This window comes from Streptomyces sp. ISL-99 (genome assembly GCF_018614005.1).
Lineage (GTDB): Bacteria > Actinomycetota > Actinomycetes > Streptomycetales > Streptomycetaceae > Streptomyces > Streptomyces flavidovirens.
Genome location: NZ_JAGGPC010000071.1, coordinates 1 through 45,590, shown reverse-complemented (window position 1 = coordinate 45,590; position 45,590 = coordinate 1). Strand labels below are relative to the sequence as shown.

Annotated in this window: 47 protein-coding genes, 1 tRNA gene and 1 riboswitch; of the genes, 13 read left to right on the top strand and 35 right to left on the bottom strand. The window is 70.5% G+C overall.

Going from position 1 to position 45,590, the window contains the following annotated elements; all coding sequences use genetic code 11:
* Window positions 1–73: 73 nt before the first annotated feature.
* From J7E91_RS32120 to J7E91_RS32095, 7 genes are all read right to left on the bottom strand, one after another.
* Window positions 74–1,024, bottom strand: a complete 951-nt coding sequence (locus tag J7E91_RS32120) for a PLP-dependent cysteine synthase family protein (protein WP_214910413.1) — start codon at window positions 1,022–1,024, stop codon at window positions 74–76.
* The gene (locus J7E91_RS32115) at window positions 1,024–1,302 is read right to left on the bottom strand and encodes a MoaD/ThiS family protein (RefSeq protein ID WP_214910411.1); all 279 of its coding nucleotides are present in this window, start codon (window positions 1,300–1,302) and stop codon (window positions 1,024–1,026) included. The genes J7E91_RS32120 and J7E91_RS32115 overlap by 1 nt, the downstream gene beginning before the upstream one ends.
* A 113-nt stretch (window positions 1,303–1,415) precedes the next feature.
* On the bottom strand, window positions 1,416–1,529 hold the full coding sequence (locus tag J7E91_RS37445; protein ID WP_341860590.1) for a putative leader peptide: 114 nt from the start codon (window positions 1,527–1,529) through the stop codon (window positions 1,416–1,418).
* Between the two features lie 44 nt (window positions 1,530–1,573).
* Entirely contained in the window at window positions 1,574–2,374 is an 801-nt protein-coding gene (locus J7E91_RS32110) for an ABC transporter ATP-binding protein (RefSeq protein WP_214910410.1), read from the bottom strand.
* Window positions 2,371–3,411: an iron ABC transporter permease gene (locus J7E91_RS32105; RefSeq protein ID WP_214910409.1), complete on the bottom strand. Its 1,041-nt coding sequence runs from the start codon at window positions 3,409–3,411 to the stop codon at window positions 2,371–2,373. The genes J7E91_RS32110 and J7E91_RS32105 overlap by 4 nt, the downstream gene beginning before the upstream one ends.
* A gap of 17 nt (window positions 3,412–3,428) precedes the next feature.
* On the bottom strand, window positions 3,429–4,415 hold the full coding sequence (locus tag J7E91_RS32100) for an ABC transporter substrate-binding protein (protein ID WP_214910408.1): 987 nt from the start codon (window positions 4,413–4,415) through the stop codon (window positions 3,429–3,431).
* 40 nt (window positions 4,416–4,455) lie between these two features.
* A riboswitch (cobalamin riboswitch) is annotated at window positions 4,456–4,591 on the bottom strand.
* A gap of 41 nt (window positions 4,592–4,632) precedes the next feature.
* Window positions 4,633–5,271 (bottom strand): HD domain-containing protein, encoded by a 639-nt coding sequence (locus tag J7E91_RS32095; protein WP_214910407.1) that lies wholly within the window; start codon window positions 5,269–5,271, stop codon window positions 4,633–4,635.
* Between the two features lie 211 nt (window positions 5,272–5,482).
* Between J7E91_RS32095 and J7E91_RS32090 the strand changes: the two genes are divergently transcribed.
* On the top strand, window positions 5,483–5,962 hold the full coding sequence (locus J7E91_RS32090) for a hypothetical protein (protein WP_251016573.1): 480 nt from the start codon (window positions 5,483–5,485) through the stop codon (window positions 5,960–5,962).
* 618 nt (window positions 5,963–6,580) lie between these two features.
* Here the strand turns inward: J7E91_RS32090 and J7E91_RS32085 are convergent.
* Both J7E91_RS32085 and J7E91_RS32080 read right to left on the bottom strand, forming a co-directional pair.
* A complete protein-coding gene (locus J7E91_RS32085; RefSeq protein WP_214910406.1) occupies window positions 6,581–6,775 on the bottom strand; it encodes a hypothetical protein in 195 nt (64 codons plus the stop codon).
* Complete coding sequence (locus J7E91_RS32080) at window positions 6,765–7,214, bottom strand: ATP-binding protein (protein ID WP_251016572.1); 450 nt, start codon at window positions 7,212–7,214, stop codon at window positions 6,765–6,767. The genes J7E91_RS32085 and J7E91_RS32080 overlap by 11 nt, the downstream gene beginning before the upstream one ends.
* 543 nt (window positions 7,215–7,757) lie before the next feature.
* Between J7E91_RS32080 and J7E91_RS32075 the strand changes: the two genes are divergently transcribed.
* The gene (locus J7E91_RS32075; RefSeq protein ID WP_214910405.1) at window positions 7,758–9,104 is read left to right on the top strand and encodes an XRE family transcriptional regulator; all 1,347 of its coding nucleotides are present in this window, start codon (window positions 7,758–7,760) and stop codon (window positions 9,102–9,104) included.
* Between the two features lie 4 nt (window positions 9,105–9,108).
* Here J7E91_RS32075 and cutA read toward each other — a convergent pair whose 3' ends face one another.
* Complete coding sequence (gene cutA / locus J7E91_RS32070; protein WP_214910404.1) at window positions 9,109–9,441, bottom strand: divalent-cation tolerance protein CutA; 333 nt, start codon at window positions 9,439–9,441, stop codon at window positions 9,109–9,111.
* Between the two features lie 59 nt (window positions 9,442–9,500).
* On the opposite strand from cutA, the gene J7E91_RS32065 reads away from it, so the two are divergent.
* Window positions 9,501–10,583 carry a GlxA family transcriptional regulator gene (locus J7E91_RS32065; protein WP_214910402.1) on the top strand — a complete coding sequence of 361 codons (1,083 nt, stop codon included), beginning with the start codon at window positions 9,501–9,503 and terminating at the stop codon, window positions 10,581–10,583.
* Here the strand turns inward: J7E91_RS32065 and J7E91_RS32060 are convergent.
* The 4 genes from J7E91_RS32060 to clpS all read right to left on the bottom strand — a co-directional run bounded on the left by J7E91_RS32060 (window position 10,472) and on the right by clpS (window position 13,675).
* On the bottom strand, window positions 10,472–10,888 hold the full coding sequence (locus J7E91_RS32060; RefSeq protein WP_138896762.1) for a Mov34/MPN/PAD-1 family protein: 417 nt from the start codon (window positions 10,886–10,888) through the stop codon (window positions 10,472–10,474). The genes J7E91_RS32065 and J7E91_RS32060 overlap by 112 nt on opposite strands.
* Window positions 10,889–10,975: 87 nt before the next feature.
* The gene (locus tag J7E91_RS32055) at window positions 10,976–12,421 is read right to left on the bottom strand and encodes an amino acid permease (RefSeq protein ID WP_214910401.1); all 1,446 of its coding nucleotides are present in this window, start codon (window positions 12,419–12,421) and stop codon (window positions 10,976–10,978) included.
* 337 nt (window positions 12,422–12,758) lie between these two features.
* Window positions 12,759–13,361, bottom strand: a complete 603-nt coding sequence (locus J7E91_RS32050; protein ID WP_214910400.1) for a DUF2017 domain-containing protein — start codon at window positions 13,359–13,361, stop codon at window positions 12,759–12,761.
* A complete protein-coding gene (gene clpS, locus J7E91_RS32045; protein WP_037649048.1) occupies window positions 13,361–13,675 on the bottom strand; it encodes an ATP-dependent Clp protease adapter ClpS in 315 nt (104 codons plus the stop codon). The genes J7E91_RS32050 and clpS overlap by 1 nt, the downstream gene beginning before the upstream one ends.
* 82 nt (window positions 13,676–13,757) lie before the next feature.
* On the opposite strand from clpS, the gene J7E91_RS32040 reads away from it, so the two are divergent.
* Window positions 13,758–15,086 (top strand): nicotinate phosphoribosyltransferase, encoded by a 1,329-nt coding sequence (locus J7E91_RS32040; protein ID WP_214910399.1) that lies wholly within the window; start codon window positions 13,758–13,760, stop codon window positions 15,084–15,086.
* Window positions 15,087–15,298: 212 nt separating this feature from the next.
* Window positions 15,299–15,883, top strand: coding sequence for an isochorismatase family protein (locus J7E91_RS32035; protein WP_214910398.1), 585 nt, complete (start codon window positions 15,299–15,301; stop codon window positions 15,881–15,883).
* A gap of 19 nt (window positions 15,884–15,902) precedes the next feature.
* Here J7E91_RS32035 and J7E91_RS32030 read toward each other — a convergent pair whose 3' ends face one another.
* Both J7E91_RS32030 and J7E91_RS32025 read right to left on the bottom strand, forming a co-directional pair.
* Window positions 15,903–16,217, bottom strand: coding sequence for a hypothetical protein (locus tag J7E91_RS32030; RefSeq protein ID WP_214910397.1), 315 nt, complete (start codon window positions 16,215–16,217; stop codon window positions 15,903–15,905).
* A gap of 142 nt (window positions 16,218–16,359) precedes the next feature.
* Entirely contained in the window at window positions 16,360–18,717 is a 2,358-nt protein-coding gene (locus tag J7E91_RS32025) for an immune inhibitor A domain-containing protein (RefSeq protein ID WP_214910415.1), read from the bottom strand.
* Window positions 18,718–19,144: 427 nt separating this feature from the next.
* Between J7E91_RS32025 and J7E91_RS32020 the strand changes: the two genes are divergently transcribed.
* Complete coding sequence (locus tag J7E91_RS32020; RefSeq protein WP_214910396.1) at window positions 19,145–19,495, top strand: hypothetical protein; 351 nt, start codon at window positions 19,145–19,147, stop codon at window positions 19,493–19,495.
* Here J7E91_RS32020 and J7E91_RS32015 read toward each other — a convergent pair.
* Together J7E91_RS32015 and J7E91_RS32010 are read right to left on the bottom strand one after the other, a co-directional pair.
* Window positions 19,484–20,263, bottom strand: coding sequence for an RDD family protein (locus tag J7E91_RS32015; protein WP_214910394.1), 780 nt, complete (start codon window positions 20,261–20,263; stop codon window positions 19,484–19,486). The genes J7E91_RS32020 and J7E91_RS32015 overlap by 12 nt on opposite strands.
* 73 nt (window positions 20,264–20,336) lie before the next feature.
* Window positions 20,337–22,289 carry an RDD family protein gene (locus tag J7E91_RS32010; protein ID WP_214910391.1) on the bottom strand — a complete coding sequence of 651 codons (1,953 nt, stop codon included), beginning with the start codon at window positions 22,287–22,289 and terminating at the stop codon, window positions 20,337–20,339.
* A 277-nt stretch (window positions 22,290–22,566) separates the two neighbouring features.
* Here J7E91_RS32010 and J7E91_RS32005 point away from each other — a divergent pair, with 277 nt between their 5' ends.
* Entirely contained in the window at window positions 22,567–23,040 is a 474-nt protein-coding gene (locus J7E91_RS32005) for an SsgA family sporulation/cell division regulator (protein WP_214910390.1), read from the top strand.
* Window positions 23,041–23,046: 6 nt separating this feature from the next.
* Here J7E91_RS32005 and J7E91_RS32000 read toward each other — a convergent pair whose 3' ends face one another.
* The gene (locus tag J7E91_RS32000) at window positions 23,047–23,430 is read right to left on the bottom strand and encodes a VOC family protein (RefSeq protein ID WP_214910388.1); all 384 of its coding nucleotides are present in this window, start codon (window positions 23,428–23,430) and stop codon (window positions 23,047–23,049) included.
* A gap of 93 nt (window positions 23,431–23,523) precedes the next feature.
* Window positions 23,524–24,891: an FAD-binding oxidoreductase gene (locus J7E91_RS31995; protein ID WP_214910387.1), complete on the bottom strand. Its 1,368-nt coding sequence runs from the start codon at window positions 24,889–24,891 to the stop codon at window positions 23,524–23,526.
* A 98-nt stretch (window positions 24,892–24,989) separates the two neighbouring features.
* On the opposite strand from J7E91_RS31995, the gene J7E91_RS31990 reads away from it, so the two are divergent.
* On the top strand, window positions 24,990–26,378 hold the full coding sequence (locus J7E91_RS31990) for a tetratricopeptide repeat protein (protein WP_214910386.1): 1,389 nt from the start codon (window positions 24,990–24,992) through the stop codon (window positions 26,376–26,378).
* Window positions 26,379–26,549: 171 nt separating this feature from the next.
* Here the strand turns inward: J7E91_RS31990 and nthA are convergent, their stop codons facing one another.
* From nthA to hppD, 8 genes are all read right to left on the bottom strand, one after another.
* On the bottom strand, window positions 26,550–27,140 hold the full coding sequence (gene nthA, locus J7E91_RS31985) for a nitrile hydratase subunit alpha (protein ID WP_214910385.1): 591 nt from the start codon (window positions 27,138–27,140) through the stop codon (window positions 26,550–26,552).
* Complete coding sequence (locus J7E91_RS31980) at window positions 27,137–27,427, bottom strand: SH3-like domain-containing protein (RefSeq protein WP_214910384.1); 291 nt, start codon at window positions 27,425–27,427, stop codon at window positions 27,137–27,139. Before J7E91_RS31980 ends, nthA begins: the two co-directional genes overlap by 4 nt.
* Entirely contained in the window at window positions 27,420–27,701 is a 282-nt protein-coding gene (locus J7E91_RS31975; protein ID WP_214910383.1) for an SH3-like domain-containing protein, read from the bottom strand. The genes J7E91_RS31980 and J7E91_RS31975 overlap by 8 nt, the downstream gene beginning before the upstream one ends.
* 10 nt (window positions 27,702–27,711) lie before the next feature.
* Window positions 27,712–28,596: a Teichoic acid biosynthesis protein C (Precursor) gene (locus J7E91_RS31970; protein WP_308377524.1), complete on the bottom strand. Its 885-nt coding sequence runs from the start codon at window positions 28,594–28,596 to the stop codon at window positions 27,712–27,714.
* A 143-nt stretch (window positions 28,597–28,739) separates the two neighbouring features.
* On the bottom strand, window positions 28,740–29,390 hold the full coding sequence (locus tag J7E91_RS31965) for a hypothetical protein (protein WP_214910381.1): 651 nt from the start codon (window positions 29,388–29,390) through the stop codon (window positions 28,740–28,742).
* Between the two features lie 39 nt (window positions 29,391–29,429).
* Complete coding sequence (locus J7E91_RS31960; RefSeq protein WP_214910379.1) at window positions 29,430–31,046, bottom strand: alpha/beta hydrolase; 1,617 nt, start codon at window positions 31,044–31,046, stop codon at window positions 29,430–29,432.
* 7 nt (window positions 31,047–31,053) lie between these two features.
* Window positions 31,054–31,374 carry a hypothetical protein gene (locus J7E91_RS31955; RefSeq protein WP_214910378.1) on the bottom strand — a complete coding sequence of 107 codons (321 nt, stop codon included), beginning with the start codon at window positions 31,372–31,374 and terminating at the stop codon, window positions 31,054–31,056.
* Window positions 31,375–31,498: 124 nt separating this feature from the next.
* A complete protein-coding gene (gene hppD, locus J7E91_RS31950) occupies window positions 31,499–32,647 on the bottom strand; it encodes a 4-hydroxyphenylpyruvate dioxygenase (RefSeq protein ID WP_214910377.1) in 1,149 nt (382 codons plus the stop codon).
* A 143-nt stretch (window positions 32,648–32,790) separates the two neighbouring features.
* On the opposite strand from hppD, the gene J7E91_RS31945 reads away from it, so the two are divergent.
* The 4 genes from J7E91_RS31945 (at window position 32,791) to J7E91_RS31930 (ending at window position 35,477) form a co-directional block, all read left to right on the top strand.
* Complete coding sequence (locus tag J7E91_RS31945) at window positions 32,791–33,276, top strand: Lrp/AsnC family transcriptional regulator (protein ID WP_214910376.1); 486 nt, start codon at window positions 32,791–32,793, stop codon at window positions 33,274–33,276.
* 81 nt (window positions 33,277–33,357) lie between these two features.
* Window positions 33,358–33,960 carry a transcriptional regulator gene (locus J7E91_RS31940; protein ID WP_214910375.1) on the top strand — a complete coding sequence of 201 codons (603 nt, stop codon included), beginning with the start codon at window positions 33,358–33,360 and terminating at the stop codon, window positions 33,958–33,960.
* A 15-nt stretch (window positions 33,961–33,975) separates the two neighbouring features.
* Window positions 33,976–34,167: a hypothetical protein gene (locus J7E91_RS31935; protein ID WP_214910374.1), complete on the top strand. Its 192-nt coding sequence runs from the start codon at window positions 33,976–33,978 to the stop codon at window positions 34,165–34,167.
* Window positions 34,164–35,477 (top strand): MFS transporter, encoded by a 1,314-nt coding sequence (locus tag J7E91_RS31930; RefSeq protein ID WP_214910373.1) that lies wholly within the window; start codon window positions 34,164–34,166, stop codon window positions 35,475–35,477. Before J7E91_RS31935 ends, J7E91_RS31930 begins: the two co-directional genes overlap by 4 nt.
* Here J7E91_RS31930 and J7E91_RS31925 read toward each other — a convergent pair.
* From J7E91_RS31925 to J7E91_RS31910, 4 genes are all read right to left on the bottom strand, one after another.
* The gene (locus tag J7E91_RS31925) at window positions 35,413–36,204 is read right to left on the bottom strand and encodes a S16 family serine protease (RefSeq protein ID WP_214910372.1); all 792 of its coding nucleotides are present in this window, start codon (window positions 36,202–36,204) and stop codon (window positions 35,413–35,415) included. The two genes, J7E91_RS31930 and J7E91_RS31925, sit on opposite strands and share 65 nt — an antisense overlap.
* Before the next feature lie 124 nt (window positions 36,205–36,328).
* Complete coding sequence (locus J7E91_RS31920) at window positions 36,329–36,970, bottom strand: IclR family transcriptional regulator (protein WP_214910371.1); 642 nt, start codon at window positions 36,968–36,970, stop codon at window positions 36,329–36,331.
* Between the two features lie 335 nt (window positions 36,971–37,305).
* The gene (locus J7E91_RS31915) at window positions 37,306–39,087 is read right to left on the bottom strand and encodes a DEAD/DEAH box helicase (RefSeq protein ID WP_028813163.1); all 1,782 of its coding nucleotides are present in this window, start codon (window positions 39,085–39,087) and stop codon (window positions 37,306–37,308) included.
* A gap of 152 nt (window positions 39,088–39,239) precedes the next feature.
* Window positions 39,240–40,703: an MFS transporter gene (locus J7E91_RS31910; protein ID WP_214910369.1), complete on the bottom strand. Its 1,464-nt coding sequence runs from the start codon at window positions 40,701–40,703 to the stop codon at window positions 39,240–39,242.
* Window positions 40,704–40,881: 178 nt separating this feature from the next.
* On the opposite strand from J7E91_RS31910, the gene J7E91_RS31905 reads away from it, so the two are divergent.
* Window positions 40,882–40,956, top strand: a tRNA-Cys gene (locus J7E91_RS31905).
* A 16-nt stretch (window positions 40,957–40,972) separates the two neighbouring features.
* On the opposite strand, the gene J7E91_RS31900 is transcribed toward J7E91_RS31905, so the two are convergent.
* The 3 genes from J7E91_RS31900 to J7E91_RS31890 form a co-directional block, all read right to left on the bottom strand.
* Window positions 40,973–42,139 (bottom strand): lactonase family protein, encoded by a 1,167-nt coding sequence (locus J7E91_RS31900; RefSeq protein ID WP_214910367.1) that lies wholly within the window; start codon window positions 42,137–42,139, stop codon window positions 40,973–40,975.
* A 322-nt stretch (window positions 42,140–42,461) separates the two neighbouring features.
* The gene (locus tag J7E91_RS31895) at window positions 42,462–44,789 is read right to left on the bottom strand and encodes a xanthine dehydrogenase family protein molybdopterin-binding subunit (RefSeq protein ID WP_214910365.1); all 2,328 of its coding nucleotides are present in this window, start codon (window positions 44,787–44,789) and stop codon (window positions 42,462–42,464) included.
* The coding region (locus tag J7E91_RS31890) for a (2Fe-2S)-binding protein (protein WP_251016571.1) at window positions 44,786–45,590 on the bottom strand (805 nt) is incomplete at its 5' end. The genes J7E91_RS31890 and J7E91_RS31895, both read right to left, overlap by 4 nt.

The window sequence follows — 45,590 nt, the reverse complement described above, 5'->3', positions numbered from 1 at the left end:
GGGGAAAGGCCCGCCGCAGGCGTCGCACCCGTCGCAGCCCCGCCGCAGGCGTGCAGGGCCGCCCGCGTCCCCCTTACGCCCAGAGCTGGCCCTGCAGGGTTTCGATCGCCGCCTCGGTGGTCGGCGCGGTGTACACGCCCGTCGACAGGTACTTCCAGCCGCCGTCGGCCACGACGAACACGATGTCGGCCCGCTCCCCCGCCGCGACCGCCTTCTTCCCCACCCCGATCGCCGCGTGCAGCGCCGCCCCCGTCGAGACGCCCGCGAAGATTCCTTCCTGCTGGAGGAGTTCGCGCGTACGCGTCACCGCGTCCGCCGAGCCGACCGAGAAGCGCGTGGTCAGGACGGACGCGTCGTACAGCTCGGGGACGAAGCCCTCGTCGAGGTTGCGCAGGCCGTACACCAGGTCGTCGTAGCGCGGCTCGGCCGCGACGATCTTGATGGCGGGGACGTGTTCGCGCAGGTAGCGGCCTACGCCCATGAGCGTGCCCGTGGTGCCGAGGCCCGCCACGAAGTGCGTGATGGTCGGGAGGTCGGTGAGGATCTCCGGACCGGTGGTGGCGTAGTGCGCCCCCGCGTTGTCGGGGTTGCCGTACTGGTAGAGCATCACCCAGGAGGGGTTCTCCGCCGAGAGCTCCTTGGCGACCCGTACCGCCGTGTTGGAACCGCCCGCCGCCGGAGACGAGATGATCTTCGCGCCCCACATGGCGAGCAGGTCGCGCCGCTCCTGGGAGGTGTTCTCCGGCATGACGCACACGATGTCGTAGCCCTTGAGGCGTGCCGCCATCGCGAGCGAGATGCCGGTGTTGCCGCTGGTGGGCTCCAGGATCGTGCAGCCGGGCGTCAACCGGCCGTCCTTCTCCGCCTGTTCGACCATGTGGAGCGCGGGGCGGTCCTTGATCGAGCCGGTGGGGTTACGGTCCTCCAGCTTGGCCCAGATGCGGACGTCGTCCGACGGGGACAGCCGCGGCAGGCGGACGAGCGGCGTGTTGCCGACCGCCGCCAGCGGGGAGTCGTACCGCATCAGACCATGCCGCCGGCGACGGCCGGGAGGATGGTGACGCTGTCGCCGTCGGCGAGCTTGGTGGAGATGCCGTCGAGGAAGCGGACGTCCTCGTCGTTGAGGTAGACGTTCACGAAACGGCGCAGCTGACCACCGTCGACAATGCGCTCCTGGATGCCGGTGTGGCGGGCTTCCAGGTCCGCGAAGAGGTCGGCGAGGGTGTCGCCGCTGCCCTCGACGGCCTTGGCGCCGTCGGTGTAGGTGCGGAGGATGGTCGGGATGCGGACCTCGATGGCCATGGCTTTCGACTCCTGTCAGGAGGGTGGCGTGAAAGGCGCGCGGCAGTTCGTCCCCCGCGCAGGGGCAAGCGTGTGCGTGTACAGCGTGTACGTGTGCTGAACCGGCCCGCGGCTCAGGCCGCTCGGGCCGTACAGATTGCGCTGGCGAGCCGGCACAGGTCGACGTGCAGGCGCGCTACGAGCAGCACGGTGCTCGGCGTCGTCTCACTCACGTCGTGGGGAACCATGCGGTCATCGTATAGATTCCCGGGCCACTTCCCGGTATGTGATCTCACATAGTGGTCGAAAAACGTTCGGTGCGTGGACACGGGAGGTAGACAACAGTCGGTGCGCCGGTCGTCGGATGCGCGCTGACCTCGGCGGACACCCCGTAAACCGTGTGCAGGAGGTCGGCCGTGAGGACCTCCTTCGGGGGGCCTGAGGTGACGACCCGGCCGCCGTCCAGGACGTAGATGCGGTCGCAGTAGTACGCCGCGAGGTTCAGGTCGTGCAGGGCGAGCAGGTTGGTGGTGCCCAAGTCGCGCACGAGGCTGAGGATCTCCAGCTGGTAGCGGATGTCCAGGTGGTTGGTCGGCTCGTCGAGTACGACGAGCGACGGCTGCTGGACCAGGGCGCGCGCCATCAGCGCCCGCTGGCGTTCGCCGCCCGAGAGGGACGGGAAGCCGCGGTCCGCGAGGTCCGCGATGCCGACGCGGTCGAGGGCCGCCCGTACGAGCTCGGCGTCGGTCTCCGTGTCCTGTTCCCAGAAGCGTTTGTGCGGGGACCTGCCCATGGCGACGATCTCGCGGACGGTCAGTTCGAAACCGGCCTGGCCGCCGTCCTGCGGGACGGTCGCGATGCGCCGGGCTCGCATCCTGGGACTCATGGCGTGCAGGTCGTCGCCGTCGAGGAGGACGCGGCCGTGGGTGGGGCGCAGGGTTCCGTACACGCAGCGCAGGAGGGTCGTCTTGCCGCTGCCGTTGGGGCCGACCAGGCCGACGGTCTCGCCGTCGGCGGCGGTCAGGCTGACCTCGTCGACGAGGTGGCGGCCTTCGATGCCGTACGAGAGGTCTTGCGCGGTCAGGGTCGTCACTCCGGGGCTCCTTCCGGTCGGCGGCGCAGCAGCCAGAGAAAGAACGGGCCGCCGGTGAGCGCGGTGAGTACGCCGACGGGGATGTCCTGGGGCGCGGCGACGGTACGGGCGGCCAGGTCGGCCAGGACCAGGAAGAGGGCCCCGCCGAGCGCGGCGACGGGCAGCAGCCTGCGGTGTCCCGCGCCGACGACCATACGGGCGGCGTGCGGGACCATCAGGCCGACGAAGCCGATCGCGCCGCTGAAGGCGACGAGTACGCCGGTGAGCAGCGAGGCCAGCACGAAGACGGCGGCGCGGAAGTGGCCGGTGTCGAGGCCGAGGACGGTGGCGCCCTCCTCCCCCACCAGGAGGAGGTCGAGCGGCCGGGCGAGGGTGATGAGGAGGGCGGTGCCGAGGGTCAGGACGGTCGCGGGGAGCGCGAGCATGTCCCAGCGGGCGCTGCCGAGGCTGCCGAGCGTCCAGTAGAGGATCTCCTGGAGGTGGTCGGCGCGGGCCGAGGTGACCATCATCAGGCTGGTCAGGGCGGACAGGATGTAGGAGACGGCGACTCCGGCGAGGATGAGGCGTCCGGTCGTCATGGCGCCGCCGCCGCGCGCGAGTCCGTATACGAGGACGAGCGAGCCGAGCGCGCCCGCGAAGGCGGCCAGCGGGATGGTGACGGTGGTGGCGAGGCCGGCGCCGATGCCCAGGACGATGACGCCGACGGCGCCGACCGACGCTCCGGAGGAGACGCCGAGGAGGAAGGGGTCGGCGAGCCGGTTGCGTACGAGGGCCTGGAGGACGGTGCCGATGACAGCGAGCCCGGCGCCGACGACGGCGCCGAGCAGGACGCGCGGCAGCCGTACGTCGAGGACGATCGTGCGGTACGGGCCGGGTTCGGCGGTTCCGGTGACGATGCCGAGGACCTGGCCCGCCGGGATGCGTACCGAGCCGAGGGCGAGTCCCGCGACCGCCGCCGCTGCGAGCAGGGCGGCGAGCGCGGTGATGAGGAAGGTGTACGGCAGCCGCCCGCGGGCGGCCGGGATCTTGCAGCTCATGGCCGCTCGCCCGCCCGCTACTTCTTGAGCTCGGGGTGGAGTTGGCGCGCGAGGGTCTCGACGGCGGCGGGGGCGCGTACGCCGAGGACCATGTCGGAGAGGGGCAGGACGGCGAAGCGCTTGTTCTTCACGGCGGGGACGTCGGCGAGGGCGGGATCGTCGAGGAGGCGCTGCTTCTTCTGGGCGACGGTGGTGCCGCCGTAGTCGAGGATGACGATGGTCTCGGGCTTGCGGTCGACGACGCTTTCCCAGGAGGCGTCGGTGAAGGGCTTGGCGAGGTGGGCGAAGACGTTCTTGCCGCCCGCGCGGTTGATCATCTCGTTGCCGATGCCCGCGCCGCCGACGGTGGAGGCGGTCTTGTCACCGCCGTCGTACACGAAGACGGAGACGGGTTCGACGCCCGCCACCTTCTTCCCGGTGGCGGCGTTGGTGGCCTTGGCCGCGTCGATCCAGCGCTCGGCGCGGTCGGCGACGCCGAAGGTGCGGCCGACCTCACGGATCTCCTGGTAGAGGGCGTCCATCGAGGTCTTGCCGTCGGCGCAGTATTCGATGTTGAGGCGGGAGTTGATGCCGGACTTCTTCAGCGCCTCGCGGCTGCGGCCGTCGCCGGCGGAGAAGGCGGTGGCGTAACCGCCGTACACGAAGTCGGGGTTGGCGGCGAGCAGCTTCTCGTACGAGGGGTACTCCTTGGCCAGCACCGGGGTGGCCTTGTACTCCTTCTCGTACTTGGGGAGCACCTGGTCGTCGAGGTAGGCGGTCCCGGCGAGGGACTTGGCGAGGCCGAGCTCCAGCATGACCTCGGTGACGTGCTGGTTCATGGTGACGACGCGGGTGGGCGGTGCCTTGTAGGTCGTCTTCACGCCGCAGTTGGTGACGGTGTACGGGAAACCGGGGGCCGCTTTCGCTGCCGGCTCGGACTGTCCCCCGGCCGCGGTGCAGGCGGTGAGCGGGAGCAGGGCGGCTGCGATGAGGGCACAGCGGGAAGGCCAAGTACGACTGGACACGGTGGTGCCTCCTCCGGGGGATTTCCTCGTCCCCTGGTCGGTGGTGAAGAAGGCGGCAGGTCAGTTCCTGGCTTCCGGGCATGGCGACGGCAATCGCGATGCCTGGTCACAGTGGCGGGACCGTGCCGGATTCGCACCGGCTTCCTGGGCCTGCCGCCCGGGTCGCGCACAGTCTCCCATCAGCGCCTGGGCCGGCCCTACTCGGGACTACTCGGGATTACTCTGGCCGGGAGGAATTCCGAATCGTCTCGACGAAGTCACCGCGCCGGTATCCGGGCACGAAGTGCGCCAGTACGTCGGCCTTGACGTTGCCGAAGGTGGTGTCCGGCTTGGGGGCGATGCCTTCGGCGAAGGCGGCGAGGATGCGCTTCTTGAAGTCGGGTCGGGGGTGCAGGGCGGTGATGGCGGCGCGGCCTTCGGAACTGATGTCGTCGTAGCCGATGCCGAGTACGTCGTACTCCACGCCGGCGGTGACGAGGGCGACTTCCGGCTCCATGAACTCGGGGATGCCGGGGGTGGTGTGCAGGGCGATGGCCGTCCAGACGCGGCGGATGCTGTCCTCGGGGACGCCGTGGCCCTGGAGGAAGCGGCGGGCCTCGTCGGCGCTGTCGACCTCGAAGCGGCGGCGGCTGGTGCGGAACTCCTGATTGAGCCCGAGGTCGTGGAACATGGCGCCGATGTAGAGGAGTTCGGGGTCGAAGCTGAGGCCACGGTTCTGCCCCTGGAGGCTGCCGAACCAGAACACCCTGCGGGAGTGGTGGTAGATCAGCTCGGTGGTCGTGTCGCGGACGAGTTCGGTGGCGGCGGTGGCGAGCTTGGTGCCGGGGACGGCGATTCCGGCTGCGGTGTCGGTCATGGCCCAAGACTGCGCGTCACGCGTACGCCGCCACCATGTCCCCAGGGCCAGCCTTCCCACAGATCAGGACACGAGCACGCACCGACTACCGCTGAGCGGCGCAAGCCCGCGACCTGCATGAACCCGAACTGAGCCCTGGCCGTCCGTCACCACTTGCGTCCGCAGCAAGCGCCACTGGTGCTGGCGCATTGGCTCAGACAAACTGCGGCACATGGACTGGATACCCCTGCTCTCCACACTGACCGGTGCCGTCATCGGCATCACAGCCACCCTGATTGCCGATCGCAACCGGTGGCAGCGGGAGGAGGCCAGGCACGCGCTGGAGGTACGGCGCGAGGTGTACACCGAGTTCGCTTCCGCCCTCAAAGCCGCAGGTGAAGAGATACGGGCCATCGCCTTGGGCGATCGCATGTCCGAGTCGGCACGTGACGCCGCCGTACGGGAAGCCGTCCGTGGCACCGGCCTCCCTACAGCGAGTGAACGCCTCTGGCTCGTGGGCCCTCCGCAGGTCGTGGCGGCGGGGAACGAGGCGTTTCACAGCCTGCGTGCGATGCGCGACGCCTACGCCCGGGGGGTGGCTGTCGGCTCCGCCGAGGAAGCGCCCCTGATAGCGCAGCGGCGCACGGCCATGGCGCAGATGCGTCGCCTCATGCGTGAGGACCTAGGCATAGGGCCCCTCGGGATCGAGTGATCGTCACCAACGTGATCACACCAGCCACGGAGAGATCGTCTCACCAGCGACCGACAGTTACGGGAGAACCCTTTAGGGCGGAGAGGGCCGGCCTCCGTCCGCGTCCTGCGTCAGCCGCGCCACGAGCGACTCCCATTCAGCGTTGGCGTTCTCATGCCGGATGAGTCGGTCCATGGGCTTGGTGACGGGCGGAGCGGCGGGTGGGCGGTCGAGGCGACAGAGCGCCCATTGGCAGGACCAGCACCATCGTTCATCCACGCGATCCACGGCGGACCGCAGGCTGATGCGCCCCCGGTCCGCCAACCACCAGCCGCCCGCGTCCACGGCCGACAGCAGTGACGACACCCGCCTACGCGCGCCCATCGGCAACCTCCGGCAGCGACTCGTGACAGGTCGCACGGAAGAAAGCGGTCGTGATGGCCCGGAACCCGGTATGCCGGGTACGGCCCGCGTGCCGCAGACACCATTCCTCCAAGACGCCCCGCTCACCGGGCTCCGGCGCCTCATGACACGTGGTGCACTCCACCTCGTTGATCGGCGCACTGCCCGAGACATCCAGGCTCAGCGTCCAATCCACAAAGCGCAGCACCGCCCCGACCCGCGCCGCCCCATCACCGCTCACCGCTTCACCACCATCATGTCCGCGCCGTACACCCGCACTGCGGGCGCCCTGTTGAAGACGAGCACCAGCACCAGGCCGCCCGCCGCATACCGGTGCGCGCGTACGGCGACAACCTCATGCCACCGGCCACGAACACACACCCAGTCCCCACGCCGCAACCGCAACGCGATCATCCGACGCTCAACCAGCACGCTGATCGCCGCCCACAGCAGGTGCCGAAACCTCAGCCCAGACGACCTTGCCGAGCCCCGCGCGTTCACCCACGTCCCACCGATCAGCAAGCGCATCAACCAGCCACAGCCCACGCCCACTGTCCCGGTCACCATCGGGGGTAGACAGACGCGGCAGCTCGCAGGAGCCGTCGTGCACCTCGATGCGCAGCCCGCCGAGCATCCGGAGGAAGCGCGTCTCGACGCTCTGCCCTGGTACGCGGGCGTGGCGGCCGGCATTGGTCAGCAGCTCCGAGAGGATCACCAGCGCGGAGTCCTCGACGGCCGAGAGCCCCCAGCCCGTCAGAGCTTCACGTAGTGCGGCCCGCGCCTGCCCGACGCAACAGGGGTCATCAGCCCACCGCCGTACCACCGCGTCACCGGCGCTGGGGTCAGCGCTGGGCAGCTCGTCGACCGCCAACGGCCGTACTCTGTCCGCCGTCACCGGGCGACCGCCACCCCGTGAATGACACGTGGCCCGATGTCGACCCCATGCACGGCCAGCCACAGGGCTCGACGCCGCTCCCGCCGCAACCGCGACTCCGCACGCTCCCACCTCAGATGGGCAGCCTCCGGGCGTGATCGAACAGGCGTGGTGATCACTTCAGGCAGGGCGGGGGCAGGTGTGAAGGCGGGCGGTAGGGCGGAGTGACAGAGCAGCAGTCGGCGCCGAGTGGACGGTGTCGGATGCGGGATCGGCCCTCCCCGCCGGTGGCGTCCCACGGGGGGAAGCAAGAGCCGCATCAGCAACTCGACGAGACGGGCGGTAGTTTGGTACATGTCAGCGCTCCCAAAAGCGTCGGCCACGCCCCCGGACCGTTTGCGCGGTTGCGGGGGTCTTTGCCGTCAACTCTTCTGGGGGACAACCGACCTGACTTCCCCGCGCCGGGTACCCCCATCATGGGTACGCTGACGTTCACGCCGATACGGCGCTCTTTCAACAGCAGGGGTGACGGGGCAGCGTATGACCGCGTACAACCCGCCGACAGCGCTACCGCGCAACCTCTTGGAGCGGTCGGACGTGAGAACCGCGATCACAGCTCACGACTTCGGCACCGTGTTCCGTATCGCGCGCAGCGAAGCCGGGATCAGCTACTCCAAGATCGCGGCTGAATGCGACATCAAGCCGGAGCGCGTTGGTTCGCTGGCACGCGGCGTCGGCAGCGTTACCACCTTCGAAAAGATCGTGCAGATTGCCGATGCCTTACGCATTCCTGGCCACCTGCTCGGCCTTGCTCCCCGTGAGTGGGAGGAGAGAGCCGAGCCCACCGGCCACGTTTCCAGCGCACCCACACGCATCAACGCCACGGACCGAGACGGAGACGGAGACGACGCAGTGCGGCGCAGGGAGTTTTTCAGGGCGTCGGTCGGAATCGGATTGGCGGCCAGCCTGCCCGAACTCGACCAGATCAACACAGGACGCAGGATCGGCCGCAGCGTTCCCGACCAGCTACGGATGCGTACGGCACGCCTGCGCCGCCTCGACGACATCCTCGGCGGGGGCGACACCTACCGCGTGTACCTCGGCGAGTACCAGGCAACCAAGAGCCTGATTCGAAACCGGAGCTACACGGAGGAGACAGGGCGCGCTCTGTTGTCCGTGCTCGCAGAGCAGGCGCAGCAGGCCGGATGGGCAGCGTTCGACGGGGGCAAGGACGCTGACGCCAGCAGCCTGTACGAGGACAGCTACCAGACCGCCACGGATGCCGGAGACACGGCGCTCGCCGGAAATGCCCTTGCCTTCCTTGCTTACCAAAAGATCAACGGAGACCGGCAAGCCGGAATAGAGACTGCTGAACGGTCATGCCGTACCGCAGGCCCCGACGCCCCGCCCGGGGTCCGCGCGTTGCTGTACGAGCGTCTTGCATGGGCTTACGCCGTTGCGGGGAATGCCGGCGAGACCGAGCGAGCGCTCAACGCCGCCGAAGTGGCGCTCAGTGAGGATGATGGAACGCCGCAACCTGACTGGGCAGCGTGGGTGGATCGAAATGAACTCCAGATCATGACCGGCCGTTGTTGGACGGAGCTACGTCGTCCACTCCGAGCAGTCCCTGTTCTGGAGGAAGCGCTAGCCCACTACGACGACGCCCACGCTCGCGACAAAAGCCTGTACCTGTCATGGCTGGCCGACTCCTACCTGTCCGCCGGAGAGGTAGAGCAGGCAGCGAGTACCACCGGCCTTGCCTTGGAACTCTCGGCCGGGGTGGCGTCCGTGCGTCCACGGCAACGGATCACGCCGACTGTTCAACAACTAAGCGCCTACCGTGAACTCCCGGCGGTTGCTGAAGTGCTGGAGATGGCCAGTCGCTGACGGGTCATTCCGCCGTGCCCGGTGCGGTGGTTGCGTTCACCCATCGCAGGTAGGCGTCTGACCCAGCGACGATGGGAACGGCCGAGATCTCAGGGTTCTTCCATGGATGATGTTGCAGCAGGTGCGCCTCAATTTCGGCGTACCGGTCGGCACGGGCCTTGAACAAGAGCTGCCACTCTTCACCCGTCCCGAACTCACCCTGATGCCAGAAGACCGAGACCACCGGTCCGACAACCTGGGCCCCTGCCGCAAGCCGTGCCGACACCACCAACTGGGCCAGCTTCACAGCCGCCTCGCGGTTCTCCGTCGCCGTGGACACCTGAACGAAGTCATCCATACAAGGAGCCTATCCGTACAGACCCAGGCTCCACGGACCAACGTTGTTAGCCTCGCAGGATGGATCACTCCGTGGTCGTGTTCGCGTTCGACGGTGTGCGGCTTATGGATGTCTCCGCGCCGCTGGAGGTCTTCACCACCGCCGGTGGCGGCTACACCGTGCGCGTCTGCACGCCCGACGGGCGTGACGTCACCACCTCCGCCGGCCTGCGCATCGGTGCCGACGTCGCCGCCGCCGAAGTCCGCCGGGCGGACACCCTCGTCGTGCCGGGGGCCGCCGATGTGGACGGGTTTCTCCGTACGGTGGGGACGGTTGGGCAGGTCGCCGCGCTGGCGGCGGTGTCGGGGCGGGTGGCCGCCGTCTGTACGGGGGCGTTCGCGCTCGCCGCCGCCGGGCTGCTCAACGGGCGGCGGGCCACCACGCACCGGGAGCACGCCGACGCGCTCGCCCGCCGGTATCCCGACGTCGCCGTCACGCCGGACGCCATCTACGTGCAGGACGGACCGGTCTTCACCTCCGCCGGGGTGACCGCCGGTATAGATGTCTGCCTGGCCCTCGTCGAGCAGGACCGGGGGGCCGAAGAGGCCCGGCGGGTGGCGCGGGATCTGGTGGTGTTTCTGCAGCGGCCCGGCGGCCAGTCGCAGTTCTCCGCCGCGTCCCGTACTCCCCCGACCCGCCATCCGCTCGTACGCCCGCTGCTCGACGCCGTCGTCGCGGACCCGGCGGCCGACCACAGCCTGCGTGCTATGGCCCGCAGCGCCGGGGTGAGCACGCGCCACCTGACGCGGCTGTTCCGGGAGCAGACGGGCACCTCGCCCGCCGGGTTCGTGGAGAGCGTACGGCTGGAGGCGGCGCGCATCCTGCTGGAGGCGGGGGCCGGGGTCACCGGGGCGGCCGCGCGCAGCGGCATCGGCGTCGGCAGCGACGAGAGCCTGCGCCGGGCCTTCGCCCGGCACTTCGGGGTGACCCCGTCCGCGTACGCCGCACGCTTTCGCAGTACGGCCGTGGGCGAGAGCGGCAGCAGCGGCGGCTACGCCTCTACCTTGACCTCTTCCTCCGTGATCACGCCGTCCACGATGCGGAACGAACGGAACTGGAAGGGGCCCGCGTCATCCGTGTCCGCGGTGGAGACCAGGACGTAGTGCGCGCCGGGCTCGTTCGCGTAGCTGATGTCCGTGCGCGACGGGTAGGCCTCGGTCGCCGTGTGGGAGTGGTAGATGATCACGGGCTCTTCGTCCCGGTCGTCCATCTCGCGGTAGAGCTTCAGCAGGTCCGACGAGTCGAACTCGTAGAACGTGGGCGAGCGCGCGGCGTTCAGCATCGGGATGAAGCGCTCGGGGCGCCCGGACCCGGCCGGGCCCGCGACCACGCCGCAGGCCTCGTCGGGGTGGTCGGCGCGGGCGTGCGCGACGATCTGGTCGTACAGGGCCTGGGAAAGGGTCAGCATGGGCCCCAGGATAAGCAAAGGGTCCCGCCCGTACCGAGGGATGGTACGGGCGGGACCACATGCTGGACTCAGCACAGTCCGGCAGTCCTACACCTTGGGTGAGGCCGTCTGCGCCGCGCGCTTCTTCAGCACCAGCCACGACACGCCCAGCAGCAGCGCCCACAGCGGCGCGCAGTACAGCGAGATCCGCGCGTTCTCGTCGATGCCCATCATCACGATGACCATGCCGATGAAGAGCAGCGCGAACCAGCTCGTGTACGGCGCTCCCGGGGCCCGGAAGCTGGACTTCGGCAGCTCGCCGCGGTCGGACTTGGCCCGGTAGCGGATCTGGCTGACCAGGATCATGATCCAGGCCCACATGCCGGAGATGGTCGCGAAGGAGACGACGTAGTTGAACGCCTCGCCCGGCCACTGGTAGTTGATCCACACGCCGACCAGCATCAGGGCGGCGGAGAAGGACGTGCCCACGAGGGGCAGGCCGTTCTTGGTCAGCTTGGTGAAGAACTTCGGGCCCTGGCCGTTGAGCGCGAGGTCGCGCAGCATGCGGCCGGTGGAGTACATGCCCGAGTTGCAGGAGGACAGGGCGGCGGTGAGGACCACGAAGTTGACGATGGCCGCGCCGATGCCGAGGCCCATCTTCTCGAAGGCTGCCACGAACGGCGAGACGCCCGGCTGGAAGTGGGTCCACGGGACGACCGACAGGATCATGATCAGCGCGCCGACGTAGAAGACGGCGATGCGCCACGGGACGGTGTTGATGGCCTTGGGCAGGACCGTCTCCGGGTCCTTGGCCTCGCCCGCGGTGACGCCGACCAGCTCGACGGCGAGGAAGGCGAACATGACCAGCTGGAGGGTCATCAGGGTCTGGCCGATGCCGTTGGGGAAGAAGCCGCCCTGGTCCCAGAGCATGGTCACCGAGGCGGTGTCACCGGCGTCGGAGAAGCCGATGGTGAGGATGCCGGCGCAGATCAGGATCATGCCGACGATCGCGGTCACCTTGATCATCGAGAACCAGAACTCCAGCTCGCCGAAGAGCTTCACGGAGATCAGGTTCACGCAGAAGAGGAGGACCGTGAAGATCAGGGCGAAGACCCACTGCGGCTGGTCCATCCAGCCGTCCGTGCCCTTGGTCCAGTACTGCATGTACTCGGAGGCCGCGGTGACCTCGGTGATGCCGGTGACGACCCAGAAGAGCCAGTACGTCCAGCCGGTCACGAAGCCCGCGAAGGGGCCGACGAACTCGCGGGCGTACTCCGAGAAGGAGCCGGAGACCGGGCGGTACATGAGGAGCTCGCCGAGCGCCCGCATGATGAAGAAGATGACCAGGCCGGCCAGGGCGTAGGCCAGGATCAGGCTGGGGCCCGCGATGGAGATGCCTTTGCCCGCGCCGAGGAAGAGGCCGGTGCCGATGGCGCCGCCGATCGCGATCATCTGGATCTGACGGGCGCCGAGTCCGCGCTGGTAACCCTCGCCGGATGTCGCGCCTTCGGCCTCACTGCCGTCGTGCTGCTTGTCGACCTGCACTGAGGTCATGGTGTGTCGCGCCTTTCTCCATGCCGATCCGGCCTTGAGCGGCTCGGATCGACTGTGACGATCCTTTGAGGGGCGGAGACCCCCGGATGTGGAATGGAGTGCGTGCCGGCGGTCAGCCGGCGTCAGCGCCCCCGGGGACAGGGGTGGCGTCCCCGGGCGGTCGTGAAGATTTATCACGATCGCGACAGTGATCCACTGCGCCCAATGTGGCGCACACCACTGGAAAAATGGGACAAATGACGCCTGGGGCCCCAAAGGAACCCCAGGCGTTAATGCGATCGTTATTCGGATTTGAGTGTCCGTTGAGCGAACACCATGATCGAAATGTCCGGACAGGTCAGGGCATGAGCGTCTCGACGAGGCTCTCCTGGAGCGCGCCGAGCCACAGATACGCCATCACCATCGGCTTGCGCGGATCGGAGTCCGGCAGCCGGTAGAGCTCACCGTTCCCGTCCTCGTCGGTGACCTCCAGACGGGTGCCGATGGTCAGCCGCAGATCGTTGAGCGTGCCGAGCCAGCGCTTGCATTCGTCGTCGGCCAGCTTCAGTACGGCGCCGCCCTCGCCGGCGGTGGCCAGCGAATCGAGGCTGCGTACGACCGCGAGCGCGTCCTCACGCTTGCGCTCGCGCAGGTCGTTCTCCGTGAAGCGCCGGAACTCGGCCGAGTTGGCGCGCACCTCCCGCTCGTGCGCGTCCTCGGGATCGGCCTGCGGATCGCCGTACGCGTCGGGGAAGAGCCGCGCGAGCGCGGGGTCGGACGGCGCCTCGCTGGGGCCCTCCGCGAACAGCGCGGCCAGCGGGTCCTCACCGGTCGTCGGCTGATCGCCGGGTCCGACCAGTTCGAGCAGCTGTACGGCCAGGCTGCGCAGGATCGCGATCTCGACCTCGTCGAGCACGACGGCCGCGCCGCCGCCCGGGATCTCCTCGAAGAGCCCGGCCATCAGCCGCGGTCCTGCGTGAGCGTCGCCCAGAGTCCGTAGCCGTGCATCGCCTGCACGTCACGCTCCATCTCCTCGCGGCTGCCGCTGGAAACGACCGCGCGGCCCTTGTGATGGACGTCCAGCATCAGCTTGTGCGCCTTGTCCTTGGAGTAGCCGAAGTACGTCTGGAAGACATACGCGACATAGCTCATGAGATTGACGGGGTCGTTGTGGACCAGCGTCACCCAGGGGACGTCAGGTTCCGGGACGGCGGAGGTTTCCTCGGCCGACTCTGGGCGTTCGATCTCTGCGGGAGCCGTACTCACTTGTCCCATGGTGCCACCCGCGACGGGCCCTCGCACAAACGGCCAGGTAGAAATCGTCACTCTGACGAGATTAGGGGGTAGCATCTTTGCCATGAACACTGCGGACCTTGGGCTGCCGGTGGATGTGCCGTCGACAGCGCTCTTCACCGACCAGTACGAGTTCACGATGCTGCAGGCCTCCCTCAGGGCCGGCACCGCCGACCGGCGCTCCGTCTTCGAGGTCTTCACCCGCAGGCTGCCCGAGGGGCGCCGGTACGGCGTCGTGGCGGGCACCGGGCGGGTCCTGGACGCCGTGGAGAACTTCCGTTTCGACCCTGGTGTGCTCGGTTTCCTGCGGCAGCACGCGATCGTCGACGAGCCGACGCTCGAATGGCTCGCCTCGTACCGCTTCACGGGCGACATCTGGGGCTATCCGGAGGGTGAGGTCTACTTCCCGGGCTCCCCGGTCCTGCGCGTCGAGGGCAGCTTCGCCGAATGCGTGCTCCTGGAGACCGTCGTCCTCTCGATCCTCAACCACGACTCGGCCATCGCGGCCGCCGCCTCCCGGATGGCAGCCGCCGCCGGCAGCCGCCCGCTGATCGAGATGGGCGCCCGCCGCACGCACGAGCTGTCCGCCGTCGCGTCGGCGCGTGCGGCGTACGTCGGCGGCTTCACCTCGACGTCGGACCTCGCGGCCGGCTTCCGCTACAACATCCCCACCGTGGGCACCAGCGCGCACGCCTTCACCCTGCTGCACGACAGTGAGCGCGACGCCTTTCAGGCGCAGGTCTCCTCGCTCGGCAGCGGTACGACGCTGCTGGTCGACACGTACGACGTCGCCGAGGCGGTCCGTACCGCCGTCGAGGTGGCGGGGACGGACCTCGGGGCGGTCCGTATCGACTCCGGCGACCTGCTGCTGGTCGCGCACCGGGTGCGCCAGCAGCTGGACGAGCTGGGGGCCACCGGGACGAGGATCGTGGTGACCAGCGACCTCGATGAGTACGCCATCGCCTCGCTCGCGGCGGCTCCCGTGGACGCGTACGGCGTCGGCACGCAGTTGGTGACGGGCAGCGGGCACCCCACGTGCTCCATGGTCTACAAGCTGGTCGCCCGGGCCGACTCTGCGGACCCGCAGGCTCCGCTCCAGCCGGTGGCGAAGAAGTCGATGGGCGGGAAGACCTCGATCGGCGGCCGCAAGTGGGCGGCGCGCCGGCCGGACGCGGACGGCGTCGCCGAGGCGGAGGTCGTGGGCACCGGGCCCGTACCGCCCGAGCTGGCCGGCCGGCAGCTCCAGGTCGAGCTGATCAAGGGCGGAGAGGTCGTGGCGCGCGAGCCACTGGACGACGTACGGGAGAGGCACATCGCGGCGCGCGGGGCCCTGCCGATGTCCGCCGTGCAGCTGTCCAGGGGCGAGCCGGTGATCCCCACCGAGTACGCATGAACACAGGGTGAGCGGGCAGCGGCAAGCCAGAGGGCGGGCGCCGGGAGCGCCGCCGGCCCTCTAGCAGGCAAAGGCCCCCTGCCGCAAGGCCGTTGGAATCTCTACTCTCGAACCATCGCCCGGACCGACCACCGGACGGACACGACAATTCCATCGCCCGGACAACCGGACACGCACCCCCCGCCGCAGATCCCCACCGAAGGGCACCCGCCATGCACCGCGCCTTGATCGTCGTAGACGTTCAGAACGACTTCTGCGAGGGCGGCAGCCTCGCGGTGGCGGGCGGCGCCGATGTCGCCGCCGCCGTCACCGACCTGATCGGCGAGGCCCCGGCCGGGTACCGCCACGTCGTCGCCACCCGCGACCACCATGTCGATCCCGGCGACCACTTCTCGGCCAACCCGGACTACGTCCACTCCTGGCCGGTGCACTGCGTCGCCGGTACGGAGGGCGTGGGCTTCCACCCGAACTTCGCGCCGGCCGTCGCCTCGGGCGCCATCGCCGCCGTCTTCGACAAGGGCGCCCACGCGGCGGCGTACAGCGGCTTCGAGGGCACCGACGAGAACGGCGTCGGGCTCGGCGACTGGCTGCGGGCACGCGGCGTCACCGAGGTCGACGTGGTCGGTATCGCCACGGACCACTGCGTACGGGCGACGGCCCTGGACGCGGTCCGCGAGGGCTTCACCACGCACGTACTGCTCGACCTGACCGCGGGCGTCTCCGAGGCGACGACGGAGCGGGCGCTGGAGGAGATGCGCGAGGCGGGCGTGGAGCTGTCGGGGAAGCCGGTGGTCTAGCCGGCCGGGCCCCGTGCGCTCACGCCGGGCGTACGGGCCTGAGCAGGGCCCGTACGGGGTGCCAGAGCTCCACGGTCTCCTGCGGCGCCGTGCGCCACAGCAGGCCGTCCGGGTGGTGCAGGACCGCCGTGATCTCGTCCGGCGTCGGCGGGTGGGCGTTGCCCCGCAGGTAGACCGCCCGCAGGCCGAGGTTGCGCAGCCGCGTCAGGGCGCGGGCCCGGTTCACCGAGTGGACCAGGACGCGGACCTTGCGGCCGTCGGCCCACGGGCTGGGCAGTGTGAGAGCGACCACCACACTGCCGCCGGGCAGCCTTACGAAACCTCCACCGGACATGCCGATCAATCCCCCATGAGACGTCGTGTCAACAAGAGCTGGTCAAGAGGCATCTAAACGTGAACGGCCGCCGCCCGCTAGAGGGCGACGGCCGACCGCGCTCTGACCTGCGGCCTTACTGTTTTTTGAAGGAGGGGCCGAATTACTTGGTCGACGGACCGACCTTCACCGTGACCGTCGAGCCGCTCTTGGGCTCACTCACGATCGAGATCTTGGTGTTGGTGTCAGGAACCTGCACCCCACCGGTCGGGTTCTCCTTGTACCAGTACGTCCCCTTGCGGTCGTCGAAGGATGAGACGCCCTTCTGCGACGCGAGCTTCAGCGGCACGTTCGCGTTGTGCAGCGTGAAGCCGTCGGTGCGGTACCGGCTGAAGGTGGAGTCGAAGGACTGGATCTTGTTCCTCAGGAGCTTGCCGTCCGCCCACTTCAGCGGCTTGGCGTGCGCGTCGACCGGAAGGATCAGCCCCTTGCCCGGGTGGGCGCTGGTGTTGTTGTCCTTCTGCGAGGTGTCCCACAGCCAGATCATCAGGCCGTTCTGGTACGGGTAGTGCTCGACCCAGCTCGGCCGGTCCGGGGCGAATCCGAAGTTGTACGGGCCGACCTTCAGCGTCTTGTCGTACGACACGTACTGGCGGTTCTCGGCCAGGTAGTACTGGTCGTACTCCTTGGTGAAGGACTCGCCGACCCGCGTGAAGCCCTTGGCGGTCCAGCCGTTGTCGTCACCCTCGGCGTTGTCCGAGAAGAGCGGCGCGCCGTCCGCCGTCACCGTGATCGCGTCGGCCGCGAAGCCCTTGCCGCCCGCGCCGCCGTCCGTCTGGTAGCGGAAGCGGAGGTCGATCTTCTTGCCGGCGTACGCGTCCAGCGGGAAGGCGAGCTTCTTGTACGCGCCGCCCACGCCCGTCAGACCCGGCTTGTCGGCGGCGTCACGCGGCAGCGCCTTGCCGTCGGCGGTGCCGTCGACGGCGCTCCACGTCTTGCCGGCGTCGGTCGAGACCTCGGCGTACAGCCAGTCGTAGTTCGCCTCGATGTCCCACCAGCCCTGGAGGGCCAGCTCGGCCTTTGCCTTGCCGGTGAGGTCGACGGACCGGGTGAGGGTGTTCTTGAGGTCGTCACCCATGTCGCTCCACCACTGCTTGGAGCCCTCGGCGGGCTTCACGACAGTCGTGGTGACGGCCTTCTTGGGCAGCTCGACGACGAGCGCCTGCGGGTTCTTGGTGTTGTACGCCGAGACGCCCAGCCTGTGCTTCGACTTGGTCGCGGCCTTGGCCGTGTCGTAGTCGAGCCAGCCGAGCTGGAGCTTGTCCCAGGCCGTCATGTCGCCGGGCAGGTCACCGATTTCGGTCTTGCCCTTGCCGAGCCAGGAGCCGGCCGACATCAGCGACCAGAAGCCGACGCCGTTCTCGCCCTTGCCCGAGGTGTCGTACAGGTCGGGCAGGCCCAGGTCGTGGCCGTACTCGTGGGCGAAGACGCCGAGGCCGCCGTTCTCCGGCTGCATGGTGTAGTCGCCGACCCAGATGCCGGTCCTGCCGATCTCGGTGCCGCCGGACGGGTTGTTCGCCGGGCCGGTCTTGCCGGCGTCCGTGCCGTAGGCGTACCAGCGGTGCGCCCACAGGGCGTTCTCGCCCTGGGCGCCGCCGCCCGCCGACTCGTCCTCGCCCGCGTGGACGATCTGGAAGTGGTCGACGTAGCCGTCGGGCTCGTTGAAGTTGCCGTCGGAGTCGAAGTCGTAGCGGTCCCACTGGTCGTAACCGGCGAGCTGCGCCTTGATCTCGGCGTCCGTCTTCCCCTTGGCCTTCTGGTCGGCGGCCCAGGCGGTGACACCGTCGCGGACGGTGTCCCACACGTTGGCGCAGTTGCTGTCGCCGCAGTAGTTGGAGCCGTAGCGGGCCTCGTTGTAGTCGACCTTGACCCAGTCGGAGACCTCGCCGTCGACCGAGTAGCGGCCGGAGGAGGTCTTCTCGTAGTACGTCTTGAGGGAGTCCTTGCCCTTGCCCTCGCCGAAGTACAGCTCCTGGAAGTGCTTGCGGTCGTAGTCCTTCTGCCAGGCCGTCGAGTTGTCCTCGGAACGGTCCGGCTCGGCTATCTGGTTGTGCGCCGGCCCGGCGTCCCCGCCGTACTTCTTCACGGGCGGCTTCGGCCCGTCGCCGTCCGGGTCGAACATGGTGGTGTTGTCGACCTTGTCGCCGAACTCCACCAGGATCGTGAAGATCTTGTCGGTCTTCTCCCGGCCCAGCTCGACGTACTTCTTGTCGTCCAGCTTCACGACCTTGGAGGCGCCGCGCTTCTGCACGGTGGCGTCGCCCGCGATGACCTGTTCGAGCGCGGCCTTGCGCTCCATCTCCTGCTGCTTGCTGAACGGTCCTTCGAGATCGTGCTCGACGTGGCCCTTGGCCGGCGCCGGGTCGCGGCGCTCGATACCGGCCTTGTCCGCCGCACCCGCAGGCTTCTCGTCAGCCTGAGCGGTGGCGAATGCGGAGGCCGTCGCGGCGGTCGCGGCCATGGCCACGACTACGGCGGCGGCTCTGATCCGCCCTCTGTTGGTGGTCACTTGATGATGTCCTCCCCCGCGGGCCGCGTCAGCACGGAAGAGGGTGAGGGGTTCCGGGCGCGGCGCGCGTCTCAAGTGACGACATTCGACCCGAGTTGCCGGAGAAAAGACAGATCTTGACTTGGTCAGCTCAAGTGCACTATGCAGACGATCGGTTCCGGATACCGGACGCTTGCGCATCGATCGCGGTCCGGCCGCAGGGCGCGTCGATCTCGCCTGACGGGATACGGAATGACTCCGTGCGCCCCCAGTGCACCGGCACCGTGGGTTAGGTCACGCTTACTCCGGTTCCGTGCGGGCACTCACCGTCGTAGAGTCGCTTGCAGTGCGACCCGGTTGAGACAGACCCCCTACCGCTGCTCCGAGGACGGAAATCGCCATGCCGCGTCCGACTGCCGCACAGTTCGCATACGGTTCAGCCACCGTCGTCTTCTCGACCCTCGCCCTGCTGCTGCTGTCACAGACGGCGTCGGGCATCGGCGTCGCGATCATCGCACTCGCCGCGCTCGCACTGGGCGTGCTGGTCTCGCTGACGGTGCCCATGCCGAAGACGGCGCGCACCGTTCACCGTACGAACGACGCCGCCGTCTCCGGGACGACCGGCGCGGCGACCGCCGACGCGAGCACCGACTCCGCCGGCTCCGACGCCGCCGAGGCGCGGGTGCCCGGCCCGCGCACCGTCTCCTCGCGGGCCCACTCGGCGGTCGGCGGGCACTCGCTACGTGGTTGAGACCACCACCGTCTTGGCCGCCTTGTCGTGCAGGCCCTGTTTATAGGGCTTGTCGACCAGGATCATCACCAGGTTGATGAGCCACCACAGGCAGAAGCAGCAGATCAGCGCCGGTACCCACAGGACCACGGCGCGCAGCAGCGACGCGTTGGTCTCCGGGACCATGCCGTTGTTGAGCATCGCGACGCGCAGGTTCATCAGCCGCTTGCCGACGGTCCGGCCGTCCTTGGCCGTCATGTAGGTGTCGTAGCCGATGTACACGACCATGGTGACGAGCTGCCAGATCAGCGACTTGCCGTCGGACATGGTCGTGACTTCGTCCCAGTCGTCGCTGTTGTACTTGTCGAACATGCCGAGCAGCCAGCCGATGAGCCCCAGCGGGATGGCGACGATCAGTCCGTCGATGACGCGGGCCGCGATGCGCTTGCCGGTGGGGGCGAGCGGCGGCATCCCGGCGAGCGGGTCGGCGGCGCCGCCGCTGTAGGGCGGCGGCGGGGTGCCGTACGGGGTGCCGCCGTAGGGCGAGTCGCCGTACGGGGATCCGCCGACGGGGCCGGGTCCGGTGGGGCCGCCGGGTCCACCAGGGCCGCCCGGTCCACCGGGGCCGCCTGTCCCGCCCGTGCCACCGGTGTCGCCCGCCCCGCCCGTGTCGAACGGTCCGCCGCCCGCCGAGGGTGGCGGCGGCGACGGCGGCTGGTCCGGCGGGGGTTTCTTGAGGAACGGGTCGTCATCGGGCGGCTCGCCGGGCGGCGGCTGGTCGGTGCTCATAATGGCAGTCGACCGCGCCCGCCCGCCGCCCGCATCCGGTCGGGTGCCGTTCGGGGGACCCGGTGGGAGGCGCTCAGTCCCCCGCGACGAACGTACGGGCCACCTTGTCGTGCCAGCACTGGCGCCACGGGCGGTCGAACAGGCACCACGCGGCGTTGACGACCCCGATCGCGAGGACGCCGAGCAGGCCGTACACCAGCCAGCGTCGCAGCGCGGCGCCGAACGTCGGCGGTTCGTGCGCCTCGATGTCGCGTACGTGCATCCGGCACAGCTTCTTGCCGAGCGTACGGCCCCACTTGGCGGTCGGCAGCACCTCGTACACCACTCCGATGAGGAGGTACGCGCCGAGGACGATGCCGAGGTATCCGGCGGTGGTTCCGTCGAGCAGCCATACGGTCACGGTCTCGCCGGAGAGCTTCGCCGCCTCGATCTTCTCGTCGATGTGCGCGAGCGTCGCCGAAACGAGCGGTACGGCGACGGCGCTGACCGCGGCGCCGAGGACGACGGTGTCGATCAGGCGTGCGGCCAGCCGCTTGGCGAGCCCGGCGGGCCTGGCCGCGGCCTGGGCCTGGGCGGCCTGCAGGAACGGATCGCTGACCGGCGGCTTCCAGGGCACGACGGGCGGCGCGCCCGCCTCGTCCCGGTCCGGCTGCGCCAGTTGGTGCACCTGCTGCGCCCAGGAGGCGGCCCCGCCGCCGGCTCCGGCAGAGACGGGAGCGGCGGCAGCCACCCCACCACTGGCCTGAGCCCCGGCTTGCCGCTGGGAGGAAGCCTGACCCTGACCGGGCACCTGCCCCTGCCCGACGGCCTGCGCCGACCGGCCACCCTGGCCGGAGGCGTTCCCCTGGCCGGAGGCGTTCCCCTGGCCAGGAGCCTGTGCCGACCCGCTGCCCCGCCCCGGGGCCTGTGCCCGTCCGGGAGACTCCGCCTGACCGGGCGTCTGCCCGTGCCCACCGGCGTGGAACTGCGCGGAGGCCTGCGGCTGCCCGGAGGCGTGACCCTGGCCCGGGGTCTGGTTCTGCCCGGGTGCCACTCCCCGGCCGGGGACGCGCCCTTGCCCGGAGGGCTGCGCCTGGCCGGGAGTTCGGCCCTGCCCGGGTGCCACCCCCTGGCCGGGGACGCCCTGCCCGGAGGGCTGCGCCTGGCCGGGGGCGTGCCCCTGGCCGGAAGCGTGACCTTGCCCGGAGTCCTGGCCCTGGGCCGGGACTTGGGGGCGGCCGGCTCCCGGGGTCATGGTTCTGATGGCCATCGTGCCGTCGGCCTGGGCGGTGCGCGGGGACTCCCCGTCGCCGCGGCGCAGGGCGCGGATGGTGACCGTACCGTCGTCGCGAGGCGACGTCCGGCCGGGCTTGCGGACGCCGGGCAGCGCACCCCCGCTGGGGTCGGCCGCGGTGCCGCGCGCGTCACGCTCGCCGGGGGCGCCGGACGCCGCGCCCGAGGCGGCTTCCGGCGAGGAGCCGCCCGTACGCCGGAGGTCGACCCCGCCGCCCCCACGGCGCTGATCGCCCGAAGCGTGACCGGGCGCCGCCGGGGCGCGCCGGGGGTCCGCCGACCCGCCGGAAGCGGAAGCGGACGTACCACCAGAGCCTTGCCGCCCGCTGGGCCCGGACTCGCTTGCGGGGCCGGAGGACGGGCCGCCGGCCGCAGCGTCCGCGGTGGCGGAGCCCCAGGAGACGCGGCGGTCGCGTTCGCCGCCGAAGCCGGTCTGGCGGGACGTGTCCGCCTGCCAGGCCGACGCCGGCTCCGGGGTGCTGCCGTGCAGGTGTGCGCCCTCGGGCTCCTCGTCGAAGAAGAGCGGACCGGTCTCCTCCACGGAGGGGGAGGGCGAGGGGGCCGGGGTGGGCGTGGGGACCGCCGCATCGGCAGGCGCAGCGGGCATCGCCTCGCCGTCCGGCGGGGCGGGGCGGCTGGTGCCGGGCACCCATGAGGCCCCGTTCCAGAACCGGACGTAACCGGGGATGGACGGGTCGGGATAGTAGCCAGGAGTGGGGCTGCTGTCGCCGCTGGCCGGGGTGGGGGCGCTCATCACCGTGTCCCGTATCTAGTCGATGGCCTCGTTATCGAGGTCCACATCTATCAGACCGCCGCGACGCGCCGGGCCTGTCCCAATGGAAGCACTTCTTTCCGGGCATCCCCAGAGCCTCCCCGTAGCCTCTCCGTAGCCTCCCCACGGCTTCGCCGGACGCTTGGACCGGACGGGCTCGGAAGTTGTCGGCGAAAGTCGCGTAATGAGCCGCGGGCAGGCCCCTCTCTCCCTGCGAGGCCCGCTCGAAGGGCACGTACGCGGAGAGGAAGGGACCTTCATGCACACCGTGGTGGAACGCGAACTGGAGCTCAACATGGTGCTGTCGCCCGAGCGCAGCATCCCCGTCCCGGCCCGGCTGGTCTACCGCACGGACGACCCGTACGCCGTGCACATCATTTTCCACATCGGCTGCGACTCCCCGGTCAACTGGACGTTCGCGCGTGAGCTGCTCGTCGAGGGCGTGTTCCGGCCGTGCGGCAACGGCGACGTACGGATCTGGCCGGCCAGGACCGACTCGCGGAGCGTGGTCTGCGTGGGCCTGACGTCACCCGACGGAGACGCCCTCCTGGAGGCGCCGTCCCCGGCCGTGTCCGCCTGGCTGGAACGGACGCTGCGGGCGGTCCCGCCGGGGACGGAGTCCGGTCGGCTCGGCCTGGACGAGGCGCTGGCCGAGCTGCTGACGCCGGCCCCCGACGACTTGTGGCTGCGGGACCCGTGGCCGTCGGACGATTCCAAGGACGGCGAGGCATAGGTGGCGTCAGTCGGTGACGTACGTATGGGTGAGGAACTCGATGGAGTGCCCGTCGGGGTCGTCGATGTAGAACCCGCGCCCCTGATGCTCGTGATTGATCTGCTGGGACCGCTCGTGGTGCGGGTCGGCCCAGTAAGGGAGTTCGCGCTCCTGGACCCGCGCGAGGATCTCGTCGAACTCACCGTCCGGCACCAGGAACGCCAGGTGCTGCGAGACGATCCGCGCGCTCGCGGAGTCGAGGTAGTCGAGCGTGACGCCGTTTTCCAGCGGCACGCTCGCGAACGGACCGAAGGGCTTGGGCTCCGGGGCGCCCATCAGCTCCGTGAGGAAGCGGGCGGCGGCGAAGCGGTCGCGGCTGTGGACGATGGTGTGGTCGAGGCGCGCGGGCACGGTTCCTCCTCGTTGAGGCTGTTTGACCTGCCCCCTCACGCTATGCGCAGCGCCGCGCCCCGACCATCGGACTTTGGCCGTACTCCGCAGGCCTCAGAGGACCTTGCCCGGATTGAGGAGGCCGAGCGGATCGAAGGCAGCCTTGACAGCACGCTGCAACTCGACTGCCACCGGCCCGAGTTCGCGCGCCAGCCATTCCTTCTTGAGTACGCCGACACCGTGCTCGCCGGTGATCGTTCCGCCGAGTTCGAGCCCGAGCGCCATGATCTCGTCGAAGGATTCACGGGCGCGCCGCGACTCGTCCTCGTCCAGATGGTCGAAGCACACCACCGGATGCGTGTTGCCGTCGCCGGCGTGCGCGCACACGCCGATGACCAGGTCGTACTTCTCCGCGATGACGGCGGTCCCCTCCAGCATCGCGCCGAGCTTCGAACGCGGCACGCACACATCGTCGATCATCGTGGCGGACTTGACCGCTTCCAGCGCCGTCAGAGACATCCGCCGCGCCTGCAACAGCAGTTCGGATTCGGCGGCGTCGTCGGCGGGGACCACTCCCGTAGCGCCCGCCGCGGTGCACAGCTCACCGACCGCCGCGAGGTCGGCGGCCGGGTCCGGTGTGTCGAAGGCGGCGAGCAGGAGCGCCTCGGTGGACTCGGGGAGGCCCATGTTCGCCATGTTGTTGACGGCGCGCAGGGTCGTACGGTCCATGAGTTCGAGCAGCGACGGGGCGTGGCCGCGCGCCATGATCTCGCAGACGGCGTCGCAGGCAGCCGCCGCGGACGGGAACTCCGCGGCGAGGACGAGCTGCCGCGGCGGGGCGGGCTTGAGTGCGAGCACCGCCCTGACAACGATGCCGAGAGTGCCTTCGGAGCCGACGAAGAGCCGGGTGAGGTCATAGCCCGCGACGCCCTTGGCCGTGCGCCGTCCCGTGGTGAGGAGCCGGCCGTCGGCCAGGACCACGTCCAGGCCCAGCACGTACTCGGCCGTCACGCCGTACTTCACACAGCACAGCCCGCCCGCGGCCGTGCCGATGTTGCCGCCGATGGTGCACATCTCCCAACTCGACGGGTCGGGCGGGTAGTACAGCCCCTCCTCGGCCACGGCCCGCGACAACACCGCGTTGATCACTCCGGGCTCGACAACGGCGATCCGGTCGACGGCACTGATCTCCAGAATCCGGTCCATCTTCACCATCGACAGCACGATGCACCCGTCGGACGCGTTGGCGGCGCCGGACAGGCCCGTCCGGGCGCCCTGCGGCACAACGGGCACGCGCAGCGCGGTCGCGGTGCGCATGACGTGCTGGACCTCCTCGACGGTGCGCGGCAGGGCCACCACGGCCGGGGCACCGGCCGCGCAGAATCCGGCCATGTCGTGGGCGTACGACGCCGTGATGTCCGGGTCGGTGATCAAGGCGTCCGCCGGGAGGCCCGCGCGCAGCTCTTCGAGAAGATCGTCCATGCTCCCAGCGTGGCACTCGGGGCCATCGGTGTGAACCCGTCCGCGAATCCGTTCCACGGCTCCGGATGCGCTCGTAGTACTGGCGCACAGTGAGCGGCATGGAGACCGAACAGCAGGTGAAGCGGCGGTGGCCCCGCGCCGTGCTCGCGGGCGTGGCGGTGCTGGTCGTCGCGGGGGTGCTCACGGCGGAAGCACTGAACGAGGGACCCCCTGCGCCGGGCCCCGTCGGACGCGCGATGGCCGCCGTCGAGGCGGTGGGCGCCGGGGCGCCTGCCTCCCCCACCGATCTGACCGCGCTGATCGGCGACCGCGAGTCGTGGCTGCGCGCGCACCCCGAGGACGACCACTCCTGGGCGGTACTCGGCTCCGCGTACCTGGAGCGGGGCCGGTGGACGGCCGACCCGGCGGACTTCCCCCGCGCGGAGATGGCACTGCGCCACTCACTGTCCGTACGACCGAAGGAAAACCCGGACGCCGCAGTCGGCCTCGCCGCACTGGCCCACGCTCGCGGCGACCACCGCACAGCCAAGAGCCGGGGGGAAGCGGTCCGTAAACAGTCGCCGAGGCGCTGGACGGTGTATCCGGTCCTCATCGGCGCGTACACCCAGCTGGGTGACCAGAAGGCTGCCGCAGAGGCGGTGGAGAAGCTGGAGGCGCTGCGACCGGGCCCGGCGGCACGGCGGCTGGCGGCGGAGGTGTACCGCGACCGGGGCTGGCGGGAGGACGCGGCGGCGACACTGGCCGACGCGACGGCGCTCGCGGACTCCACGGCGGAGAAGGTGACCGGGCTGCACCGCATGGGCGAGCTGGCGTGGGAACGGGGCGAACCGGAGGAGGCCCTGCGCCACTACGAGGCGGCTCTGCGGGCGGACCCCCGCTACGGGAGAGCCCGCGCGGGCCGCGCCCGGGTCATGGCCTCGCTCGGCCGCCCGGCCGACGCGGAAACGGACTACCGGGCCGCGCTCACCGACACCCCGCTGCCCGAACTCCACTTCGAGTACGGCGAAATGCTGGAGTCCCTGGGCCGCGTGCCCGAGGCGAAGGAGCAGTACACCCTCGTACGGAAAAAAGTAGCGCTCATCCGGAAGAACGGCGGCGGCGGGAACGAAATCCTCCTCGCGCAGCTCGACGCGGACCACGGTGACCCGGCCGCGGCGGTGCGGCGACTGCGGGCGGAGTGGCGGCGGCACCCCAACGCGTACGTCGCCGACTCCCTCGCGTGGGCCCTGTACCGCGAGGGCGGCGCGAAGAACCGTACCGAGGCCCTGAGATACGCCCGCAAGGCCACCGGCCATGGCTTGCGCAACGCGCTGTTCTTCTACCACTTGGGTGCGATCGAGAACGCCGCCCGCGAGTACGGTCCGGCCAGGCGCCACCTGGAGGAGGCCTTGCGCATCAACCCGTCGTTCTCGCCGCTGCTGGCCCCAAAGGCAAGGGAGGCCCTGAACACCCTGGGCGAGCCCCGGCGCGGCGGTCCCCGGCGCTGAGCAGCGCCCCCGCCCGGCACACCGGGTTGCCGGAGGGGACGTGCCGGGGCGCTCCCCGCAGGGTGTCGAACGCAACCACCGCGAACGAACCCACACCTACCCGAACGTTCGGCACCCGAGGAGACGCCCCGACGCGGCACCGGTCCCGTGAGCCGGGGGTAGCCGGGGGGTCTACAGCGCCGCCGTGCCGATCAGCGCGTTGCGGGTGACCAAGGCCGCCAGGGACGGTTCGTCCAGGTCCTCCGTGCCCGCAGGACGGCGCGGCAGGACCATGTAGCGCGTCTCCGACGTGGAGTCCCACACCGTGACGGCGACCTCCTCCGGCAGGACCAGCCCGAACTCGGCCAGCACCGCACGGGGATCCCGCACCACCCGCGACCGGTACGCCTCGCTCTTGTACCAGCTGGGCGAGGGCCCCAGCAGTCGGACCGGGTAGCAGGAACAGAGCGTGCAGACCACGACGTTGTGCGTGTCGGCCGTGTTCTCGACGACGCGCAGCCGCTGCGGCTGTACTCCGCCGGCGGACAGCCCCAGCTCCGTGACGGCCGTGGTCCCGTCGGCCAGCAGCCGCGCCCGGAACCCCGGGTCGGTCCACGCGCGGGCCACCACGCGCGCACCCCCGGCCGCCGAGGCGCCCGTAAGAAACGCGTCGATGGCTTCGTCGACCGCGGCGCCGGTGACGATGCCACGGTCCTCCAGCAGCGTCTCCAGCCGCCGCACCCGGCGAGAGATCAGGGCATCGGAGTGAGTGGTTCCGGTCACGGCTGGTCGTCCTCCAAGTAGCTTTCGAACAGGTCAAGGACAACATCGTGCTCGCCCTCGCCCCACAGGTCCCGCGCCGCGAACCGCACGGCGTACACCTGCTCCACAGGGCAGTCCGTACGCCCCTGCGCCCGGACGTCGGCGAGCGGCGCGCGCCCCTCGGGCTCAATGACCGTGCCGCGCTTGCCGCGGGCGTACCGCGGCAGCCGGGTGTGGTGCGGCGGGTCGTGGTGGACGGTGCGGACGCGCGCGCCGGGCGCGTAACGGTCGGTGCGGCCGTCAGTCATCGAGCTCGCCCGCCGCGACGACGCCCTTGCGCTCCAGCAGCGTCCGGATCGCGAAGAACCACCGCTCGTAGTACGACGCCGCGAGGTACTCCGCGGGCGGCATCGTCTCGACGGCGTCGCGGAACTCGTCGAGGTTGTAGACCTTCTGGGCGATGAGCGCGCCGTTCAGGGCGAAGATCCGCGCCTCCCAGTCGGCGTGGAAGGGCTGTGTGTCGTCGGTGGTGTCGACAGGCCCGAAGCCCTGCATGCCGCCCACATCGTTCATCCTGGCCATGATCGCAAGCTTATGTGTGCTGCTTGTAGTAGATCGAGTACCTGCGCGCGCCCACCTCCCCCGAGGCGAAGCCCATGCACAGCCGCGGCTTGCTGGTGCGACGTACGGCGAGGCCTTCCGGTTCGCGGTAGTCGAGGGAGTAGCCGGCCTCGGTGCGGCTCCGCTGGACGAGGCTGCCGGTGCGGATGTCGATGCAGGAGACGTACGTGTTGCCGTGCCCTGAGGGCGGATTGGCGGTCCCGTACGCCTCGCCGGCGAGCTGGTACAGGTAGTTGCCGTGCAGCGCGAAACCCTGGAAGTCGACGTCCGCGTCGGGGTGCGCGGGGGCCTGCGCGAAGTCGTGGAGGGGTTTGGAGAAGTTGCCCGCGACGGCGTGGGCGAGCGAGAAGACGCGGTAGCGGACCTTGCCGCCGGTGCGGTGGCGGACGGCGATCCGCTTGCGGCTCATGTCGACGGACGGCTGGTTCGCGGTGGAGCCGGGAACGGGGTAGCGGGTGGTCTCCGCCGAGCTGCGACGCACCTGCCGGTCCACGAAGCGGAAGCGCGTGATGCCGCGCCCGAACCCCCCGGACTCCGCGACCCGCGCGTCCGCCTCGGTCCAGATCCAGGTCGCCCCGGCCGCGTCCCGCTCGACGCCCATGCCGACGCCGTGCCCGTGCCCCAGCAGGTACATGTGTCCCAACCGCGTACCGCTGAAGTCGAGTTGGTTCAGGCACATGTCGCCGCGCTGCCGGCGCTCCGTGCCGGTGTACGCCCGCGACTCCCCCGGAAGCTTGATTCCGCCCTGCATGACCTGGAGGACGTACAGCCGCTGCCGGGAGTCGTCGAAGGCGAAGGACTGGAGGACGGTGGTGTGTCTGAGCGGCTTTTTCCAGTGCCATCTCGTCGATGGCACGGCTAAGTCGATCCGCTCATCACTCGTGCTCGCACTCACACTAGTCATGGCCATGACTCACGATAGCGAGCACCGGCCCCACGGGACAGGGGCGCGTAACACCGCGCGCGCAGCACAAGCAGCACCTTGCGCCACACCCTGGCTCAGCCGAAGTCACCGGCTCCTGCGGGGCGCTGAACCACGGACCGCTCCTGAGCCTGAGCCGGCGCCACAGCCGGCGCCGCAACCGGCACAGACTCGCGCTGTGGGCGCGGAAGCGGGGCGGACACCTCTTCCTGCTTCTTTCCCGGCGGAAGGAAGCAGGGGGTGGTGACGCCGAGGATCATCCGGTCGTAAGGGGGCTTCATCGCGCCGACGGACACGAAGAAGTTGGCGTCACCGCCCTTGGAGTACAGCAGGATGTGACGCCAGTCGCCCTCACGGTAGGAGCTGACCTTGTACCCCTCGTCCTCCAGCTTCTTCTTCAGCTTTCGCAGGCCGGCGTTGTACTCCGCTCGGGGCAACGGGACCTGAGCTGTGTAGCTCAGGTAGAACCGCCCGTCGTTGGCCTGTTCGCCCTCCTTGCCCCTGCATTCGCGGAAGCGCTTGTCCACGGTCTTGTTGTCCGCCTCCGAACCGATCTCGTCGGCCAGCAGGTTGACCAGCGCCCGGACGTCGTATTCGGCCTTCTGCTGGCTCTTTACGGGGAGCGGGTCGTTCTTTCCGTTGTCGGTCATGCATCCTCCAGTGGCGAGCAGCGCCAGGAGCGTCAGTACGGGCAGGGCGGTACGGCGGCACTTCATGTGTATGGGCATGGTTCAGCAAGCTCCCGGCCCGGGCACGCCCCGGGCACGCTAGTCGTTCTCCTTGTGCTGACCCTCGCTCGGCGGCTGCCCCACGATGATCTTTCCTTGATTGCGGAGGCTTTCACTGCCTTCGTCCCAGTAGCCGCTGTGGCCTTCGGTATCGACCTCGAAGACCCGGCCGCCGAACTCCTCATCCGCCGGGTTCTCCCCCAGCGTCAGGTCGGCGGCTTCGTCGGTGACCATGTCGTCCTCCGCGTACCCGGCCCACACATGGTCGGCGTCCATGTTGAGGTCCGACGCGTGGTCGACCGTCATACCGGGGCTGCCGACGACCACGACGTCGTCCGCGCCGAGGCCCTCGCCGTCCGAGGCAGCCGCGCCCACCATGGTCGAGCCGTAGCTGTGCCCGAGCACCGTCATATGGGTGGGCTCACCCTGGTGAGACTCGCGCAGGCCGTGGGTGAAGCTGCGCAGATCCTGGGCACTGGCGTCGGCACGCTCGGTGGTGAACATGGTGTTGTTGGCTTCAGGAGCGTCGTAGCCGAGCCAGGAGACGACGGACGTGCTGGCGCCCGGATCGGCCCGCATGGCTTCCTCCTGGAGCACGTCAGCACGGTTCAGCTGGTCGCCCACATTCGACAGGTCGTTGTCGGTCCCCGGCACCTGGATGGCCGTGTTGTCCGCGGTGTCAGGGTTCCCCCTGGCCACCACGGCCCGGCCGTCGCCCTTCTCGGCGTCGATGCCGAGGACGTAAAGCTGGTCACTCGGGCGGGTGGAGCCGTCCGCCTTGTCGAGTTCGTCCTGGAGCTGGAGCAGGCCCGAGTACTGGCGGTCGTCGTGGATACCGAGCTGCCCGGCCTGCTCCTTCTCCCGGTAGGCGCCCAGCGAGACCTCCATGGACTTGCGATTGGCCTCGTCGCGGTCCGCCGAAGGGATGCCGTCGAGCCACCCGACCTTCTGCGGGTAGGCGTCCATGTACATCTGCTGCTGCTCGGGGGTGAGGCTCTTCCACCAGGCGGCGTTCTTCTTGGGGTCCTTGTCGTTCGGGATGTCCTTCTCGTCGATCCCGTACGAGCCGGCCACCAATTGCGCGTCGTCCTGGGCGCTCTTGGAGCCGTACACCTTGTCCAGGTCGAAGGTGTCGATCTGGTGCAGCAGTGCCTTGCCCTCGTCCGAGGCGCTTTCGGCGTCGGCGATCGCCTGGTCGATACGTGCCCGGTACTCGCCGAGCGGCCCGCTGCGCGCCTGCCGGGACTGCTGGTAGTCCGGGTCGTGCCGCTCCGCCGAGGACATGTTGTCATCGGTGGGGTCCGAGACCCAGCCGTCGTCGTCGACGGCGTACCGGTCGGCCTCGGCCTCGCGGACCGCCTTGCGCAGATTCTGCTGTGCGAGCTGCATCTTCTCGCAGGTGCCCTTGAGGACCGTGGCGATGGAGCCGGCCTGTGACTGGGAGTTGCCGAGCTTGCGCTCGTTGTCCTCCATCATCATGAAGCCGTAGGTGGCGTCCGTGCCCTCCCAGCCGCTGGCGTGCAGCGGTCCGGTGACCTGGCGGCGGTGCTGGACCTGGGCCGCCTCCAGGCTCTTGGCGAGGGCCCGCCAGGAGTTGGCGGCCGCTTCGAGGTCGGAGAAGTCCTGCTTCATGAGAACGCTGAACTGAGCGGTCATGGCGGGCTCACACCGCCGCGAAGGACTGGGCGGTCAGGTCTTCGTTGAACTCGTGGCCGTCGGCGGTTCGTCTCAGCCGCTCGGCCTCGCTGTCGCCGCCCTCGCCGCCGATGCTCTTGCGCAGGTCGTGCAGGGCCGTGCCCCAGTCGTTCGCCACCCGGTCGAGCTCGGCGGCTATGGACCACTTGTTCATGGTGACGGACGCCGACCTGGCGTCGGCCGCGGCCTTGTCGACCGGCTTTCGCAGGTTGTCGCCTATCGCGTCGGCGGCGCCTGCGGACGCCCGCAGCTCCGACGGCTCGACATTTATGCTGCCGCTTTCAGCCATTCCGCTCCCCCGTGACTCATGCGAGCGGCCAGAGTACCGGGGAGATCACCAGGGCGAAAAAGGGGGCACCCACCAGGCCGGGAAGGCCATGGCGAATGCCCCAAACGCCGTATCGCTACTGCGACTAGAGGTTGCCGCGCTTCTCCTGCTCGCGCTCGATCGCCTCGAAGAGCGCCTTGAAGTTGCCCTTGCCGAAGCCCATCGAGCCGTGCCGCTCGATCATCTCGAAGAAGACGGTCGGCCGGTCCTGGACCGGCTTGGTGAAGATCTGCAGCAGGTAGCCGTCCTCGTCGCGGTCCACCAGGATCTTCAGCTCGCGCAGCGTCTCGACGGGTACGCGCGTCTCGCCCGCCCACTCGCCGAGCGTGTCGTAGTACGAGTCGGGGGTGTCCAGGAACTGGACGCCGTTCGCCCGCATGCTGCGCACGGTGGCGACGATGTCGTTGGTGGCGAGCGCGATGTGCTGGACGCCGGCGCCGCCGTAGAACTCCAGGTACTCGTCGATCTGCGACTTCTTCTTCGCGATCGCGGGCTCGTTGATCGGGAACTTCACCTTGAGGGTGCCGTCCGCGACGACCTTCGACATGAGCGCGGAGTACTCGGTGGCGATGTCGTCGCCCACGAACTCCTTCATGTTGGTGAAGCCCATGACCTTGTTGTAGAAGGCGACCCACTCGTTCATCTTGCCGAGCTCGACATTGCCGACGCAGTGGTCGATGGCCTGGAAGGTGCGCTTGGCCGGCGGCTCGACCATCGGGTCGGCGGCGACGAAGCCGGGCAGGTACGGACCGTTGTAACGGGACCGCTCGACGAGGGTGTGCCGGGTCTTGCCGTACGTCGCGATCGCGGCCAGGACGACAACCCCGTGGTCGTCCTTGACCTCGTGCGGCTCCTCAATGCCGCGCGCGCCGTGCTCCACGGCGTAGGCGTACGCGGCACGGGCGTCCGGGACCTCGATGGCGAGGTCGACGACGCCGTCACCGTGCTCGGCGACGTGCTCGGCGAGGAAGCGGCCCCGGTCGGTGGAGGCCTTGATGACGGAGGTGAGGACGAAACGCGCGGCGCCGTTGGTCAGGACGTAACTCGCGGTCTCGCGGCTGCCGTTCTCCGGTCCGGAGTAGGCGACGAGCTTCATGCCGAAGGCGGTCGAGTAGTAGTGCGCGGCCTGCTTGGCGTTGCCGACGGCGAAGACGACCGCGTCCATTCCCTTGACCGGGAAGGGGTCGGCCTCACGCGCGGTGCTGGGGGTGGTGTGGTGCGTTGTCTCAGTCATGGCGGCAGAGTCTCTCCGTATCGCAAGCTGCGCAATAGTTCGCTGAAACACTGGGCAATATGCCCAGCGACTGGCGAGAATGGCCGGGCGTTCTGTACAGGATGACCAAGGCAGGCACGAGGTGCCGGGAGGCGGGCAGGCCCATGTCCAACGAGGGTATCGACGAACTCGACGGCCGGCTCATCGTGCTGCTGGCGCGCGAGCCGCGTATCGGGGTGCTGGAGGCGTCCCGGCGGCTGGGCGTGGCGCGCGGGACCGTGCAGGCGCGGATGGACCGGCTTCAGTCCAATGGAGTGATCCGCGGCTTCGGCCCGGACGTCGATCCGGCCGCTCTCGGCTATCCGGTGACGGCGTTCGCGACGCTGGAGATCAAGCAGGGCCAGGGAGCCGACGTACGGGCGCATCTGGCGACGGTCCCCGAGGTCCTGGAACTGCACACCACCACCGGCCACGGCGACATGCTCTGTCGCCTCGTCGCCCGCTCGAACGCCGATCTTCAACGCGTGATCGACCGGGTTGTCGGTTTTGAGGGCATCGTGCGGGCCTCCACGGCGATCGTCATGGAGAACCCCGTGCCCCTGCGGATCATCCCGCTGGTGGAGCAGGCGGCGGCGGACGGGCCGGGCTGACGGAGATCAAGGGCGGGAGTGGACCGAACGCGTTGCAAAGAAGTGGTTGCAAAGGTTTCTTTGTAACTCTACGGTGAGGGCATGCCCAAGCAGCCCGACTCCGCCCCCGGCTCCGAGCATCCCACGCCCGGCTACCGCACCCTGGACGCCCGTTCACTGCGCGGCCTCGCCCACCCGCTGCGCATCCAGCTCCTGGCCTCCCTGCGTCACGACGGCCCCGCCACCGCCTCCCAGCTGGCCGAGCGCCTCGGCGAGTCCAGCGGCGCCACCAGCTATCACCTGCGCCAGCTCGCCTCGCACGGGTTCGTCGAGGACGACCCGGAGCGCGGCAAGGGTCGCGAGCGGTGGTGGAAGGCGGCGCAGGAGGGGACGAACTTCAGCTCGGAGCTGCACAACAGCCCCGACCCGGCGGTGCGCGGCGCCGCCGACCTCTTCCTGCACGAGGTCGCGAACATCCACACGCAGGAGGTCGGCACCTGGCTCGGCACCTCGCGCGAATGGCCCGAGGAGTGGGCCAGGGTCGGGGACCTCAGCGACTTCACGCTCCAGCTCACCCCCGGTCAGCTGCGCGAGCTGAACGACAAGATTCACGACCTCATCGAGAGCTACCGCGGGCTGTCCGACGAAGGTTCGGCCCAAGTCCGCCTGCACACGCACTCCTTCCCCCGCCGCGCCACGGACTGAAAGGAACTGCCGGTCATGCACCCCGACATACACCTCACGCTCCACCACCACCGCGCCGCCGAACTGCACCAGGAAGCCGCCGCGTACACCCGGCTCCCCCACCCCGCGCCGCGACGCCACCTGCGCACGCGGCTCGGCTGGACCATGGTCGAGCTGGGCCTGCGCCTCGCCCAGCAACCTCCCGCCCGGTCGGCCCGTATCGCATGACCGTCGAGGGGGGAGAACCGGGCGGCCGGAAGCCGTTCGCGGCGGTACTGGCCGCCAACACCGTGTCCATAGCGGGCACTTCGCTCACCATGATCGGCGTGCCGTGGTTCGTGCTCGACACCACGGGCAGCGCCGGCCGGGCCGGCGTCGTCGCGTTCTGCGCGACGCTGCCGGTCGTCGTCTCCGCGCTCGTCGGCGGCCCGCTCATCGACCGGATCGGCCGCCGCCGGGTCTCCGTCGCCTCCGACCTGGTGTGCGGCCTCGCCGTCGGCGCGATCCCGCTGCTGCACTACGCGGGTGTGCTGGAATTCTGGATGCTGTGCGCCCTGATGGCGATCGGTGGCCTCGCCCATACGCCCGGCATGACCGCCCGTTACGTCCTGATGCCCGACCTCGCCGCCCACGCCGGCACCACCCTCGCCCGCGCCGCCAGCCTCTTCGAGGGCGTCTCGCGCGGCGCCCGCATGATCGGGGCCGCGCTCGCGGGCGTACTGATCGCGCTGCTCGGCGCGGAGGCGGTGCTGCTGCTCGACGCGGCCACGTTCGCGGCGTCGGCGCTGCTGGTCGCGGCCGGAGTACGGGGCGTACGGGCGGCCGAGCCCCAGAAGGCGGCGCCGGTGTCCTTCACGACGTACCGAAGGGAACTGCGCGAGGGCTACGTCTTCCTCCTGCGCCACCGCCTCCTGCTGGCCATAGTCCTGATGGTGATGCTCACCAACGGTCTTGACCAGGGCTGGAGTTCGGTCCTGCTGCCCGTCCACGCCAAGGACAACCTGGGCGGCGCGACCGACCTCGGCATGCTCGCCGCGATCTTCGGCGGATGCGCGCTGCTCGGCGCCCTTCTGTACGGGGCGGTCGGCGAGCGCTTCCCGCGCCGGGTGGTCTTCACCGTCGCGTTCCTGCTCTGCGGGCTACCGCGCTTCGTCGTCGCGGCGCTGGTGGACGGGACGGCCGCGCTGGCCGTGACGATGGCGGCGGGCGGTCTGGCCGCCGGGATGCTCAACCCGATCCTGACGACGGTGACGTACGAACGCGTCCCGCAGGAGCTGCGCAGCCGCGTCGGCGGCGTGTCCACGGCCGGCTGCGAGCTGACGATGCCGCTGGGCGGCCTCGCGGCGGGGCTGCTGGTCGAGGAGGCGGGGCTCGTGACGGCGCTGCTCGTGGTCGGCGGGGCGTACTTCCTCGCGACGCTGAGCCCGGTGGTCTTCCCGTCCTGGCGGACGATGGACGACGTAACCGGGAACCTCAGCAGCTCGGAACCTTCCCGCCCTTCTTCTCCAGCGCGACCAGAGCCCGCACCGCGTCCTTGAGCGTCGTGACGGGCACCAGCCGCAGCCCGTCCGGCAGCTCGGCCTGAGCCTGCGAGCACTCTTCCCTCGGTACGAGGAAGACCGTCGCCCCATCACGCCTGGCCGCCTGCGTCTTGAGCGGTACGCCGCCGACCGGGCCCACGTCTCCGCCGGAGGTGATGGTGCCCGTACCGGCGATGTTGCGGCCGCCCGTGAGGTCGCCTCCCGAGCCGTCGCCGTCCAGCTTGTTGACGATGCCGAGGGAGAAGAGGAGACCGGCGCTCGGGCCACCGATGTCGGCGAGGTTGAGGTCGACCTTCACCCGGTCGGGGCTCTTGCCGAGGTAGCCGAGCGCCGCGTCGACGGCGGTCTCCTGCGACTGCTCCATCTCGGCGACGTTGTGCTTCTCGATCTCGGTGTCGGTGCCGCCGGTCGGGTAGACCGCCTCCTTGGGCAGGACGGCCCGGTCGGTCCTGAACCACGCGTCGACGACCTGCCCCAGGTCGACGTCGACGGACGGGGCGGTCGCCACGATCGTCGTCATCCGCAGCTGCCCGGTGGTCTCGCGGACCGGCGCACCGGTGATGGTGATCACCGGCTTGCCCTTGTCGTCACCCTGGACGTTCGCGGTACTGCCGGGCTGCGCGAGGACGTACGGCAGCGGCGCGAAGGCGGCCACGGCGAGGAGCGCGAGCGCGGGGGCCCCGCAAAGGGCGAGGACACGGGGGCGGGAGAGACGTGAGAGCACGCCCCCAATCTAGTGGGCGCGCGCACCTCTCCCCCGAGCACCTCTCGCACCACTTCGCGGTCTACGAGCCGCTGCGCCGCCCTCCGGCCGCCGGGCCACCCCGCACCTCAGGCGACCTGCCCCCTCACCTCAGCGCGTCGGCGACCTCCCGCGCCGCGTCCACCACGCGCGGGCCGACCCGCTCGGGGATGGAGTCGGCGAGCATGACCACCCCGACGCTGCCCTCCAGCCCGGTTATGCCGACCAGGGGCGCCGCCGCGCCGCTGGCCCCCGCCTCCAGTTCGCCGTGGGTGAGGGTGAAGCCGTCGACCGCGAGGGCGCCCTGGCGGGCGGCGAGGATGGCCTTGCCGGCCGCGCCCCGGTCGAGGGGGTGACGGAACCCCGCGCGGTACGCCACGTGGTAGTCGGTCCACGTCGGCTCGACGACCGCGACCGCGAGCGCCTCCGTGCCGTCGACCAGCGTCAGGTGCGCCGTGGCGCCTATGTCCTCGGCGAGCGAGCGCAGCGCGGGCAGGGCGGCCTCCCGTACGAGCGGATGGACCTGCCGGCCCAGGCGCAGCACGCCGAGGCCGACGCGGGCACGTCCGCCCAGGTCGCGGCGTACGAGCGCGTGCTGCTCCAGGGTGGCGAGCAGCCGGTAGACCACGGTGCGGTTCACACCGAGCTTGTTGGAGAGCTCGGTGACGGTCAGACCGTGGTCGGTGTCGGACAGCAGTTTGAGGACACGAAGTCCCCGGTCGAGCGTCTGGGAGGTTTCCGCGGTCACGACGCCCACTCCTCTGTGGTGAGTGCGGCGGCTCTCTCACGCTGTGCGCCGCCGGTCCCTTCGGCGTCGCGCGCAGAGGCCGCCGGCAGGTCATGGCACCGGCTGCGCTCCGGGGCGGCTCTGCCACGGGGCGTATGCGTTGCCGGAAAGGTAGCGATCCACTCCGCTCAGCGGAAGACCTCGTCCAGAATCCGGGCGCGTACGGAAGTCGATCAGCTTGCGGAACGCGATCCGGGCGGATCCGGGTTTGGAGGTCCCGCCACCACGGGAAAGCGGGGCCCGGAGACGATCCTCCAGGCCCCGCTGCCCCCGCCGGCCTTGAACCCGGCGGGGCGTCACCGCATCCGGGTGGCCCACTCCTGAACCTTCTTGATCCGCTCCTGGAGCTGCCCGGCGGTCGCCTCGGCGCTCGGCGGACCGCCGCAGACGCGCCGCAGTTCGGTGTGGATGACGCCGTGCGGCTTGCCGGTCTGGTGGACGTACGCGCCCACCATGGTGTTGAGCGACTTGCGGAGCTCCAGCAGCTGCTTGTGCGTGACGACGGGCCGCGACTCGGCGGGCTTCTCCAGCAGATCGGCCTCGGCGGCCGGCTTCTGGCGGCTGTGCGCGATCTGCCGGGTCTGGCGCTTCTGGAGCAGGAGCTGCACCTGGTCGGGCTCAAGCAGACCGGGGATTCCGAGGTAGTCCTGCTCCTCCTCGCTCCCCGGGTGGGCCTGCATGCCGAACTCGGCGCCGTCGTACAGCACGCGGTCGAAGACGGCGTCGGACTCAAGAGCCTCGAAGGGCAGCTGCTCCTCGGTCTCCTCGTCCTCCAGCTTCTCGGCGTCGGCGAGGAGTTTGTCCTCCTCGGCGAACGGGTTCTCCTCGTCGCTGCCCTTCTTGGGCTTGTCGAGGACGTGGTCCCGCTCGACCTCCATCTCGTTGGCGAATTCGAGAAGCATCGGGATCGTGGGAACGAACACGGACGCGGTCTCGCCGCGCCTGCGCGATCGCACGAAGCGCCCGACCGCCTGGGCGAAGAAGAGCGGGGTCGAGATGGTCGTCGCGTACACGCCGACGGCGAGCCGCGGTACGTCGACGCCTTCCGACACCATGCGGACCGCGACCATCCACCGGGACTCGTCCGCGCTGAACTGGTCGATCTTCTTCGAGGCGGCCTTCTCGTCGGAGAGCACGACGGTCGGCCGGTCGCCCGTGATCTTCTTCAGAATCTTGGCGTACTCGCGCGCACTGTCCTGGTCGGAAGCGATGACGAGCCCGCCGGCGTCCGGAATCCCCTTCCGTACCTCGGTCAGCCGGGTGTCGGCCGCCGCCAGCACATTGGGGATCCACTCCCCGGTCGGCGCGAGCGCGGTCCGCCATGCCTGCCCAATCGCATCCCTGGTCATCGGCTCGCCGAGCCGGGCGGCGATCTCGTCACCGGCCTTGGTGCGCCAGCGCATGTTGCCGCTGTACGACAGAAAAATAACGGGCCGTACGACACCATCGGCGAGGGCGTTCCCATACCCGTAGGTGTAGTCGGCGGAGGACCGCCGGATCCCGTCGTTCCCCTCCTCGTACGCGACGAAGGGGATCGGGTTGGTGTCGGACCGGAACGGCGTACCGGTCAGAGCCAGCCGCCGGGTCGCCGGGTCGAACGCCTCCTGGCAGGCCTCGCCCCACGACTTCGAGTCACCGGCGTGGTGGATCTCATCAAGAATGACCAGCGTCTTGCGCTGCTCGCACCGGTTGCGGTGGAGCATCGGCCGTACGCCGACACCGGCATAGGTGACGGCGACCCCGTGGTACTCCTTGCTCAGCGGTCCGGCGCTGTAGTCCGGATCGAGCTTGATGCCTATGCGGGCCGCGGCCTCCGCCCACTGCTTCTTGAGGTGCTCGGTCGGAGCGACGACCGTGATCTGCTGCACGACGTGGTGGTGCAGCAGCCATGAGGCGAGCGTCAGCGCGAAGGTCGTCTTGCCGGCGCCGGGCGTCGCGACGGCGAGGAAGTCGCGCGGCTGGTCCTGGATGTACTTCTCCAGCGCCCCCTGCTGCCAGGCACGCAGCTTGTTGGCAGTGCCCCACGGGGCGCGGCCGGGGAAGGCGGGTGAGAGGTGGTGGGAGGCGGTAGTAGTCACGGTCTCCGGTTCAGGGGCTCTCGGGGTCACGGGGGTACGTAAGACAACCGGGCCACCCTACCGGTGGCCCGGTTGCGATGCCGCTGAACGCCCCGGCCCGCCCCCTGTTGGGACCCACCTCACACCAGGGCATGCCCGTTTGTCGCGACGGCCTACGACTGCGGGGTGCGCAGCCGGGTCGCCACCCACGCTCCCACCAGCGCCACCCCGGCCATCGGCAGGAACACCGCCGCGAAGGCCGCCGGGTGGGATCCGGACGCACCCGAGGCCGCCACGGTGTGGCCCACCGCGCCGCCGCCCAGGGCCGCGAAGACCGCGCCGCCGATGGCCAGCAGCATGACGTTGGACAGGCCGTCGGAGATCTGGAGGGCGGCGGAGTTCGCGCCCGCCTCGTCCGGCGCCGAGAGCTGGAGCAGGAGCACGCTGGTCGAGGCGATGACCGTGCCCATGCCGAAGCAGCCGACGCCCCAGGCGACCGCGACCACCCACACCGGCACGGCGGCGATCAGCACGCTCGGCGTGGTGGCGATGGCCGCCGCGACCAGGACCATGGACCCGGAGACCATCCAGTCCCGGTACGGCTCCATGCGCGGCCGCGACTGTACCCACGAACCGAACGCCCACGTCGCACCGCCGACCGCCAGCGAGAGCCCGGCCAGCGTCGGGGACAGTCCGCGCTGGGTGACCAGCATCAGCGGTACGAAGGACTCCGCGGCGATGAACGCCCCCGCCGCGATCCCGCGCAGCAGCACCACCGAAGGCAGCCCGCGCGCCGCCACGTAGGTGCCGCGCGGCAGCAGTCCGCGTACGGCCGGCACGAGCAGCACACCGCCCACCGCCGCCGGGAGCAGGGACAGCCACCTCAGGTCCTGGCCCGCGTACTGGAGCAGCCCCGCCCCCAGCGAGATACCGAGCGCGAGGCGGATCCGGCGGCGGTCGAAGGCCGGGACGGGGGCGCCCGCGTCGGCGGGCCCGGCCGCCTTGCGGCGGATCGCGGGCAGGGCGATGGCGAGCGGGAAGACGACCAGGACGGGGATGCCGACGAACACCCAGCGCCAGCCGAGCTGTTCGGTGACCGTCCCGGACACGAGCGGCCCGACGACGGAGGGCACCACCCAGCTCGCGGAGAAGGCGGCCAGGATCGCGGGCTGGAGCCGGGACGGGTAGGCGCGGCTGACGACGACGTACAGCGCGACGATCACGAGTCCGCCGCCGAGGCCCTGGACGGCCCGGCCCAGGATGAACAGCCACATCGCGTCGGCCGTGCCGGAGAGCAGCAGGCCGGCGCCGAAGGCGCTGATGCCGGTGGCGAGCGGCGCGAGGGGACCGCGCCGGTCGGCCCACTGGCCGGACAGGACCATGGCGAAGAGGCTGGTGGTGAAGTAGGAGGAGAAGGCGAAGGCGTAGAGGGAGACGCCGTTCAGCTCGCGGGCCGCGACGGGCATGGCCGTACCGACGGCGGTCGCCTCGAAGGCGATGAGCAGGACGACGGCGATGATGCCGATGCTGAGTGCGCGGTGGGTTCTGCCGAGAACGCCGCTCCGCTCCGCGGGTTCGCCGGGTATCTCGTCGGCTTCGGGCGCGACCTCGGCGTCGCGCGGCTCCAAGGCGGTCATTCGCCCAGAGTAAGGGGCGTACTGGCTAATGGACCCTGTCGTAGGGAGGGCCGGTTGTCGGTCTTTGGTCGTACGACCGCGGCGGCGTATGAACGCGGTGTGGCAGTCGCGTTGCGGCCCGGGCCGATCCCTTGAAGACGCCTCCGCCGCCGCCCTACGGTCGTGACATCAGCTACCCGGCCGTGTACCCGAGTGGCTCAGGGACTCGCCTGCAAAGCGATTTACGTCGGTTCGATTCCGATCACGGCCTCCAGCGTCATTCCGCCCCGCTACACCGGCAGCACGCACACCGGGACCGGCGCCGCCAGCGCCGCTCCCGCCGACGCGAGCCGGCCCGTACGGCTGTCCACGCGAAACGCCGCCACCGTGCCCGACCTCTGGTTGGCGGCGAACAGCAGCCCGCCGGCCGGGTCCACGGCGATGTGCCGGGGGTACGAGCCCCCGGACGGCGTGACGGACACCAGCCGCAGCGCCGCGCCGCCGCACTCGGCGGCGAAGACCGCGATGCTGTTGTGGCCCCGGTTGGAGACGTACACGAACCGCCCGTCGGGCGAAACCAGCACACCCGCCGGATAGTTGCGCTCGGTGAGTTCCGTGCCGGACGGGAGGGTCGGCTGCGGGGCGCCGGGGCTCAGGACGCCGGTGCGCTCGTCGTAGCCGCACGCGACCAGGGTGCTGTCCAGCTCGTTGACGACGTACGCGTGCCGGCCGGTGGGGTGAAAGGCGAGGTGCCGCGGCCCGGCCCCCGGCTTCATCGCGGCGCGTGAACGCTCCCGCAGCTTCCCGGTGCGCGGGTCGAGCCGGTAGGTGTGGACGGAGTCCGTACCCAGGTCGACGGCGACGACGTACCGCCCGGCGGGATCCGTGACGACCATGTGCGCGTGCGGGCCGTCCTGCCGCTCAGGATCGGGCCCTGCCCCCGTGTGCCGTACGACGTCGGTGGCCTCCCCGAGCACGCCACCGCGCCCGATGGGGTGTACGGCCACGCTCCCGCCGGTGTAGTTCGCGGTCAGCAGGAACCGCCCGTCGGGATGCACCGAGAGGTGGCAGGGGTCGGCGCCGCCGGTCCCGCGGGCGCGCCCCAGCACCTCGGGCGCCCCGGCCCCGACGCGCACGGCGGTGACGGCACCCTCGGCGCGCTCGTCGACGGCGTACAAGGTGCGGCGGTCGGGCGAAAGCGCCAGGAAGGAAGGATTCTGCACACCGACGAGCACCCCGGTGGAGGCCAGCTCCCCCTTGCGCGGCCGGTACGAGGCGAGCCCTATGCCGGTGCCGCCGCCGGGCTGTGTGGTGTACGTACCGAGGTACGCGCGCCGCAGCGCCTCCGCGGCCCGCGCACCGCCGGGCACCGCCAGCGCGGCGACGCCGGCCCCGGCCAGCGCTCCGAAGCGACGGCGGCTCAACCGTGCGTCGGCCGCTCGCAGGTAGCTGCTCATCAAAGCCTCACGCCCTCGGGGTCGCCGGTCGGTGTGCCGCACTCACGCTCGCATCGTGGCCTGGACCACGACACCGGGCAAGGGGAAGCGCGCACGAGCGCGGCGGCCGCGGGCCGACATTCCACGGTGCCAGGAGGGAACACCCCGGCCCGCTCCCCCCACACCCCGCCCAGCAGCCAACGGTGCCGCGAGGGGACGTGCCGGGGCGCTCCCCGCAGGGCGTTGAACGCAACCACCACGAACGAACCAACGCAGTACCCGAACGTTCGACGCCCGAGGAGACGCCCCGGCGCGGCACCGACCCCGAAGCCCCCAAAGCCCGCTACGCGGGCGGCGCGGCCACCGCCGCCTGGGGGCGGATCGGCAGGCGGTTGACCGGGCGGCCGGTCGCCGCGCGCACCGCCGAGGCGATCGCGGCCGGGGACGTGACCACCGGGACCGCGCTGACCGCCTTCGCGCCGAAGGGCGCCACCACATCGCGCTCCTCCACCAGCTTCACGATGCGGATGTCCGGCGTGTCCAGGGACGTCGGGAGGGCGTAGTGGGTCAGGTCCGGGTGGCGGACCAGGCCGCGCGGGGTGCGGAGGTTCTCCGTCAGCGCCGCGCCCACGCCCTGCGTGACACCCGCCTCGATACGGGTCGCCAGCTGGGCCGGGTTCAGGATGCGACCCACGTCCTGGGCCACCGCCATCTCCACCACGCGGACCGAGCCCAGCTCGATGTCCACGTCCACGATCGCGCGGATCGCGCAGAAGGCCAGTCCCACGAACGCGTCGCCCTGACCCGTGTCGTCGAGGGGTTCCGTGGGGTGGGGGCGGCACTGGGCCGTGGCCCAGAGTTCCTTGCCGTCCATCGCCTCCGTCACCGTGGTCGACAGGACGCCGTCGTACGACGTGATCTTGCCGTCGGCGATCTGGAGGAGCTCGGTCGACATGCCGAACTTGTGGGCCAGCGGCTGGAGGAGCTGGGTGCGGACCATCTTCGCCGCGCGTTCCACCGCGCCGCCCGACACCCACGTGTGACGGCCGTGCGTCGCGGCGCCCGCCGGGGGCTGGTCCGTGTCCACCGAGGCCACGTGGACCTCTTCGATGCCCAGGATCTCCTGCACGATCTGGCGGGCGAGAGTCGAGAAGCCCTGGCCCGTTTCGACCGCCGCGCAGATGACCGTCGCCACGCCGTCGTGGACCTTCACCGTGGCCGTGGAGACCTCGTCCGCGCCCTCCGCGCCCAGCATGTGCACCATGCCGACCGCGTAGCCGACTCCGCGGCGTACGGCACTCGGCTCGCCCGCGCCCTCCGGGCCGCCCGGCAGCAGCCAGTCGTCCTGCGGGGTGTCCTTGGGGAGCGCGGGGAACGGGAAGTCACGTACTGCGGACAGGAGTTCGGCCACGGGCGCCGGGCAGGTCACCGTCTGGCCGGTGGGGAGCAGGTCACCCGTCGCCAGTACGTTGCGCAGGCGCAGTTCCGCCGGGTCGAGGCCCAGCTTCGCCGCGAGCTTGTCCATCTGGCCCTCGTACGCCGCGCACACCTGGAGCGCGCCTTCGCCGCGGACGTGACCGGACGGGGGGTTGTTCGTACGGACCGCCCAGCCCTCGATGAAGGCGTGCGGGACCACGTACGGGCCGCAGGCGAAGGAGACCGCCGCCGCGAGGGATTCGGAGGAGGCGTCGGCGTACGCGCCCGCGTCCAGGAGGATCTGGGCCTCGACCTTGACCAGGCGGCCCTCCGCGTCCGCGTGGTGGCGGTAGCGCAGCAGGGTCGGGTGGCGGTGGGCGTGACCGAGGAACGACTCCTCGCGGGTGGCTGCCAGCTTGACCGGGCAGCCGGTTCTGAGGGCGAGGAGGCCCAGTGGGATCTGGAAGCTGCCGTCCTCGCGGTCGCCCGTCGCGCCGGGGACGCCGGTGACGACTACCTTCACACGTTCCTGTTCCAGGCCGAAGCAGGCGGCGGCGCGGTCGCGGTCGGTGTGGGGGTCGGTGGACGCCGTGTAGATCTCCACGCCGCCGTCGGGGCGCGGGACCGCGAGACCGGCCTCGGCTCCGATGGGCGCCGGGTCCTGGCGGCCGATGCGGTACAGGCCCTCGACGATCACCTCGCCCACGGCCTCCGGGTCGCCGAAGCTGAGGGGAATGTGGCGGATGAGGTTGCCGTCGGGGTGCAGTGGCTCCGCGGCGAAGGCCTGCTCCGGGTCGGTGACCGGTTCCAGGACCTCGTACTCGACCGCGATGGCGGCGGCGGCCAGGCGGGCCGTGTCGGGATGGTCGGCCGCCACTGCGGCGATCGCCTCGCCGTGGTGGCGGACCAGGTCGGAGGCGAACACGGGGCGGTCGGCCACGCTGCGGCCGTGCGCGTGGTCGCCCGGGAGGTCCTGGTGGGTCACCACGGCCCGTACACCCGGCATTTCGGACGCGGCGGTCGTGTCGATCGAGACGATACGGGCGTGGGCGTGCGGGGAGCGGAGGACTGCCGCCCACAGGAGGCCCTCTGCCCAGAGGTCGGCCGCGTACGGGAACGTGCCCTCCGTCTTGGCGCGGGCGTCGGCCGGCGGGAGGGACGCGCCGAGGCCGTGGGTGGGTGTCTCGGGGCGGCGCTCGGGCTGGATGCCGTCGACCGCCGTCACGCTGGTCGCGGTGGCCGCGTCGTTGCTCACGCCATGCCTCCGTCGTGCGGGTTTTCGTGCGGGTGCTCGTGGGGGTGGGGCTGCTGGACACTTCCCGCGCCGGGGGGTGCCTGGTGCGGGATGCGGGCCTCTTCGGCCGCGGCGGTCGCCTCGCGCTCGGCGACGACCTCGCGTACGGCGTCGAGGACTCCCCGGTAGCCCGAGCAGCGGCAGAGGTTGCCGCAGAGGGCCTGGCGGGTTTCGAGTTCGCTCGGGGCGTGGTTGCCTTCGAGCAGGTCGTGGACGGTCATCGCCATGCCGGGTACGCAGAAACCGCACTGGACCGCGCCGCAGTTGGCGAGGGCGCGCTGGACGTCTGACGGTTCGCCGTCGGTGGCCAGGCCTTCGACCGTACGGACCTCGCTGCCGGCGGTGGTGGCGGCGGGCACGAGGCAGGAGGCGACCAGGCGGCCGTCGACCTGGACGGCGCAGGCGCCGCACTCGCCCTGGGAGCAGCCGTCCTTGGCACCGGCGAGGCCCAGGCGCTCGCGCAGGACGTAGAGGAGGGACTCGCCGATCCAGGCGTCGGTCACGGGGCGGTCGGCGCCGTTCACGCGCAGGACGTAGGAGGCGTGGGGGTGCTCGCTGTGGGCGGGGTCTTCCGGGGCGTCTGCGGGGGGCGCGGGTTCGGCGGGGGCGGCGGCGGGGGCTGCGGTTTCGGCGGGGGGTTCCGGGTCGGTGCCGCGCCGGGGCGTCTCCTCGGGCGTCGAACGTTCGGGTACTGCGTTGGTTCGTTCGCGGTGGTTGCGTTCAACGCCCTGCGGGGAGCGCCCCGGCACGTCCCCTCCCGGC

Excerpts from the sequence above, each read along its gene's own strand:
- J7E91_RS32010 (WP_214910391.1), bottom strand. The coding sequence starts at position 22,289 with ATGAGCGCCCCCACCCCGGCCAGCGGCGACAGCAGCCCCACTCCTGGC.
- J7E91_RS32115 (WP_214910411.1), bottom strand. The coding sequence starts at position 1,302 with ATGGCCATCGAGGTCCGCATCCCGACCATCCTCCGCACCTACACCGAC.
- cutA (WP_214910404.1), bottom strand. The coding sequence starts at position 9,441 with ATGGATGACTTCGTTCAGGTGTCCACGGCGACGGAGAACCGCGAGGCG.
- J7E91_RS32005 (WP_214910390.1), top strand. The coding sequence starts at position 22,567 with ATGCACACCGTGGTGGAACGCGAACTGGAGCTCAACATGGTGCTGTCG.
- J7E91_RS31935 (WP_214910374.1), top strand. The coding sequence starts at position 33,976 with ATGCACCCCGACATACACCTCACGCTCCACCACCACCGCGCCGCCGAA.
- J7E91_RS31975 (WP_214910383.1), bottom strand. The coding sequence starts at position 27,701 with ATGGCCAGGATGAACGATGTGGGCGGCATGCAGGGCTTCGGGCCTGTC.
- J7E91_RS32055 (WP_214910401.1), bottom strand. The coding sequence starts at position 12,421 with ATGACCTCAGTGCAGGTCGACAAGCAGCACGACGGCAGTGAGGCCGAA.
- J7E91_RS32090 (WP_251016573.1), top strand. The coding sequence starts at position 5,483 with ATGGACTGGATACCCCTGCTCTCCACACTGACCGGTGCCGTCATCGGC.
- J7E91_RS32120 (WP_214910413.1), bottom strand. The coding sequence starts at position 1,024 with ATGCGGTACGACTCCCCGCTGGCGGCGGTCGGCAACACGCCGCTCGTC.
- J7E91_RS32095 (WP_214910407.1), bottom strand. The coding sequence starts at position 5,271 with ATGACCGACACCGCAGCCGGAATCGCCGTCCCCGGCACCAAGCTCGCC.
- J7E91_RS32065 (WP_214910402.1), top strand. The coding sequence starts at position 9,501 with ATGGATCACTCCGTGGTCGTGTTCGCGTTCGACGGTGTGCGGCTTATG.
- J7E91_RS31910 (WP_214910369.1), bottom strand. The coding sequence starts at position 40,703 with ATGACCGCCTTGGAGCCGCGCGACGCCGAGGTCGCGCCCGAAGCCGAC.
- J7E91_RS37445 (WP_341860590.1), bottom strand. The coding sequence starts at position 1,529 with ATGGTTCCCCACGACGTGAGTGAGACGACGCCGAGCACCGTGCTGCTC.
- J7E91_RS32040 (WP_214910399.1), top strand. The coding sequence starts at position 13,758 with ATGAACACTGCGGACCTTGGGCTGCCGGTGGATGTGCCGTCGACAGCG.
- J7E91_RS31900 (WP_214910367.1), bottom strand. The coding sequence starts at position 42,139 with ATGAGCAGCTACCTGCGAGCGGCCGACGCACGGTTGAGCCGCCGTCGC.
- J7E91_RS32075 (WP_214910405.1), top strand. The coding sequence starts at position 7,758 with ATGACCGCGTACAACCCGCCGACAGCGCTACCGCGCAACCTCTTGGAG.
- J7E91_RS31955 (WP_214910378.1), bottom strand. The coding sequence starts at position 31,374 with ATGGCTGAAAGCGGCAGCATAAATGTCGAGCCGTCGGAGCTGCGGGCG.
- J7E91_RS32020 (WP_214910396.1), top strand. The coding sequence starts at position 19,145 with ATGCCGCGTCCGACTGCCGCACAGTTCGCATACGGTTCAGCCACCGTC.
- J7E91_RS31980 (WP_214910384.1), bottom strand. The coding sequence starts at position 27,427 with ATGACTGACGGCCGCACCGACCGTTACGCGCCCGGCGCGCGCGTCCGC.
- J7E91_RS31990 (WP_214910386.1), top strand. The coding sequence starts at position 24,990 with ATGGAGACCGAACAGCAGGTGAAGCGGCGGTGGCCCCGCGCCGTGCTC.
- J7E91_RS31930 (WP_214910373.1), top strand. The coding sequence starts at position 34,164 with ATGACCGTCGAGGGGGGAGAACCGGGCGGCCGGAAGCCGTTCGCGGCG.
- J7E91_RS32060 (WP_138896762.1), bottom strand. The coding sequence starts at position 10,888 with ATGCTGACCCTTTCCCAGGCCCTGTACGACCAGATCGTCGCGCACGCC.
- J7E91_RS32015 (WP_214910394.1), bottom strand. The coding sequence starts at position 20,263 with ATGAGCACCGACCAGCCGCCGCCCGGCGAGCCGCCCGATGACGACCCG.
- J7E91_RS31960 (WP_214910379.1), bottom strand. The coding sequence starts at position 31,046 with ATGACCGCTCAGTTCAGCGTTCTCATGAAGCAGGACTTCTCCGACCTC.
- J7E91_RS32035 (WP_214910398.1), top strand. The coding sequence starts at position 15,299 with ATGCACCGCGCCTTGATCGTCGTAGACGTTCAGAACGACTTCTGCGAG.
- clpS (WP_037649048.1), bottom strand. The coding sequence starts at position 13,675 with ATGGGACAAGTGAGTACGGCTCCCGCAGAGATCGAACGCCCAGAGTCG.
- J7E91_RS32105 (WP_214910409.1), bottom strand. The coding sequence starts at position 3,411 with ATGAGCTGCAAGATCCCGGCCGCCCGCGGGCGGCTGCCGTACACCTTC.
- J7E91_RS31965 (WP_214910381.1), bottom strand. The coding sequence starts at position 29,390 with ATGCCCATACACATGAAGTGCCGCCGTACCGCCCTGCCCGTACTGACG.
- J7E91_RS32025 (WP_214910415.1), bottom strand. The coding sequence starts at position 18,717 with ATGGCCGCGACCGCCGCGACGGCCTCCGCATTCGCCACCGCTCAGGCT.
- J7E91_RS31940 (WP_214910375.1), top strand. The coding sequence starts at position 33,358 with ATGCCCAAGCAGCCCGACTCCGCCCCCGGCTCCGAGCATCCCACGCCC.
- J7E91_RS31945 (WP_214910376.1), top strand. The coding sequence starts at position 32,791 with ATGTCCAACGAGGGTATCGACGAACTCGACGGCCGGCTCATCGTGCTG.
- hppD (WP_214910377.1), bottom strand. The coding sequence starts at position 32,647 with ATGACTGAGACAACGCACCACACCACCCCCAGCACCGCGCGTGAGGCC.
- J7E91_RS32030 (WP_214910397.1), bottom strand. The coding sequence starts at position 16,217 with ATGTCCGGTGGAGGTTTCGTAAGGCTGCCCGGCGGCAGTGTGGTGGTC.
- J7E91_RS31995 (WP_214910387.1), bottom strand. The coding sequence starts at position 24,891 with ATGGACGATCTTCTCGAAGAGCTGCGCGCGGGCCTCCCGGCGGACGCC.
- J7E91_RS32050 (WP_214910400.1), bottom strand. The coding sequence starts at position 13,361 with ATGGCCGGGCTCTTCGAGGAGATCCCGGGCGGCGGCGCGGCCGTCGTG.